We start from the raw sequence: 57671 nt of genomic DNA, 5'->3' as shown, positions 1-57671 counted from the left end.
GGCGATAATCTTGCGGCGGACGGCCGGTTCAAGCCGCCTGCCATCTTGGCCGATGAATTCGCATCGACGCTGGACGGCACGGCTCCGGCCGGCGTCATCCTGCAATGCGGGTCGGGTGTGACTGCCTGCCATAATGCGTTGGCGATGGAGGCGGCGGGGCTACGCGGCGCGCGGCTCTATCCCGGCTCGTGGAGCGAGTGGATCGTCGATCCCGAACGTCCCCGGGCGCGCGGTTGAGATGATTCCATCGATCGGCTCCGCGGCACGGTGTGCGTCGATTCTGCTGACGCTGCTGTTCCTTGCCGTGGTTCCGATGCGCGCCGCGGCGGCGGGGTCATCCACGCCGCACTATCAATTTTCCGCGCGGTTCGACGTGAAGCGCGGCACCCTTACGGCAAAGGCGATCATTACATTGCCGGCCGCAGGCGGGGAAACCGCTTTCGTGCTGGGGGAGCGCTTTACGCTGACCGAGACGTCGACCGATTGCGGCGCGCGTCCCGAGCTCGCGCCGACCGGTACGCCACTTCCCCATCTTCAGCGCATTGCGATCCGATCGGGTGAGGCGGTGCGGACGGCGTGTCGGGTGACGATCGCCTATCACGGGCCGATCGATGAAGCCGGGGAGAGATCACCGTCACTATCGGCCGACCGGATCGAGCTTGGCATCGACACGATGTGGCTGCCGGTGCGTCAGGATCTGGGCATGGCGTTCTCGATCGATGCCGACATTTCCGGACTGCCGACCGCTCTGGTGGTGATGTCTCAAGGACAGCTGACGCGCAGCGGTGATCGGCTGCGCATCCATCGCGTGATCTCGGATAGCGACCTGATGCTGGTTGGCGCGGTCGGCCTGAAGCGGATCACGGCGCCCGATGTCGAATTCTATACCGCGATTCCGGATGACCCGCTGGTCGCGAAGCTGCGCGAGAATGCGTTCGGCGCTGCTGCCTTCTATCGCAAACGGTTCGGCGCGCCGCAGGTGGGGCCGGTGCGGATGATCGTCGTACCGCGCGGCAGTGGTGCCGGCTATGCGCGGCGCGGGCTGGTGGTGATGCCGACCTTCCGCGATCCCGGTGCCCCGACGCCGCCGTTCGACGCCGCCAGCCCCGCGCGTTTCGTGGCGCATGAATTTCGCCATGCCTGGGGCTCGACCCCCGATGTGGTGTTCGCCAATTACTGGATGTCGGAGTCGGTCGCGGAATATTTCGGCCTGCGTTATGTCGAGGCAACGCTCGGCATCGCCGAACGCGACGCGATGCTCGACCGCAAGCGCGAGGTGGCCGCGAAGGCCGGACCGCTGCTTGGCGACAAACGGCCAAGCGGCGCTGCGCTTTACCAGAAAGGGCCGGTGTTGCTGTTCGCGCTCGAAGCAAAGATCGGCCGCCCCGCGCTCGACCGGATTCTGGCCCGCAGCGATCCGCCGACCACCACCGAGGCCTTTCTCGCCCGCCTGGCCGAGGTCGCCGGGCTGGCGGTCGCTGCGGGCTTCCGGGCGCGCCTGGCCGATGCGGCGTGGCAGCCGGACTGACTGGCGGAAAATGCCGCGCCGACCATCATCGCCTGCGGGAACCGGGTTTTTATTGGGGAGCGGACAGATGGGCGGACGGAACGGGATCAAGCTGGGGTTGCGCGCTTTCCTCGCCTGCATCGCACTGACGCTCGCCATGCCGGCGCTGGCCCAGGTCAGATTTTCCGTGACCTTGCCCGGCGATGCCAAGACCGGCCCGGTTACCGGGCGGCTGATTGTCGTCGCGGCCAGTTCCGATACGGCCGAACCGCGGCTGGTGATCGGCATGAACGGACCGCCATCGTTCGGGGTCGATGTGGATGCGCTCAAGCCCGGCGGGAGCATCACCGTCGGGCAGGAGTCGATTGGCTATCCGATCGACCTGAAGCGGCTGCCGCCTGGCGATTACAACATTCAGGCGGTGCTGATCCGTTATGTTCTGGCGAAGCGCTCGGACGGGCATACCATTTGGGTGCCGTCGCCGAACCCGCAACGGGCGCCGGCGTTCATGAGCGGCGGGAATCTCTACAGCAAGCCAATCAAGGTGAAGGTCGCCCCGACATCGCCGACGCCGATCGCGCTTTCGCTGACCGAGACGATTCCACCGCCCGAGCCGTTCGTCGACACGCCCTGGCTCAAGCATGTCCGCATCAAGAGCAAGATCCTGTCCGATTTCTGGGGCATCCCGATGACGATCGGCGCGACGGTGCTGTTGCCCAAGGGATTCGATGAGCATCCCGATGCGCGCTATCCCACCGTCTATGCGTTGAGCCATGGCGATGTGCCGTTCGGTTTCGATACCGATCCCGCCACGGATACGGAACGCGCCCGCGCGGGAGCCGCCGATGGCGGTCTCAAGACCGGCTATCAATTCTCACAGGAATGGCAGGGTGACCTGCCGCGCTTCGTCGCGATCACCCTCGAACAGTTCAGCCCCTATTTCTTCGAATCCTACGTCCTCAATTCGGCCAATAACGGGCCATGGGGCGACGCCATCACCAAGGAATTGATGCCGTATCTGGAAAAGAAGTTCCGGCTGATCGACCAGCCCTATGGCCGCATCACCGAAGGGGCCTCGACCGGCGGTTGGGAATCGCTCGCGTTGTTGCTCCACTATCCCGACAAGTTCGGCGGCGCATGGGTCTTCAATCCCGATCCGATCGACTTTTCGCGCTACCAGCTGACCGACGTCTACAAGGACGTGAACATGTTCGAGTTTCGGTTCAACGACTGGCAGGTGACCGATCGCCCGTTCCGCCGGACGCGCGAGGGGCAGCCGGGATTGTCGGTCCGCGACCTGTCCAAGCTCGAGGCGATGCTGGGGTCGAAGGGGCGCGGCTATTACCAGCTGGCGATCTGGCAATCGACCTATGGCCCGGTCGGCAAGGATGGCTATCCGGTGCCGCTGTTCGATCCGTTGACTGGCGTGATCGATCATGAGGTTGCCGAATATTCGCGCAGGAACGGGTATGACCTGACTGATTATGCGCGGACCAACTGGGCGACCCTGGGGCCGAAACTTGCCGGTCGGATGAATTTCTTCGCCGGCGAGCAGGATGATTTTTTCCTCAACCTGGGCGTCTATAAATTCCAGGAGATGGTCGCGCAGGTCGCCGGAGCCGATTATCCGATCCGCTTCGAATATGGCCGGCCGAAAAAAGGCCATAACTGGCACCACACCGACTGGGCCGGCGTAATCCGCGAAATGGCCGCACATGTGCGCAAGACCGCACCGGCGGGAGCGCCGCTGACCGAGTGGAACTACTGAGGGAGGACGGGCGATGAAACGGCCAGGCTGGAAATTGCCGCTCGCGTTCGGCGTTGCGGTTGGAGTCGGTGCGTTGCTGCCGGCGGGGTGGGCGATCGCGACCTCGGGTCCGCCCGACGCCAGCTTCGGCACGATCAACGCGGCGCGCATCAACATCGTCGAACCGAACGGCAAATACCGGTTGGTGATCTCCAACACGCCGCGCTTCCCGGGCCTGTTCATGGGCGGCAAGGAGTACAAGCATCACAATCGCAAGCAGGGCGGGATGCTGTTCTTCAACGATGAAGGTGATGAGGTCGGCGGCATGGGCTTTGGCAGCCGCAGCGCCGAGGGCCATCAATCGGCGAGCGCGAGCATCCTGTTCGACCAGTATAAGCAGGATCAGACCGTGGGCATGGTCTATGCGGAAAACGACAAGCAACGCACCGCTGGCCTGCGTGTCTGGGATCGTCCCGATGCATCGATCCAGCCGCTGATGGAAATGAGCGATCGTGCGTCGCGTGCGTCGACCGATGCGGAAAAGGACAAGATACGCGCCGAGATGCTCGCTCATGCCAAGGCCAATGGTGGCGTCGGCGAGGAACGCTTCTTCGCCGGCAAGCAGCTCGACGACGCGATCGTCCGGCTGGCGGACAAGCAGGGCCGGCCCCGGCTGGTGATGAAGGTCGGCGCCGACGGGCAGCCGGTGATCGAATTTCTCGGCGCGGATGGCAAGATCGTGAAGCGGATCACGCAGTAGCGCGATGCCGTCCGGGCCGTGGCGTTTGCCACGATGCCAATGCAATCGGAGACGACAGTCCTTCGGTAGTTTTTTCGTGTCTTTGCAATATCTTGGTGGTATCATCCTTTTGTGACGCGGTCGTGACATTTAGCTTGACGTAGCGTCAGATTACTGTTGCCATTGCGTCATGGAACATCAGGCCCGGCTTCTCTGGTTTGCGCGCGAAGTGCTGCCGCACGAGGCCGATGTGCGTCGCTGGCTGTTCGGGCGGATCCGCGGACTGAGTTCATGCGAACTCGATGAGGTGGTGCAGGAGGCCTATGCGCGGATCTGGGCGGCCGATATCGAACGGATCGGCAATGGGCGCGCCTATCTGTTCGTCACGGCGCGCCACATTGTCGGCGAACATGTCCGCCGCTCGCGCATCGTTTCGATCGAGCTGGTGGCGGATTTGGAATCCCTGAACATCGTCGATGATGAGATCGGCGCGCATCGCCGGCTGAGCGGCGAACAGGAAGTGGAGCGGGTCATGGCCGCGATCGCGACCCTGCCGCCCAAATGCCGGCAAGCGTTCCAGCTCAAGAAATTCGAGGAACTGTCGCAACGCGAGATTGCCGAGCGCATGGGCATCGCGGAGAGCACGGTAGAAAAGCATCTTGCAAAAGCGCTGCGGCTCGTAATGCAGGTAATGAAGGCGCCGGCGGTCGGCGCGGAGGAAGATGACGGTGGTAAGCGGAGACTTTGGGGACTCGGATGACGTCGAGTCACTCGCCGCGACCTGGGTCGTCCGTTCTGCCGAAGGACCGCTTTCCGACGTAGAGCAGCAGCGACTCGACAGCTGGCTTTCCGAAAACAGCAGGCATCTTGGCGCCTATGTCCGCGCGCAGGCAGTGTGGGTCGATATGGATCGCGTGGCCGCACTCGATGCCGGGCGTGAGATCGAGCCGGTGCCGCAGGCGCGGCACTGGCCGTGGCGGCGCATGGCGTTGGCTGCATCGGTGCTGCTCGCGATCGGTGGCGGCCTGGCCGCGCAGGACCGGCTCGGCGGCCGGATCGCGACCGCGCGCGGCGAGGTTCGCGAGGTGGCGCTCGATGACGGCTCGAAACTGTTCCTCAACGGCGACACCGTGGTCCAGGTCCGTTTCGCGGACAAGGAGCGCCGCATCCTGCTCCGGCGTGGTGAAGCATCGTTCCAGGTCGCGCACGATCGCGCGCGCCCGTTCATCGTCCAGGCCGATGATGTGGCGGTGCGCGCGGTCGGTACCGACTTCGCGGTCGGCATCCAGGATGCCGGCGGTGTTTCGGTCACGGTCGCACAGGGCGTCGTCGAGGTGACCGAAAAGGAAAGCGGGCAGCCGCGCCAGCATCGGCTGAGTCGTGACGAGCAATTCGTCGCCGCCGCGACGGGCACGCGCCGCGTCGGGCTCGACGCACGTGAAGTCAACCGGCGGCTCGCCTGGCGCAAGGGCCAGCTGGTGTTCCGTGGCCAGATGCTGGCCACCGCCGCTGCCGAGGTCAATCGCTATGCCGCCAAGCCGGTGGTGATCAACGACCCGTCGCTCGGCCGCGCCGAATTCATGGGTGTATTCAATGTCGGCGATGCGGGCGCCTTCGCCCGGGGGCCGCGGCCGCCTTCAATGGCGAGGTGGTCGAGACCGACACGGCGTTCATTCTGTCGCGGGAACAAAATTCGCCGTCGCATTAATAGCGGATTTCGCGCCGCCGCCGCTCTCTTGCCTTGAGGCCGATACAGGTCATGGGGCGGGAGACATTCAGTGGCAAAGCGGCAAGGGGCTCGAATCGTAACCAGGACGATGTTGTTGGCGGGCGCGGCAATGCTCAGCTTCGCATCGAGCGCGGCATATGCGCAGGCCAAGCAGCATTTCCGGATTCCGGCGAGCGACGCCGGCGACGCGGTACAGAATGTGGCGCAGCAATCGGGGCTGCAGGTACTGGCGCCCGACGCCGATCTGCGCGGCGTGCGCACCAACCCGATCGATGGCGACTATTCCCCGATCGACGCGCTGCACCGCATGCTTGCGGGCCATGGGCTGGAGGTCGTCGCAGGACAGGACGGCATCGTGACCATCCGCCGCGCGACGGTGGTGGGGCAGGCCGAGGTTCAGCCGGATCCGCTGGCCGAGGACATTGTGGTGACAGGGTCGCGCATCCGGCGACCCGGCTTCGACACGCTCGAAGCGACCATCGTCACCGATGCCGAAGTGATCGCACAACGCGGCTATACCAATGTCGCGCAGGTATTCGACGATACGCCGGGCTTCGTTGCCTCGGGCGTCAATCCGACCGGCGCGTCGCAAGGCACGTTCAACGCGGGGCAGAGCTTCGTCGATTTCCTCGGCCTCGGGTCGCAACGCACATTGGCGCTGATCAACGGGCGCCGCGCGGTCTCGTCCAACTCGATCTCGGGCAGCGGCAATGCGGCGTCGCCGGGGCAACAGGTCGATCTCAACGTCATTCCGGTCGGGCTGATCGAACGGGTCGAGACGATCGCGATCGGCGGCGCTCCGATCTATGGATCCGACGCGATCGCGGGCACCGTCAACATCATCCTGAAGGACAAATATCAGGGGCTCAGCGTAACCGGCCAATACGGTATCAGCGAGCGGGGCGATGCGCCGGGCTATTCGATCCGCGGCCTGGCCGGCATCAATTTCGACGAAGGCCGCGGCAATATCGCGATCAGCGGCGAATATCATGAGCAGAAGGGCATGGTACTCAGCAAGCGGGCCGGCCTTCGTTTTCTGGTGCCGCAGCCGGGATCGACGCCATCCAACAAGGTCACCAATGATCTGGTCTATGGCTATTTCACCGAGGGCGGACTGCCGTTCGACCCCAATACTTTTGATTTCATTCGCGACAGCTCGGGCCGGTCGCTCCAGTTCCAGGGCGGCGACCTTCGCGCCTATGTTCCGGGAACGAACGTCCGCGGCGCCCTGTTCGACGGCGGCGATGGCGTGCGCATGGCGGACCATTTCAGCCTGTTGTCGCCGACCAAGCGGGCGATCGTCAGCGGCATCGGCCACTATGACCTGACGCCGTCGATCCGCTTCGTGTTCGAGGGCTCTTATGCGCGCAGCGAGGGCAAGGAACTTAGCGAGGTCGCGGCGTTCACCTCGCCCTATGTCAGCGGCACGATCCTGACCGTGTCGGCCAACAATCCCTTCATCTCGTCCGCAGCGCGCAGCACGCTGGCCGCCAACGGCATCACCGGAGATTTCGTGCTGGCGCGCAATTTCAGCGATCTGCTCGATCGCGGCGGCCTGAACGTCAACACGGTCAATTTCTATCGCGCCGTCGCCGGCCTGGAAGGCAAGACCAGCCTGTTTGGCGAACCGGCGGCGTGGGAGCTCTCGGTCAATTACGGCAGGAGCCGCGCGACCACCGAGATGAGCTATATCAACGAGGACCGTTTTCTTGCCGCGGTCGATGCGGTCAGGGACGGCAGCGGCAAGATCGTTTGCGCGACCGGCGGAAACTGCGTGCCGTTCAACATCTTTGGCGAAAACGCCTTTACCGACGAGGCGGCGGACTATGTTCTCGATCGTGGCAAGGCGGTCAGCCTGAACCAGCAATTCGTTGCGACGGCAAACTTCAACGGAGCGATGCCGTTCCGCATTTCGCCCGAGCCGATCAAGTTCAACATCGGTGCCGAATATCGCAAGGAAATGGGCGACTTCAGGGTCGATCGAGTCCTCAGGTCGGGCGCGAGCCTGCTCGGCCTCGACCTCGCCAGCCCCTATTCACCCGACAAGGGAAGCTTCAACACCAAGGAGCTGTACGGCGAATTGTCGGTCCCGCTCGTGTCGGAATCGCAGGACATCCCGGTCATCAAGAATCTCAGTGCCGACGGCTCGGTGCGCTATGTCCACAATTCGATTGCCGGTGGCGATGTGACCTGGGCGGCGGGCGGGCGTTTCGCGCCGCGCCTGCCGGGGATATTCGATGGCCTGATGTTGCGCGGCACCTATGCGCGTGCGATCCGCGCTCCGGCGGTCACCGAACTCTTCTCCGGTGCATCGCCGACGCGCGGGTCGATCAGCGACCCTTGTTCGCCCGCCAATTACCAGCGCGGCGACAATCCGGCGGCGCGCACCGCCAATTGCACTGCGGCACTGAGCGCGCTGGGCATTTCCAGCCCGGCGAACTTCAATCCGACCACTGCCGGGCTCTCGCCGATCGGAACGGTGTCCGGCAACCCGAACCTCGACAATGAAAAGGCGCGCTCCTGGTCGGCGGGCATTGTTTATCAGCCCAGGCTGATCCCCGGTTTCCGGGTCTCGGCGGATTGGACGCAAATCCACTTGACCGGCGGCATCGAAAGCCTGGGGATCCAGCAGGTGCTGGGTGCCTGTTACGACAGCAATGATTTCCCGAACGCTGCCGGTTGCGGACAATTTCGCCGCCTTACCGCGGCCGAGGTCGGGCCCGGCACGGCCAATCCGACCCGGTCGGTCGGTGACATCGCAAACGGCTATCGCAGTGGATACATCAATACCGCCGGGCTCAAATTCGCCGGCCTGATCTTTGCCGCGGAATATGGTTTCGGCATGACCGCGCTGGAGAAGCAGGGCCGGATCAAGCTCGGCGCCAAGATGTTCCACAACAGCAAGTTCGAATCCCGGATCACCGATAGTGCGCCGGTCTCCAATTCGGTCGGCAGTGTCGGACTGCCCAAATGGTCGGGTCAGTTCAATCTCGGTTATCAGGGCGCGGCGCTCGATCTGCTGTTGCAGGCGCTCTATACCGGGCCGGTCAAGAACGACATTCTGGCGACATCGGCCACGATCGCCGACAAAGACAATCTGATCGGGTCCTATTGGCGGTTCAATTCGACCCTTGGCGTGCGGGTCAACGACCGCTTCTCGCTCCAGCTCGTCGTCAACAATCTGTTCGATCGCAAGCCGAGCCAGTCACAGGTGTTTTCGCGAAGCTTCGGTACCTATGACCTGATCGGGCGACGCTTCCTGTTCAGCGTGACGGCCGGACTCTGAGGCAAGATCGATGATCGGCGTGCGTGGGAGACGGCATTTGTACAGGGCAATCGGATGTCTGGCACTGACCCTGTGCCTGGCCTCTCCCACGGCGGCGGCCGACGCGCCGCCGGCCAAACGCTACACCATCGAGCAATTGATGGGCGGCGACAGTTTCGGCGGCGCATCGCTGTCGCCCGACAACAGGAAATTGCTGACGACCAGCAACCGGACCGGGATCGCCAATCTCTATGTCGTTCCGGTCGATGGCGGTCCGATCAAGCAGCTCACCGATTCAACGAAGGAGACGGTCAGCTCGATCGGCTATTTCCCGCACGACGAGCGCATCCTCTATTCGAGCGACCAGGGCGGCAACGAGCTCGCCCATATCTATGTCCGCGAAGTCGACGGGCAGGTCCGCGACGTCACGCCCGGCACCAGGCATGTCGCGCGCTTCGTCGAATGGGCGAAGGACGGCAAATCCTTCTTCGTCCAGACCAACGAACGCGACCCGCGCTATTTCGACCTCTACGAAATCGCGGCCGATGGATACGCCAGGACTCTGCTGTTCCAGAACGACAAGGCATACCAGATCCGCGCAGTGAGCGCGGACCGGCGCTATGTCGCGATGAGCCGGATCCACGACAACGCCAACAAGCGCACCTATGTCTATGACCGCACCGCCAAGGCGCTGAGCGAGGTCACCGCCGGCACGACGCCCGTTTCGAGCGAACCGCAGACCTTCGCGACGACTGGTGCGACGCTCTATTACACCACCGACAATGGCGGCGAGTTTGCCGGGCTGGCGCGGATCGATCTTGCGACCGGCACGCGCGCCACGGTCTTCGCGCCCAAATGGGACGTGGCAAGCGCCTCGCTCTCCGATGACGGCAAGACCCTGGTGGTCAGCGTCAATGAGGATGCGCGCAGCCGGCCCTATCTGTTCGACGCGACGACGCTGAAGCCGATCGCCTTTGCCGATCCGGCGCCTGGTGCGACGGTCGGGGTGCAGCTCGCCAATAATGCGCCGTTCGCGATCGTGTCGACCGCCAATGGCGCGATCCCCGGCGACGTCTCGATCCTTGACCTGAAGACCGGCAGGAAACGCCTGCTGCTCAGCGCGCAGCCGCCCGGCGTCGCACCGGGCGATCTGGTCGCGGGCAAGGTCGTGCGCTTCAAATCCTATGACGGCGTCTCCGTGCCGGGCATTCTCTATGTGCCGAGGGGCGCGAAGCCCGGCGATCGCCGCCCGGCGGTGGTCCATGTCCATGGCGGCCCGGGCGACGAAAGCCGCATCGGCTATCGCCCGCTGGTCCAGTATCTCGTCAATGGCGGCTATGTCGTGTTCGAGATCAACAATCGCGGCAGCGGTGGGTCGGGCCGCAGCTTCTACCATATGGACGACCATCGTCACGGCGATGCCGATCTCGACGATGTCGTCGCCGCCAAGAAGATGCTCGCCGAGACCGGCTTTGTCGATCCGGCCAGGGTCGCGATCCAGGGGCAAAGCTATGGCGGCTATATGACGCTTGCCGGCCTGACCTTCCGTCCCGACGCGTTCGCCGCCGGCGTCGATCTCTACGGTGTCGCCAACTGGCCGCGGCTGCTCAAGAACACGCCGGCCTGGTGGGAGGATCTGCGCCAGCTGCTCTTCACCGAGGTCGGCGATCCCGACAAGGACGACGCCTATCTGCGCAAGATCTCGCCGGTATTCCATGCCGAGCGGATCAAGCGGCCGCTGCTGGTGCTGCAGGGCGCCAATGATCCCCGCGTGCTGCCGGTCGAATCGCAGGACATCGTCGCCAAGGCCAAGGCCAATGGCGTGCCGGTCGACTATGTCGAATTCGCCGATGAAGGTCATGGCTTCCGCAAAAAGGCCAATCAGATCGTCGCCTATCGCACGATCCGCGATTTCCTCGACAAATATGTCCGCGGCGGAACTGCGCCGCGCGCGGAGGGCAATGCGGTCGCCGGCGACCTTCCGCTCGGACCATGATCGCTTTCACGCGGCGCACCCTGCTGGCGGCGGGCGCGGCTGCGGCTGCTTGCCCCGGCTGGGCGGCGGAAAGCGAGGCGGCGCGGCTCGATCGCTTCTTCGCGGCGTGTTTCCAGCGCCGGGTGTCGCGCGATCCACTCAGCCAGACCGGGCTCGGCCTCAAATCGGGCATGGACCGCTGGCCCGATACCGGCGAAGCGCGCGCCACCGAGGATGCGGCAATGGCGCGCAAGGAGCTGGCCGAACTCGCCACCTTCGACCAGGCGGCGCTCGATCCGGCACGGCGGCTGAGCTGCGCGGTGTTCGCCTATGACGGCGCCGAGACGCTGAAATCCTATCGCTGGCGTGGCAACCGCTATCCGGTCTGCCAGATGCGCGGTCCGCAACGCACCATTCCGCAGACGCTGATCAACAATCACCCGATCCGCGACCGCGCCGATGCGGAGGCCTATGTCGCGCGGCTGATCGGGGTGAAGCCCTATCTGGCGGGCATCGTGGCAGGGCTCGAGCGCCAGGCGGCGGCAGGGGTGCGGCCGCCTGCCTTCTCCTATCCGCTGGTGATCGGCAATTGCGAGAATCTGCTGCGCGGCGCGCCGTTCGGCGGCGATGGCGACAGCCCGATCCTGGCCGACTTCAAGGGTAAAATTGCCGGGCTCGGCCTGCCCGATGCCGTGCACGCGAAGCTCGTGGCCGATGCCGGGGCGGCGATGCGCGAGGGGTTCGGCCCCGGCTTCCGCCTGCTGATCGACTGGCTCAGGGCCTCGCAAGCCGTGATGTCGCATAACGACGGCGTGTGGAGCCTGCCGGATGGCGACGCCTATTATCTGGCGGCGCTCGAACTCGAAACGACCCTGCCGCTGACCCCGCAACAGGTCCACCAGACCGGCCTTGAGGAGGTCGCGCGGATCCAGGCGGCGATGCGCGAGGTGATGAAAAAGACCGGCTTCACCGGCGCGCTTCCCGATTTCTTCCGCCACGTCCAGACCGATCCGAAATTCTACTACCCCAACACGGTGCAGGGGAAGGCCGCCTATCTCGACGCGATGCGCGGCCGGATCGCCGCGGTCGAGGCGCGGCTCGGCGAGGTGATGACGCGCGTCCCCAGGGGAAAGATGGTGGTCAAGCCGGTCGAGCCCTGGCTCGAGAAATCGGCTGGCACCGCCGGCTATTTCGCCGGCGCGCCGGACGGATCGCGGCCGGGCATCCTTTACGTCAACACGGTCGAGATGCGGAACCTGCCGCGCTATGCGCTGTCCTCGCTGTCCTTCCATGAAGGCGTGCCCGGGCATCATCTCGAAAATGCCATCAGCCAGGAGTTGACCAGCCTGCCGAGCTTTCGCCGGCATGGCGGCTATACGGCCTATAGCGAGGGCTGGGCGCTCTACGCCGAGCAACTTCCCTATGCGATGGGCCTGTACGACGACCCGTATCAGGCGTTCGGGCAATTGTCCGAGGAGTTGATGCGCGCCGGCCGGCTGGTGGTCGATACCGGCGTGCATCATCTGCGCTGGAGCCGCGAGGCGGCGGTCGACTGGCTCGATCGCAACACCGCGAACGGTCATGCCGACAATATCACCGCGATCCAGCGCTACATCGTCACGCCAGGGCAGGCGACGGCGTACGAGACCGGCAAGCTCAAGATGATGGAGTTGCGCAGCCAGGCGGAGAAGACGCTTGGGCCGCGCTACGATCAGCGCCGCTTCAATGATGCGCTGCTCGGCAACGGGCCATTGCCGCTGGCCCTGCTCGATGAGACGATGACCGCGTGGATCGCGGGCGGAGGAAAGCCGACATGACCCTGACGATTTCGCGCCGGCAATTCGCCACGGGTGCCGCCGCCCTGGTCGGCACGCTCGCCGCGCCGCCGGTCTGGGCGATCGCGGGCGATGAGGACGCGCGGCTCGACGCGTTCTTCGAGCGCATCTGGCAGCGCGGGATCGATCGCAACCCGGTGCGTCAGTCGCAACTGGGCATCAAGCGCGACCAGGACAAATGGACTGACATCAGCGATGCGCGCGCGATCGAGACTATGGATCTGCTGAAACAGGATCTGGCGACCCTGCGGACCTTCGATCGCGCCAAACTCTCTCCCCAGGCGCAGATCAGCTATCGCATCTTCGCCGAGAATGCCGAAGAATCGATCGCCGGCTTTGCGCTGCGCCGCGACGATTACATCATGACTCAGATGGGTGGGCTGCACACGCGGATCCCGATCACCTTGCTCAACGCCCATCCGATCGGCGATCTGGCCGATGCGCGCGCCTATTGCGCGCGGATCGAGGGGGTTGGTCCGCTGCTCGGCCAGGTGGTGATCGAGCTTGACCGGCAGGAAAAGGCCGGGGTCAGGCCGCCGCGCTTCGTCTATGCGCTGCTGATCGAACCGAGCGAGAATATGCTCAGGGGCAGGCCATTCGATGCCGGCCCCGCCGAATGCCCGATCCTGGCCGATTTCCGGGCCAAGATCGCCAAGGCGAACCTGCCCGACACCGAGCAAGCCGCGCTGCTGGCACGCGCGGAGGCCGGGCTGACGGGGCCGTTCGGCACGGGCTATCGCACGCTGATCGCGCATCTCACTGCGGCGCAAGCGGCGGCCGATGATCGTGACGGCGTATGGAAACTGCCGCAGGGCGCGCTTTTCTATCGCCAGCAGCTGAAAAGCTACACCACGCTGCCGGTGACGCCCGCTGAACTGCACAAGCTCGGGCTCGACCAGGTTGCGCGGATTCATGACGAGATGGCGCAAATCCAGGCGAAAGTCGGTTTTGCCGGTACGCTGCAGGGCTTCTTCACATATGTCCGGACCGACCCGAAATTCTTCTATCCGGCGACCGATGCGGGCAAGGCGGCCTATATCGCGGATGCCGAACGACTGCTCGCCGAAGTTCATGCACGACAGGGCGAATTGTTCACGCGCATTCCGAAACAGGCGGTTGTCGTGCGTCCGGTCGAGGCATGGCGCGAGAAATCCGCGGCCAAGGCCTTTTACCAAAATCCGCCCCAGACCGGATCGCAGCCGGGCGTCTTCTTCATCAACCTTTACGACCTGAAGGCCCAGCCCAAATGGCAGCTCGCGGCGACGCTCTATCATGAGGCGATCCCGGGGCATCATTTCGAGACCTGCATCGCACATGATCTGGATGGCCTGCCCAGGTTTCGCCGTTTCGCCAGCAACGCCGCGTTCAGCGAGGGCTGGGGGCTTTATTCCGAGCGGCTCGCCAAGGAGATCGGGCTCTATCCCGACCCTTATGACGATTTCGGGCGGCTGTCGCTCGAACTGATGCGCGCCTGCCGGCTGGTGGTCGATACCGGCATCCATGCGATGAAATGGACCCGCAAACAGGCGGTCGATTACATGGACGCCAACATGCCGAGCAGCCATTACGACAATCAGCGCGAGGTTGACCGCTATATCGTCCTGCCCGGTCAGGCCTGTTCCTATTATGTCGGCATGCGCAAGATCGTCGAGCTGCGCGAGCGTGCCAAAGCCCGGCTCGGTGCGCGCTTCGACATTCGCGCTTTCCACGACACCGTGCTCGGCAACGGGCCGCTGCCGCTGGCGATTCTCGAACAAACGATCGACGCCTGGGTCGCGGCCGGCGGCAAGCCGGTCAGCGCATGAGGGCGCTGCTTGCCCTTGCCGCGCTGGCGATCTCGACGCCGGCGCTTGCCGCCGATGGCGAAACCACCGCGACGCAGCTCGTCCGCCGTGCCAATACCGGCGCCACCGTGGCTTGGGACATGGTCTCCGAACTGACCACGCGGTTCGGCCCGCGCCCGGCCGGTTCGGCGAGCGAGCGTGCTGCGGCGCGCTGGGCGGCGGCAAAGCTCAAGGAATATGGCTTCCGCAACGTCGCGGTGCATGATTTCGCGATCACCGGCTGGACGCGCGGGCAGGAAAGCGTGGCGATCCTGCTACCCCATCCGCAACCGCTCGCCGCGACGGCGCTTGGCGGATCGCCCGCGACGCCGGGCGGCGCGATCGAGGGGGAGGTCGTCTCGTTCGCCTCGCTCGAGGCATTGAAGCTGGCCGCGCCCGGATCGCTCGCCGGCAAGATCGCACTGGTCGATCTGGCGATGCCCCGGGGCGGGACCGGCTTCGGCTATGGCTATGTCGGCCGGGTCCGGGCGTTTGGCCCGAGCGAGGCGGCAACGCGGGGCGCGATCGGTTTTCTGATGCGCTCGGTCGGCACCGACAGCCACCGGCTGCCGCACACCGGCTCGACCCGCTACATCGACGGCAAGGTGCCGATCCCGAGTTTCGCGCTGTCGGTGCCCGACGCCGATCAGATCGCGCGGCTGGAGGCGCTGGGCGAACGGGTCCGCGTGCGGCTGTCGTCGACCGCTTCCTATCAGCCGGGTGCGATCACCAGCTACGTCACCGGCGACATCCCCGGCAGTGGCGCCGCGGATGAGATCGTGCTGCTCGGCGCGCATCTCGACAGCTGGGATCTGGGTACCGGCGCGATCGACGACGGCGCCGGCGTCGCGATCATCACGGCTGCGGCGAAACTGATCGGCGAGCAGAAGCGCCACCCGCGCCGTACGATCCGCATCGTCTTCTACGGCGCAGAGGAAGTGACTCAGCCCGACAGCGCCGATGTCAGCGGCCGTGCCTATCGCGATCCGCGCATGGCGGCCATGGCGAAGCATGTGCTGGCGATGGAAAGCGATGAGGGCGCCGATCCGATCGTCGCGCTGGCCGTGCCCGATCATCTGAAGGGCAGCGCGTTCGAGGCGGCGGCACTGCGCATCCTCGGCCCGCTCGCGATCGTGCCAGCGCGCGAGCCGCCGGGGCGCGGCGGCGTCGATATCGCGCCTTTGGTCGATGCCGGCGTGCCCGCTTTCGTGCTGCAGCAGAGCGCGAGCCGCTATTTCGACTATCACCACACTGCCGATGATACGCTCGACAAGATCGACCGTACGTCGCTCGATCAGAATGTCGCGGCCTGGGCGGGACTCATCTGGCTTGCCGCCGATGGCGATACCGATTTCAGGCCCAGGGGGACCGCAAAATGAGCTTCCGCCGTTCGCTTGCTGCACTGGCCTTCGCGCTGGCGCTGACCGCTGCCGCGCCCGCGCCGCGCACGACCTATATCCAGGCCGGGCGCCTGCTCGCCGATCCTGCGACCGGCCGGGTCGAGAGCAACAAGACGATCGTGGTGCGCGACGGCCGCATCGTCGAAATCCGCGACGGCTTTGTCGATGGGCCCGATGGCGATGTGGTCGATCTGCGCGATCGCTTTGTCCTGCCCGGCCTGATCGATAGCCATGTCCATATCTGTCATGAGAACGGCCCCGACGACAAATTGCGCCGCACGGTGCAGACCGCGTCGGATCTCGCCATTCAGGGGGTGATGAACGCGCGCAAGATCCTTGGCGCGGGCTTCACCACGGTGGCCGATCTGGGCGAGGAGAATGAAGCGATCTTCGCGCTGCGCGACGGCATCGCGCAAGGCAAGGTGCCGGGGCCGCGCATCGTCGCGGCGGGCAATGTGATCAGCCCGCATGGCGGCGAAGGCGATGTGTTCGGCTATCGCCCCGAGGTGATCCGGGCGCTGCAGCGTCCCAATCTCTGCTCCGGTGCGGATGATTGCCGCCGCGTGGTGCGCCAGCAGATCCAGCGCGGTGCCGATGTCATCAAGGTGGTGGCGACCGGTGCCGTCCTGTCCGACATCGCCGCCGGGCTGGGCCAGCAATTCACTCAGGAGGAACTCAACGCGATCGTCGGGACCGCCCATAATCTCGGCCGGCGCGTCACCGCCCATGCGCACGGTGCCAACGGCGTCAACGCGTTCCTGATCGCGGGCGGCGATTCGATCGAGCACGGCACCTATCTCGATGCGGAATCGATCCGGCTGTTCAAGGCGAAGGGCGCCTATCTCGTGCCGACGCTGCTCGCCGGCGACACCGTTACGCTGTGGGGCAACGATCCCAATTCCTTTCTCAGCCCCGCGGCGAAGGCCAAGGCGGTCGAGGTCGGGCCGAAGATGCTCGACATGGCGCGCCGCGCGCATGCGGCGGGCGTGAAGATCGCGTTCGGCACGGATTCGAGCGTCAGCCGCCACGGCGACAATGCGCGCGAATTCACCTTGCTGGTGCGCGCCGGCCTGACCCCGCTCGAGGCGATCCGTGCGGCGACGACCAGCGGTGCCGATCATCTCGGGCTGGCCGGCAAGGTCGGTGCGCTCAAGCCCGGCATGGCCGCCGATATCGTCGCGACCACGGGCGACCCGCTCGCCGACGTTTCGATGCTCCAGAAAATCTCCTTCGTCATGAAGGGTGGCGAGGTGTTCGAACGATGATCCGCCTGCTTGCCGCGCTGCTGCTCGCCCTGACGCCCTTTGCCGCGCATGCCGCCGACACCATTCATTATGATGTTCGCGCGACGATCGGCGCGGACGGCATGCTCGATGCCGATGTCCGGATCACCTTGCCCGAGGCTGCGGCGGGGACAGGCAAGGCGTTCCTGCTCGGCCGTCGTTTCGTGCTCGTACCCGGCGATTTCGGCGGCGATGTGCGGGTGGAGACGGTGGCGGCCGAAACCCCGGTCGCTGCACTGAACCGGATCACGCTCAGCTATCCCGCCGGCAAGCGGACGTTGCGCTTCCGCTATCGCGGCCCGCTCGCACCGGCCGAGACCGACGGCGTGGCGCCGATCCGGCCCGAGGGGGTCGAACTGTTCATCGACCATATGTGGCTGCCCTTCGGCGCGGACATCCAGACCATGTTCGACGTCGACGCGCGGATCGACGGACTGGCCAAAGATCTCATTGTCGTCGCGCAGGGCGAGGTCAGGCGCACGTCGACCGGCGTCATCATTCACCGCCCGCAGCTCGATGTGGATCTGCCGCTGGTAGCAATGCGCGGGCTGCACAAGGCGGCGGGGCCGGGGGTCGAATATTATGCCACCGACCTGACCACGCCGGTCTCGCAACTCTATCAGCGCCATGCGCTGGCGGCCTCGGCCTATCTGGCGAAATGGTTCGATCCGTTGCCCGATCCGATCCGCATGGTCGCGGTCTCGCGTGCGCGCCGGCTGGGCTATAGCCGGACCGGCTATACCGTGGTCAATGACAGCGGCCGCCCCGAAGGCCCGCTGGTCGAGGCCGGGACCGCGCGTCATGTCGCCCATGAATTCGCTCATGCCTGGTGGCGCTCGGCAAGTCCGCTCACTGACGATTTCTGGCTGGTCGAATCGACTGCCGAATATGTCGCGATCCGCTATATCGACGCGACAATGGGACCGGATACGGCCAGGCAGTTGCTTGACGCCAAGCGTGCCGAGGCGGCCAAGGCGGGGCCGGTGATGGGCCATGGCCGCCCCAACCGCGTCCAGCTCTATCAGAAGGGGCCATTGCTGCTGTTCGACCTGGAACAGCGCATCGGCCGCGACAGGATGGACACGCTGCTGCTTGAGGTCAGCCGGACCACGCCCAATACCACGAAGCAGTTCCTCGACCTGCTGACCCGTATCGCCGGCAAGGATGCGGCGAGCGCATTCGATGCCGCGCTGCATGCGGGCTAGGGAGGCTCCGGCTTTACTCCCCGACTGTGCCGATTCAACCCGGCTGCAGGTCATGACAGAGTGGCGGAGGACGGGGCGCCAGCCGGCGCTCCGCCCCGCTCTTTGACATGACCGGACACTATCGAGCCTTGCCGCGACCGCTGTTCCGGCAAATAACAGGGGTCAGCCCACCCCTGTTATTACGGTTTCGAATAACAGCGGTAGAATGTCTCAAGCCATTGAAACAGATATAAAAATATTCGCTCAGAATCCAACTTAACAGGGGTCGCTTTTTTTTTTTGGAGCAAACAGGGGGAAACAGCGGTCGAGGCCCTAAGCCAGCGCACCTTCCATCCGGTCGAGGATTTCGTCGAGCAACTCGATCGAGGTCGCGAAGTTGAGCCGCGCGAAGCCCGCGCCCGGCGCGCCGAAATCGAGGCCGGGCGAGAGGGCTACTCGGGCCTCGCGCAGGAAAAAGGCGGCGGGCTCCTCCTCCACCGTCGCACGGCAATCGAGCCAGGCGAGATAGCTGGCCTGAGGCGGTGTCCAGTCGATCCGCATCTTCGGCAGGCGTTCGCCGATCCGGTCGCGCATCGCCGTCAGGTGCGCGACGCACTCGTCCAGCCAGATCGCACCCTCGTCGCTCCACGCCGCGCGTGCGGCGCGTACGCCGAGCGTGGAGAAGGCGTTCCACCGCGTCGAGGGCAAGGCCATCAGCCGCTCGCGCAGCGGCTTTTCCGCGACGCACACCGCGGCGCGCAGCCCGGCGACGTTGAACGCCTTGCTCGGCGAATTGAGCGTCACCGTTCGCGCCGCCATGCCCGGCAGCAGTGCGAAAGGGACATGGCGGCGGCGGTCGAGCGTCAGGTCGGCATGCACTTCGTCCGACACGATGATCAGGTCGCGCTGCTCGGCGATTCCGGCCAGCGCCCGCAGCTCGTCCTCGGTGAACACCCGCCCGCTGGGATTGTGCGGATGGCACAGCAGCAGCATCCGCACCCGGCGTTCGACGATCGCCGCATCGAGCGCGGTGAAATCGATCGCGCCGGTCTCGAGCCGGTGGGTCACCAGCCGGCGTCCGGCAATGGTCACTGAATTCAGCAGCGGCGGATAGGCCGGGGTATGGACCAGCACCGCATCGCCGGTGGCGGTCAGCGCCTCGATGCAATTGGCGATGCCGCCGACCACATCGGGCATCAGCATCACATCGGCGGGGTCGGGCGACCAGCCCCAGCGCCGCGCTGCCCAGCCGGCGAACGCCTGCGGTACTCCGCTGTCGGCGGCGACCGGGCCATAGCCGAGATCGCCCAGCGCGATCGCCTGCAACAGGGTTGCCGCGATCGGCGCGGCGGGGGCGAAATCCATGTCGGCGATCCAGGCCGGGATGATATCGGTCGGATAGCGCCGCCATTTGCGGGCGATGCGCGCGCCGAGCAGTGCCTGTGGTGGGGTGGTGATCATTCTGGCCGCTGCGCACCGAGCCGCTCGGCACGGCGACGCAGCAGCTCGGCCGACCCGAGCAGCAGGGTCGAAGCAATGATCAGCAAGGTGGCGGCGGCGGTGATCGCCGGGCTGATCTGCTCGCGCACGCCTTCGAACATCTGGATCGGCAGGGTCCGCTGTGTCGGCCCGGCGATGAACAGCGCCACCACGGTCTCGTCGAACGAGGTCATGAAGGCGAACACCGCGCCCGCCAGTACGCCCGGCGCGATCAGCGGCAGCAGGACCCGCCGCAGCACCATGAAGGGCGACGCACCTAGGCTTGACCCGGCCCGCAACAGGCTGATGTCGAAACCGTGCAGCGACGCCGCGACCACCACCACCACGAAGGGGGCCGCGAGCACGCTGTGCGCGATCACCATGCCGGCGAAACTGTTGGTCAGCCCGAGCGGCGCGAACAGGAAGTAGAAGGCGATCGCGACGACGACGACGGGCACCACCATCGGTGCGCCGAGCAATGCGACCAGGATCGGCCGCGCCGGCGAACGCATCCGCACGATGCCGATCGCGGCGAGCGTGCCGAGCGGCGTCGCGATCAATGTCACCGTGCTGGCGATCGCCAGGCTGTTGCGGAACGCACGGCTCCAGTCCGGCGAGTCGATCAGTGCGCGGTACCAGCGCAACGACAGCCCGGTTTCCGGAAACACCAGGAACGTGGTCGGGTTGAACGACATCGGGATGACCGCGAGGATCGGCAGCAGCAGGAATCCGAGCACCAGCGCGACAAAGGCGATGAGCGCGGCGCGAGCCACGCGCTGGCCGGGCGAAGCAAAGGGTGCACGCATCAGATCGGCCGCCAGCCCGAGACCGCACGGCCGGCAAGCAGGACCGCTCCGAGTGGCGCGACCAGCAGGATGCTGAGCGCGGCGGCCATGCCCCAGTTGAGCGATTGGTTGGTGTAGAAGGCGATCGACGCGCTGATCATCTGGTCTGCCCCGCCGCCGACCAGAGCCGGGGTGACATAATAGCCGAGCGCCAGCGTGAAGACGATCACCGCGCCGGCGATCACACCCGGCATGGTCTGCGGCAGATAGACCCGCACGAATGCGGTGAGCGGGTTCGCGCCGAGCGAGCGCGCCGCGCGCGCCGTATCCGACGGTACCCGCCGCATCACGCCGTAGAGCGGCAGGATGAAGAAAGGCAGCAGCACATGGACCATTGCGATGTACACGCCGCCGCGGCTGTAGAGCAGGGGCAGCGGACGGTCGGACAGCCCAAGCCACTGCACCGCGCCGTTCACCACGCCATTGGTCTGGAGCAGCACCACCCAGGCGGTGGTGCGCACCAGGGTCGAGGTCCAGAACGGCAGCAGCACGAGGATCAGCAGTGGATTGGCGATCCGCGGCTTCAGGGTCGCGAGCAGATAGGCGACCGGATAGCCAAGCAGGATGCAGAACAGGGCGACCACTGCGCTGATCTTGAAAGTGCGCAGGAAGATTCCGACGAACACCGCCTGTTCGCGCGGTACCCCGACCACCGCGCCGTCGGGATCGACCCGGCGGTCGAGCGAGGCCCAGAGATAGAAGGAGGTGGTCGCGCCGCTGGCATGGCGCAATGCCGCCCAGGTCTCGCGCTCGCCCCAGCGCGGGTCGATTGCGGTCAGATCGGCAAGCCCTGTGATACGGGTGCCGCCTGCGAGCCGCGCCGCGGTCGAGAAGATCAGCGTGCGCGACCCGACAATGTCATAGTTGAGCCGGTTGGCGACGCGGTTGAGCGTGCCGCCGCGCCGCGCCGCGACCATCTCCTCGGCGGTGGTGCGCGCGACCGTATCGGACGGCAGGCCCTGGCCGTCCCAGGCCTGCAGGGCGGCGGCGGTGCGCGGCCAGGTCTCGGGAAGCTCCTGCTCGGTCACGCCGCGCGTCAGCATCATGCCGACCGGTACGGCAAAGGCGAGCAGCAGCAGGATCAGCAAGGGCGCGACCAGCGCGCCGTTCCGGCCGAACAGGCGCACCAGGCTCAATGCGCGACCCATGCGTTGAACCGCTGGGTCAGCTCGTCGCCATATTCGACCCAGAAATCGCCATCGAGCTTGAGCGCGCCGGCCATATTGGCCGGATCGGTCGCGGTATTTTCGCGATAGCGCGGCTCGATCCCCTGTTGCGCGGCCTTGCTGGTCAGGCCGGTGGGCATGATCCGCGCCAGCCGCATCTGGTTCTCGGGCCGGGTAACATATTGGATGAACTGTGCCGCTTCGGCCTTGCGCGGGCTGTTCTTCAGGATTGCCCAATAATCCACGGCATAGATGTTGCCGGCCCATTGCAGCTTGAAATTGCGATGTTCGTCGCGATTGGCGATGATCAGGCGGCCCGGGCTGGTGACCGACATCACCACTTCGCGCGAACCGAGCAGGTCGGGGACCTGCGCGATCGACGACCACCACACGATGTTGGGCTTGAGCTGGTCGAGCTTGCGAAAGGCGCGGTCGATCCCGGCGGGGGTGCGCAGCACGGTATAGATCTGTGCTGCCGGCACGCCATCGGCGAGCAATGCGATCTCCAGCGTGTATTTCGGCGTCTTGCGCATCCCGCGCTTGCCCGGGAATCGCTTCACGTCCCAGAAATCGACCCAGCTTTTCGGTCCGGCGCCCTTGATCGCATCGCCGTCATAGCCGAGCAGATAGGACCAGAGCTGCGATCCCACGCCGCAATTATTGACCGCCGCGTCGCTATAGGCTGCACGCCCGCCGAGCGAGGCCCAGTCGAGCGGCTCGAACAGTCCCTCTTCGCACCCCAGGATGATCTCTTCGGTCTCGGCCTGGACCACATCCCAGCTGGTGTCGCCGCCTAGCACCTTGGTGCGGATCACGCCGATGCCGCCGTGCCAGCTATCCTCCTGCACATGCAGGCCGGAGGCCTTGGCGAACGGCGCGATCAGCGCTTCGTGATCCGCCGCCTGCGACGATCCGCCCCAGCCGACCACGGTGAGCGGCCGCCGGTCCTGCTTCTCGCCGCACCCCGCCAGCAGAGCGGCGACGCAGAGTGCGAGATGGCCTGCCTTGATCTTCATGCCCCGCCTCCTCGCACTCTTGCCGTGTCGCCCGCGGCGAAGGCGAAGGAGCGATCGATTGCCCAGCCAATGTCGATCCGGTCTCCGCCCCGCGCGCGGGGCGACCGGATCGTCACGCGCGCACCGCCGGGCAGGCTAGCGTAAATCTTGCTATGGTCGCCATGATAGATGCGGTCGTCGATCGTCGCGGTAAGGCGATTGGGCAGCGCGGCCGCATCGTCGTCGGTCGCGATGTGCTCGGGCCGGATCGTCACCGTCGCGCGATCGCCCGGCCCGACATCGTTCATCGCGCGGGCAAAGACCATGCCGCCGCCATCGAGTTTCACGGTGCAGCGATCCCCGGCGCGCTCCATCACCGTGCCGTCGATCGCGTTGTTCTCGCCGATAAAGCCGGCGACGAATGCATTGGCCGGCGTGTCGTAGATCGCGCGTGGCGATCCGAGCTGCTGCAGCCGTCCGCCCGCGAACACCGCGATCCGATCCGATAGCGCCAGCGCCTCGGATTGGTCGTGCGTCACATAGATCACGGTGACGCCGGTCTGGCGCTGGATATGCTTGATCTCGACCTGAAGTTTCTCGCGCAATTGCCGGTCGAGCGCGCCAAGCGGCTCGTCCATCAATACCAGGTCGGGATCGAAGATCAGCGCGCGCGCCAGTGCCACGCGCTGCTGCTGCCCGCCCGACAGCTGGTTGATCCGCCGTCCGCCCAGTCCGTCGAGATTGACCAGCGCCAATGCCTTGCCGACACGCTCCTTCGCCGGCGCGCCGCGGATGCCGCGCACCGAGAGCGGAAAGGAGAGATTCTCGGCGACCGTCATATGCGGAAACAGCGCATAATTCTGGAACACGACGCCCATATTGCGACGATGCGGCGGCTTGCGCATCAGCGACTGGCCGGCGAGCCTGATATCGCCTGCACTTGCTTCCTCGAAGCCGGCGAGCATCATCAGTGTCGTCGTCTTGCCCGACCCCGACGGACCGAGCAAGGTCAGGAACTCGCCGCGCCGCACCGTCAGGTCGAGGCCGGCGACCGCGTCGGACACGCCGTCATAGCTTTTCGACACGCCGCACAGCTCGACCAGCGGCGTGTCGACCGACAGTTCGCTGAGCGTGTTCACCGCGCGGCCATAGCGCGATAGACCCGGGCAAGCCGGGCGACACCCGCATCGATCTGTTCGGGCGTGGCATAACTGTACGACAGCCGGATATGGTTCTTCGGGGCGACCCGGTTGCCCGAGCCGGCGCCGCCGGCGGAGAAGAATTTGGACCCGGCGATCAGGTTGATCCCGGCATCGGCGGCATTGGCGGCAAGCGCATCGCCATCGATATGGGCCGGCAGCGTCAGCCAGACATAATAGCCGCCTTCGGGCACATGCAGTACCGCATCGGAAAAGGCTGCGCGGATCGCCGCGACCATTGTGTCGCGCCGTTCGCGATAGACGATGCGGACCCGGTCGACATGCTGCTCGAACTCAGGCGATCGGCCGAAGTCGTAGAGGATGCGCTGCATCAGCGGCGACGATCCGCCGTCGGACTTCAATTGCATCAGCCGTGCGATGATCGTCGCGTCGGCGGCGACCCAGCCGATTCTGAGGCCCGGCGCGACCAGCTTGGAGAAGGTGCCGACATGGATGACGTGGCCGCTGGTGTCGAGCGCCTTGAGCGAGGGCAGGGTCTCGCCCTCGAAGCGGACGCGGCGGTACGGGGTGTCCTCGACCAAGGCGATGCCCTCGCGCGACGCCAGAGCGACGAGGGCGCGACGGCGGTCGGTCGACATGGTTGCCCCTGTCGGATTGTGGAAATCGGCGACATTGTAGATCAGTTTCGGCAGTGCCGCACCTTCGGCGGCGCGGGTGCGGAGCATCGCTTCGAGTTCATCGACCAGGATGCCGTCAATGTCCTGCCCGACCTCGATGAACTCGACGCCGAAGCTGCGGAAGATCGGGATGGCGGTGAAATAGGTCGGCGCGGTGACGACGATCGCGTCACCCTCATCGAGCAGCAGCCGGCAGATCAGCTCCAGGCCATGTTTGGCGCCGTTGACGACCAGCAGATTCTCCGGCCCCAGTGTGCAGCCGTCGCGGTTCATCAGCTCGGCAAGCCAGCCACGCAACTCGGGCTGACCTTGCGTCGCGGAATATTGCAGCGTCTCCTCGCGATGCTCGGTCAGTGCCGCGATCGCATAAGGGACGAGATCGGGAAGTAGTTGCGGCGCAGCGAAGCCCGAATCGAACGCCACGACGTCCTCGCCCAGTTCCGAAGGAAAGTGCGGCGCCGGAAACGCGGTCGAAAGCCCGGCGGCACGGCGTGCAAGACGAAGATCGATCACCCCTGCTCCCATTCATTGCGGGGGCGTGCTGCACGAACGCATCCGTCCCCTCTCGCCAAGATGATCCGCGGCCCGAAATCCGCCATCGCGCCGCGCTGTTTGCGCGACTGGCGGATTCTCCGCCGCGGGCCATCCTAAGCGGCAGGGGAATCGAATGTTCAGAGCGGCCAGGGTCAGGATTGCGATGCTCGTTTTTGTCGGCGCCGCGCAGGTCGCGCCTGCCGCGGACCTGCCACGCGGGCTTGATCCAGGTGCCGATGCCGACGCCTTTCCCAGCACCTATGTTCCCGCACCCAGCCAGCCGCTGGCGATCACCGGTGCGACGATCCTGACGGGGACGGGGGAGGAGATCGCAGGCACAATATTGGTGCGCGACGGCAAGATAGAAGCCGTGGGCGCCGGGCTGGCGATTCCGCCGGGCTATGCGCTGATCGACGGACACGGCAAATGGGTGACGCCAGGGGTGATCGACATACATTCGCACCTCGGCGCGGCCGGCTCACCTTCGGTACCCGCCAACGACGACACCAACGAGGCAAGCTCACCCAACACCGCCGAGGTGTGGATTGAACATTCGGTGTGGCCCCAGGACCCCAAGTTCCGCCTCGCGCGCGCGGCCGGCGTGACGACCTTGCTGCTGCTGCCGGGGTCGTCGAACCTGTTCGGCGGCCGGTCGGTGACGGTCAAGAACGTCCCTGCCGACACCGTGCAGGCAATGAAGTTCCCCGGCGCGCCATATGGCCTGAAAATGGCATGCGGCGAGAATCCCAAATCGGTCTTCGGTGGTCGCGGGCGTTCGCCGGCAACGCGCATGGGCAATGTCGCGGGCTATCGCACGGCCTGGATCAATGCTGCCGACTATGCTCGCAAATGGGATAAATGGCGTACCGATGGCGGCACGGGCGACCCGCCCAAGCGCGACCTGCAGCTCGATACGCTGGCCGGTGTGCTCAAGGGTGAAATCCTGGTCCACAACCATTGCTATCGCGCCGACGAGATGGCGATCATGGTCGATATCGCGCATGATTTCGGGTTTCGCATCGCGGCGTTCCATCATGCGACTGAGGCGTACAAGCTCGCCCCCGCTCTCGCCACGGAAGGGATCTGCGTCGCGACCTGGGCCGAGGCATGGGGCGCGAAGATGGAATCGTTCGACGGCATCGAGGAAAATGCTGCGATGATCGATGCGGCGGGCGGCTGCGCGATCATCCATTCCGACGATGGCCTGCTGATCCAGCGGCTCAACCAGGAGGCGGGGATCGCGCTGGCGGCGGGCCGCGCGGCGGGCCTGCCGGTCAGCCGGGGCGACGCGGTGAAATGGTTCACGCTCAACCCGGCGAAAGCGATGGGAATTGCCGACCGGACCGGTTCGCTGGAGATCGGCAAGGCTGCCGATATCGTGCTGTGGAATGCCGATCCGCTCAGTGTCTATGCCCGCGCCGACAAGGTGTGGATCGATGGCGCGACGGTATGGGACCGCGCCGATCCGCGTTTCCAGGCGCCGTCCGATTTCCTGCTCGGCCAGCCCGGCCAGGATTTCGCGCGATGATCGCCCGGGCCCTCGCCACATTGTCGCTGCTCGCCTCTGCACCCGTGGCTGCGCAGACCGTGGCGATCATTCATGGCCGCGTGCTGACCATGGGCCCGGCGGGCGAGATTGCCGATGGCACCGTGATCCTGCGCGACGGCAAGGTGGTCGCGGTCGGCGCTGCGCTTGCAACGCCGACGGACGCGCGGGTGATCGACGCGATGGGGAAGATCGTCACGCCAGGCTTGGTCGCACCGGTGACCAGTCTCGGCCTCGCCGAACTGCGCTCGCTCGCCGGGCCCGATGACCGCTCCTCGACCAATGACGGCATCAGCGCGGCGTTCGATGCCGGCGACGGCCTCAACCCGGACTCGGTGCTGATACCGGTTGCGCGACTCGGCGGCATAACACGCTCGATCGTTACGCCGGGTTATGATCTTAAGGCTGGGCGCACCTTGCTCTTCGCCGGGCAGGCGGCGGCGGTGCAACTCGGCTCCGGCGGGCCGATGCTGGTGCGGCGCGGGGTCGCGATGGTGCTGGCAATGGGTGAGGAGGGCGCCGAACGCGCCGGGGGCTCGCGCGGCGCGGCGTTGGCGTCGCTCGCCATCGCGCTCGACGATGTGCGCAGCTATGCGCGTCGTCGCGCCGATTATGATCGCGGCGAAACACGCGCCCTTTCCCTGTCGCGCATTGACCTTGAGGCGCTGATCCCGGTGATCGAGGGGCGCATGCCGTTGCTCGTGACGGTCAACCGCGCGTCGGACATTCGCGAGATGCTCGCCTTCGCCCACACTCAGCGCGTGAAGCTGATCCTCGAAAGCGCGTCGGAAGGCTGGCGCGTTGCGGCGGAGATCGCGCGCGCTGGAGTGCCGGTGCTGCTCACCCCGATCGAGAATGTCCCTGCCTCGTTCGAAATGCTGGGTGCGACCCTGTCTAACGCGCAACGGCTCCACGCGGCCGGCGTGCTCATCGGGTTCGAAGGCAATGGTCCGGACCGTGAGCGCGAGCAGCGCCATAATGCCGGTGCTGTGGTTGCCGAAGGACTGCCTTACGCAGCAGCGCTGGCGGCAATCACGATCAATCCGGCGCGCATTTTCGGCCTCGCCGATCGCATTGGCTCACTCGAACCGGGCAAGGAGGGCGACGCGGTGATCTGGGACGGCGATCCGCTCGAAACCGCCAGCCGCCCGGTGGCGATTTTCATCCGCGGTGTTGTTCAGCCCATGACTTCGCGCCAGACCGAACTCCGTGACCGCTACATTCAACAGGTGAGGAAACCGCAATGAAACTCGATTCGACCAAATTGCTGATGATCTATTCGGCCGTGCTGACCACCGCATTTGCCGTGTCGCTCGGTGGCGGCGGAGCGGTCGCCCAGTCGGGGGCCAAGACCAGCTTCGACACGATCGACGTGAAGCGGATCAATGTCCGCGAGGATGACGGCACGCTGCGCATGATCGTGTCGAACACCAGCCGGTCGCCCGGCATCATCTATCACGGCAAGGAACGCCCGCACCCCAGCGGCAATCGCGGCGCCGGGATCATCTTCTACAATAGCGAAGGCACCGAGAATGGTGGTCTGACCTTTGGCGGCGAGACCGGCAAGGATGGCAAGGTCTCGGGCAGCGGGCATCTGAGCTTCGACCAGTATCAGCAGGACCAGGTGATCCAGCTGACGCAGAGCGAATATGACGGCCGACGTTGGGCGGCGATGATCGTCAACGACCGGCCCGAAACGCCGCTCGATTTCGATCTGGCGGAAAAACTCGGCAAGATGCCGGCGGGCGCCGAACGCGACGCGTTCCTCAAGAAGCTCGAGGCCGATGGCGTCGGCGGGCGTCAGCGCCTCTTTGTCGGCAAGACTCGCAACCGGGATTCGGCGGTGATGCTGAGCGACGCGCTGGGCCGTCCGCGCATGATGTTGAAGGTCACCAACGACGGCGCTGCCTCGATCGACTTCCTCGACGAGAATGGCAAGGTGCAACGCTCGCTCGCGGCGACCGACAAACAGTGAGGCACGCCACGATCCTGGCCGCATTGGCACTGGCCGGCTGCGCGGCAAAGCCCGCACCGGGGCCCGTCACCGCCTCCTCCAAGCCGTTGCCGGCGGGTCTCGACCCGTCGCGCGACCCGGGCTTTCCGAGCCGCTATGTCGCCCGGCCGCAAACACCGGTGGCGCTGGTCGGGGCGACGGTGCTGACCGGCACCGGGGTGGAGATCACCGCGGGTACGGTGCTGGTACGCGAAGGCCGGATCGAAGCGGTCGGCGCCGGACTGCTGGTGCCGGCCGGCTATACCAAAGTCGATGCGCGCGGCCGCTGGGTGACGCCGGGGGTGATCGATGCGCATTCGCATCTCGGCGTCTATGCTCATCCCGGCGTGCCGGCGAATGACGACGGCAATGAACTGACCGACCCGAACACCGCGCAGGTCTGGGCCGAGCATTCGGTCTGGCCGCAGGATCCGGGCTTCGACACCGCGCGCGAGGCCGGGGTGACCGCGATGCAGATCCTGCCCGGGTCCGGCAATCTGTTCGGCGGCCGATCGGTGACGTTGAAGAATGTGCCCGCCGATACGGTGCAGGGCATGAAATTTCCCGGGGCGCCATACGGCCTTAAAATGGCCTGCGGCGAGAACCCGAAGCGTGTCTATGGCGCCAAGGGACGCGCGCCATCGACCCGGATGGGCAATGTCGCGGGCTATCGAGCGGCGTGGATCAACGCCGCCGACTATGCCCGCAAATGGGACAAATGGCGCGCCGAGGGGAAGGGAGACCCGCCCAAGCGCGACCTGCAACTCGATACGCTGGCTGGCGTGCTCAAGGGCGAGATCCTGGTCCAAAACCATTGCTACCGCGCCGACGAGATGGCGATCATGATCGATATCGCGCGGGAGTTCGGCTACAAGATCACCGCCTTCCACCACGCGACCGAGGCCTACAAGATCGCGCCATTGCTTGCGCGCGAGGGGATCTGCGTCGCCACCTGGGCGAACTGGTGGGGGTACAAGATGGAAGTCTATGACGCGATCGAGGAGAATGCGGCAATGATCGAGCGCGCCGGCGGCTGCGCGGTGATCCATTCCGATGACGGCACACTGATCCAGCATCTCAATCAGGAGGCGGCGGTCGCGCTGTCTGCCGGACGCCGTGCCGGTATCCGTATCAGCGAGGCGGAGGCGGTGAAGTGGTTCACCGCAAACCCGGCGAAGATGCTGGGCATCGCCGACAGGACCGGTTCGATCGAACCCGGCAAGGCGGCCGATCTCGTACTGTGGAGCGCGAACCCGTTCAGCATCTATGCACTGGCCGATCGAGTGTGGATCGACGGCGCGACCGTCTATGACCGTAAGGACCCGACCTATCGCCGGCATTCCGATTTCTTGCTCGGTCAACCCGGACAGGAACTGCCGCGATGAATGCGCAGCGGATCGCAGCGCTTCTCGCGGCGCTGCTGGCGAGCGCGCCGGTTGCAGCGCAGACCATCGCCATCACCAATGTCCGTATCCTTTCGATGGGCCGGGCGGGTGAGGTGGAACGCGGCACATTGGTGATCCGCGACGGCCGCATCGCGGCGCTCGGCGCCGGTGTCGCTACCCCGGCAAACGCGCGGGTGATCGACGGCAAGGGCGGGGTGGTGACACCCGGCTTTGTGCTCGCCGATGGCCGGATGGGGCTGATGGATGTCAGCCAGGTGCCGCTGAGCGTCGACCGTGCACAGCACAACCCGTCGCTCAGCGCGGCGTTCGACGTCAGCCAGGGCCTCAATCCCGACAGCGCCGTCATTCCGGTCGCGCGGCTCGGAGGGATCACAAGGGCGATTCTCGCGCCTGAATATGACGATCAGGGCGGCCGCACTCTGCAATTCGCTGGCCAGGCGGCGGCAGTCGATCTCGGCCAGCGCGCCGATATGGTGATGCGCCCACGCGTCGCGATGATCCTCGAATTGGGCGAGAATGGAGCCGAGCGTGCCGGCGGCGCGCGGGGTGCGGCGCTGGTCGAATTGCGCGCGACGCTCGCCGATGTGCGCGACTATGCCCGCCGACGCGCCGCCTATGAACGCGGCCAGACCCGCGACTATCGCCTGTCGCGCGCCGATCTGGAGGCGCTGGTGCCAGTGGTCGAGGGGCGGATGCCGGTCATCGTCTCGGTCGACCGCGCTTCGGATATCGTCGAGATACTGGCGCTGGCGCGTGAGGAGAAAGTGAAGATCATTCTCGACGGCGCGGCGGAGGGCTGGCGCGTGGCCGACCGGATCGCCCAGGCCGGGGTGCCGGTGATCCTCGATGCCCGGCTCGACCTGCCGGGGAGCTTCGAACAGCTCGGCGCGCGCAACGACAATGCCGCGCGGCTGTTCGCGGCGGGCGTGACGATCGCGATCAAGGATGGCGAGGGCGGAAGCTATCGCGCGCGCGAGTTGCGCTACGACACCGGCCATGCGGTGGCGCACGGCCTGCCCTATGCAGCGGCGCTCGCCGCGATCACGATCAACCCGGCACGGATGTTCGGCATCGATGACCGCATCGGGTCACTCGATATCGGCAAGGACGCCGATGTCGTGCTGTGGAGCGGCGACCCGCTCGAACCCTTGTCGCAACCCGGCGCAGTGTTTGTGAAGGGGATCGAGCAGCCGCTCACCACGCGTCAGACCGAATTGCGCGACCGCTATCTGGCAAAGCAGCCCTGGGGAGGCACGGGCGCGCCCTGATCCATGTCACGCCGGACTTGTTCCGGGGATGTAGGATGGATTGCTGATGTGGAAGGGTCCACTCGCGTCATAGCGCGAGCCTCATTTCCCGATCAGCGCCGCCGCATCGACCAACTCGACATTGGGATGCGCCGCGCGCAGCGCCGGTAGCCAGGCCTTGCTGTCGCCGACGACCAGCACCGTCGCGGTCTTGGGGTCGATCCGCTTTGCCGCGGCGGCCACCTCGGCGGGGGTTACAGCGGTGCCGGGGCTGAGTTCGGTGCGCGCGACCGACAAGGGCGTGCCGGTCGCGACCAGTCCGGCGAGATAGTCGCCGAGTCCGATGGTCCGGTCGGTCTGCGAGGCGAGGATGCGCGACACGAACTCGCTGCGCTCCGCATCCTCTGCCGCGCTGGGCGGATTGATCGGTAGCCGGGCGAACTGCGCGAGCATCAGATCGACCACCTCGGGTGCCGACGCGGTCTTGGTTTGCGATGCAGCCATCACGAAACCGGCACCGCGGCGCATGTCGATCTGGCTGCCCGCGCCATAGCTCAGGCCGCGTTTTTCGCGGATTTCCTTCGACAACCAGCCGATCGCGCCGCCCCCGACGATCGCGTTCGCCACCTGCAGCGCACGCTGGTCGCCCGCACTGCGGGCACCCGTCGGCACGGCGGCGATGACGGCAGTTTGCGGTGCTCCCGGCAAGTCGATGGCGATGATCCGGTGCGGCTTGGCAGTGGCGATAAAGGCCGGGGCAGGCGCTCCGCCGCGCCATGAGCCGAAGGTCCGCTCGGCGAGTGTGGCCACCTGCTTCGCGTCGAGCGAGCCGGTAACCACCAGGGTCGCGCCGCGCGGCCCCCATTTGGCGCGGGCTGCGGCAACATCCCCGGCGTCGATCGCGGCGAGTGACCCCGGTGTCGCGACCGCACCATAGGGAGTTCCGGCAAACAGGGCTGCCGGCAGGGCGCGCAGCGCAAGCTGGACCGGCTGTTTCTCGCTGACCGCCAGCGCGTCGGCGAGCTTGCGCCGCTCGCGGTCGAGTTCGTCCTCTGCCGCGCTCGGGCGTAGCGCAACATCGCCGAGCAAGGCGGCCGCCGCATCGACATTGGCGGCGGGTACGGTGATCTTGACGATCGTCGCATCGGCCTGTGCGGCAGCGCTGATCCGCCCGCCCAGAGTATCGACCGCCGCAGCGAGTGCGACTGCGTCACGCGATGCGGCGCCGCGCAGGGCAAGTGCTGCGGTCAGGTCGGCCAGCCCGGCATGACCCGCCGGATCGGCTGCGTCACCACCGGCGATGACCAGTTCGAGCGTGACCAGCGGCAACTCGGTCGACTGCGCGCTGACGATGGTCAGGCCATTGGCCAGCTTCGCCTCGACGATTGGCGGTACGATGCGCCGCTGCGGCCCCGGAGCAGGCGGCTGCTCGCGCTCGCTGGCTGCGGCGATCGTGACCGGCGGCCGCGTCGCCGGTGGGACGATCGGCCCCATCGATGCGACATCATTGGTCGAGACATCGCCGGTATAACCGGCCGGGCGCCGGCTTTCGTCCTGATAGCGGATCGTCACCTGGCGTTGCGCCCCAAGCCAGCGCGCCGCGATGCGTTGGACATCGGCCGGGGTCATCGCGCTGATCGCAGCCAGCCTTTTGTCGTCATGCCCCGGATCGCCGGCCAGCACATCGCCATCGCCGATCAGGCCGACGCGTCCGGCCATGGTCTCGCGGTCGCTGAGCGCGGCACCAAGCAGGGCGTTCTTGATCGAGGCGAGCTCGGCGGGGTCGACCGGCGTGTCGCGCAACCGTGCGATCTCGGCATCGAGCGCGGTGCGGGTCGTCGCCATGTCGGCACCTTTGGCCAATGTCGCGACGATCGCGAAGGCATGGCCGTCGCGGGTGTCGAAATTATAGGTCGCGATCGACGACGCCAGTTGCTTGTCGGCGACCAGGCTCCGGTTGAGCCGCGACGCCGCGCCGCGCGTCAGCAATGCCTCGATCACGTCGATGCCGGCCGAATCCAGATTCGCCTCGGGTGGAGCGATCCAAGCCGCCACCAGCGCCGGCAGCGGCACATTGGGCGCATAAGCATCGACCAGGCGCGGACTGGTGCGTTCGGGCTCCCTGCTCGCGGGAATCTGGAGCAGCGGCGCAGCCGGCTTGGGGATCGAGCCGATATAGCGGTCGGCCCAGGCATCGAGCTGCTTCGGATCGAAATTGCCGGCAATGACCATCACCGCATTGTCGGGACGGTAAAAGGCTTCATGGAATGCGCGGACGTCGGCAAGCGTCGCCTTGTCGAGATCCTCTGCCGTGCCGCCGATCGGCCGGGCATAGGGATGCGTGCTGAAGACGAAGCCGGGGATCAGCTTGAACAGGATCCGGCCATAGGGTGTCGCGAAGATACGCTGGCGCAATTCCTCTTTCACCACGTTGCGCTCGGATTCGAAATTGGCCTGGTCGACCACCAGATTCTTCAGTCGCTCGCCTTCGAGCCACAACAGTGTCTCGAGCCGGTTGGCCGGCGCGGTGGTAGTGTAGAGCGTGTCGTCGAACAGGGTCGTCGCATTGGCGTTCTCGACGATCGTGCTCATGTACGTGAACGCGCCCTGCGGCAGGTTGCGCGTCGGCTTGAACATCAGATGCTCGAACAAATGCGCGAAGCCGGCCCGCTCCTTCGGGTCGTCGCGCTGACCGACCTTGTACCACATGTAGAGCGAGACCGACGCCGCCTTGGGATCGCGCATCGCATAGATCGTCATGCCGTTCTTCAGCATGCGCTTGGTATAGACCAGCGGCGGCACGACGATCGGCGCCGCAGCCACCGGCGCGCGCGGTGCCGGCGTGGCGGTCACGGCGGTGGATGCGCACAATGCAGCGATGGTGACGGCGGCAAAGGACTTCATCATTCGGTCTCCCCTTGATGGGTGAGAGCGACTGCCGGGGATTTTCCGCTAGTTCGCCGGCCACGTCTCGCCGAAAAGCCGCGCGAAATTGCCGCCAAGGATCTTGTCGATCCGGCGTGGCGGATGACCGCGCGCGGCAAGGTCGCGACCAATATCGAAGAAGCGTCGCGGCGTGCTGTATTCGGGCACGATGTTGAGCACGTCGGGCGCCTCGCCCGGCGCGGCGATGCCGCGCGCCTTGCGCCCCTCGTAGAATTGGCGCTGCGCGTCATAGGCGGCGGCATTGACGGGCGTGGCGGTGATGCTGCCATCGGTACCGATGCCGACATGATCCTCGCCGCAGATTTGGATCGCATGCTCTATATGGCGCAATAGATCCTCGGCATGCGGTTGGCCCGACGCACGCAGGAACGGCATCAGATATAGCCCGATCACGCCGCCCTTCGCCGCCACCCCGCGCAGGGTCGCGTCGTCGACGTTGCGCGGCAGGTCGGCCAGTGCGCGACAACCGCTATGGCTGATCGTCATCGGCCGTGTCGCGGCCGCAACCCCTTCGGCGATGGTGCGTGCGCCGCCATGGCTCAGGTCGAGCAACAGCTTCTGCGCCTCGATCTCGGCGATCAACTGGCGGCCATAATCGGACAGCCCGGCATTGGCCGCCTCGATCGCGCCGTCACCCGCCAGATTGCGCTTGTTATAGGTGAGCTGGATCATCCGCACGCCCATCCCCCGGAACAGGGCGACATGGGCGAGATCGCCCTCGAGCGGACTCGAATCCTGGAAGTTGCAGATCATGCCCAGCCGCCCGCTGCGCTTTGCCGTGGCGAGGTCGGCGGCGGTGCGGACCAGGATCAGCAGCTCGGGATGGTCGAGGCACATCTGCGTGACGCGGGCGACCTCGGCGACCGAATCGTGGAACTGGCCAGGGCCGCTGCCTGTCCGGCCGACGGTCATGCTCAGCGCGGTCATGCCTGCAGCACGGATCGCGGCGATCACTTCGGGCGTCATGCGCTGCCCACCGCCGGTCGACCCCTGCGCGTCGATCACCATCGCCTTGGCATAGTCGCTCTCGCCCCAACGCGACGGCGCCGCGCGGGCCGGCATGCCGACCAGGCCGGTCGCGAGCAGTGCGGAGCCGCCGATCAGGATATCGCGCCGCGTGGTCATCGGCAGGCACCGCTACGCGGCTTCAGTCCGGCGGCGACAGCGAGGCCGTTTCCGTCGTGCAGCACGCCATCCTTCATTACCAGCGAGGCGCAGCGCACCGCGCCGATCCGCGCCGTCGGGTCGCCGTCGACCAGGATCAGGTCGGCGCGCTTGCCGGCCGCGATCGAACCGCTATCGCGGTCCTGCTTCATCACCCGTGCCGCGCCGAGCGTCGCGTCATAGAGCACATCGGCGGCTGGGATGCCCGCCGCGACGTGGAGTTCGAGCTCGCGCGCGTAGAGCATCGCGCTGCCGTCGGTGCCGTTGACCACCGGCACGCCGGCATCGTGCATCGCCTTGAGCAATTGCTGCATGCGCAGGAACGAGGCGCGATAGTCTGTCAGTTGCGCACCGGTGGTGGCCCGTCCGCCGCCGCGGCTGTCGCGCAGCGCGGTTGCCGGCATGCGGCTCGCCCAAGGCGCGATCCAGCCGGACATCTCTCCCTTCCAGCCGGTGAACATATTCTCGAAAGTAACGAGGGTCGGGTCGACCACCGTGCCCTTTGCCTTGAGGTGCGCGACAAAGGCGCGTGCCGGTTCGCCCGCCGGATCGATCTCATGGCCGCGCGTGTAGGCGTCGGTAAACCGCGCAGGCGTGTTGCTCCGCGCGGCGACCTCGGGTCCGAGGAACTGGAGCAGCCAGAAATTGGCGTGCTGCACCTCGTCATAACCGGCATCGACGGCCTCGGTCAGGGTCATGCCGGCGGGTACATGGCCGCCGACGCGCAGGCCCCTGGCGTGCGCCTCGGCCACCGCGACCGGCACGAGAGCGGGATCGAGCGAGCTATAGAGCTTGATCATGGGATAACCGAGCGATGCGAACTGGTCGACCGCCGCTTTTGTCTCTTCCGGGGTCGAGACCAGGGCCTTGGTCGGCCCGGCGAAGGGGCCGCGCCCGTCGATCAGCCCGGCCTTCAGGACATGCGGGCCGATCAGCGTGCCGCTGTCGAACTGCTCGGCGAGCGCCTTCAGCGTGGGCACGTCATTGCCCAGGTCGCGGACGGTGGTGATGCCCGCCATCATCGCCATCAGTCCGTCACGCTGACCGAGCAGATGGACGTGCATGTCCCACAGTCCGGGCAGCAGCGATCGGCCACGCGCATCGATCACCTGCGCCCCCTTTGGCACGGCGATGCTGCCATCGCGACCGACCGCAGCGATCCGGTCGCCGCGCACCAGCACACTCATCCCCGGCCGCATCGCGCGGGCCTCGGCATCGAACAGCATTGCACCGCGGATCAATACCGGACCCGTTGGCCGTTTCGCGAGGCGCGCAGCATCGGCGCGTGCAGCTTCGTCTGATGCGCGGGTCTGCGCGGCGAGCAATGCGGGCTGGCCGGCCTCGTATCCGGCGCGGATCACGCCGAACCATGTGCCGCCTCCGGCAAACAGCTCGCCATCGCGGTCGAGCCAGATCGGTGCCGGCTCCATGCCCAGCCCGTCGATGAAATAGAGCGTGGCGAGGGTCTCGGCTGCGCTGCCGGCCAGTTTATGGTCGACCATCCTGCGGATCGACGCCGTTCCGGTGGGAAGCAGGGGCAGGCGATGACCCGGTGCCTTGAGCAAAGCCCGGGCGAGGGCGGCGAGCTGCTCGTCATTGCCTTCGTTGGTGACGTAGAAGCCCTTCGCCGCGGCGCTCCCGGTATCGACGGCGCTGGTCCATTGCGCTTTGCCCGCGGTGCTGGCGAAATGCTCGGCGATGGCGATGCGCCGGTAGTCGGTGCCCGAGACATCGACCTCGACCGGCACGCCGTTCGGATCGTAGCGAGTGACCGTCACGAGATCGGGCCCGCGCCCGCGATCGCGAAAGGAGAGCAGCACGCGGCGCGCGTCATCCTCGCGCGTGACGTCGAGATTGCCTTTGGCGATGCCCGACATCACCACGGTATAGCGGGTCGGAGGAGCCGGGCTGGCGCCGAGCAGCAGCGCGGCTCCGAGCAGCCGTGCGCAGGCCGGGATGGGCGATTTCATGGTCATCGATCGGTACGAGGGCCGAGCCCCGGCGATCCTCTACCGATATTGCCCGGCATACCTATCTCGGCAAGGTTATCGTTTGGGCGCTATCTCACTTCACGATCTTACCGGGAGGTCATTCATGACAGCAACGCGGCAGTTCCAGATCGTCGTGATCGGCGGCACATCGGGGATCGGCCTGGCTAGCGCCATGCTGATGGCGGGCAGGGGCGCGGCGGTGACGATCGTCGGTCGCGACCAGGGCCGGCTGGATGCTGCGGTTGCGCAGATCGGTGGTGGCGCGCGGGGTGAAGCGATCGACGCCGCCGATGGCGACGCGCTTCGCGCGCTGTTCAGGCGGCTCGGCACGGTCGATCATCTGGTGATCGCCGCGTCGGGCGGCGCCGGCGCGGGGCCTTTCGCGTCGCTGGACGTGGCAGCATTGCGGCGCGGTTTCGAGGCCAAATTCTGGGTGCACTGGACTGCGGCACAGGCAGTGCTGGATCATCTGCCCGATACCGGCTCGATCACGTTCATCACCGCGGCGTCGTCGCGCCTCGCGAACCCGGGAACATCGGGTCTCGCTGCAATCAACGGCGCGCTCGAGCATATGGTGCGCACCCTGGCGCGCGAACTGGCGCCGCGCCGCATCAACGCGGTTTCGCCCGGAGTGATCGATACGCCGTGGTGGGACGACAAGCCCGACGAGCTGTTCCAGTCCGCGAGCAAGCAGGCGCCACTCGGGCGTCCTGGCGAGGCTGCGGAAGTCGCCGATGCGGTGGCGTTCCTGATCGGCAACCGCTTCGTCACCGGCGTCATTCTGGATGTGGATGGCGGCCTGCACCTGACCTGACGGTTCAGCGCTCGTCGTTGATCTGCCGGATCAGCTCGCGATGCGGCGGCAGTTCCTGGGTCGCGCGCTCACCGAAGCTGCGGATCCGGGCAAAGGTGCGCGCCGCCGCCTCGACATTGGGGAAGTCGCCGCGACCGCCGGCCAGGTCGGTGTCGAACTCCATGCCATAGAGGATGTACTGATAGTTGAAATAGGCGAAGGATTCGAGGTCGAGGATGAAGTCGAACCGGCCCGGCGGGCGGTGGCGCCATTGCTCCAGCAGGTCACGCAGCCGTTCCGGGATGGTCGCCGGATCGGCATTGGCGCGCCAGAACGGCTCCGGGCGGCGGCTAAGGCAATAATGCAGCTTCAGGAAAGTGACGATGTTCTCGTAACGCGCAGTCATCAGCTCATTGAAGCGCCGCGCCGGGGCCCCGACCGGGCCGCTGTGCGGGAGCAGGTCGGCGATCATCCCGATTGCAGCCTCGATCAGCACTACGCCAGTGGATTCGAGTGGTTCCAGGAACCCGGCTGAAAGACCGACGGCGACGCAGTTCTTCACCCATTGCTGACGCCGATACCCCGCCTCGAACGCAATGCGGCGCGTCGCGACGGTGCCGGGCGACACCCCGAGATAGTCGTGCAGGATCGCCGCCGCACGATCGTCGTCGATATGGTCGCTCGAATAGACGCAGCCGACGCCGCGTGCGCCTTCCAGCCCGATGTCCCAGGTCCAGCCTGCCTCATGCGCGGTGGCGATGGTAAAGCTTTCGATCGGCGCATCGGGCCGGTCATAGGGGATCTTGCAGGCAATCGCCCGGTCGGTAAACAATGTGTCGCGGACCGAGACGAAGGGCTGCGTGTCCATCCGCCCGATCAGCTCGGCGCGAAAGCCGCTGCAATCGATGAACATGTCCGCCGACAGCGCGCCATGGTGGTCGGTCAGGATGTGGGCGATCGCGCCGCGCTCGTCGAGCACGACATCGCTCAGCGTCCCCTGCAAATGTGTCACGCCAAGGCCGCGCGCATGCTCGGCCAGCACGCCGGCAAGTGCGACGGCGTCGAAATGATAGGCGTAGTTCAGCGGCCCGGCGAAATCGCCCTCATCGCGGCGCTTCGGCCCGCGCTTCGCATCGGCGACGCGGTTCTGGATCGTCATCGCCTCGGCAAAGGACGGCCGTGACGCGGGATCCTGCAGCAACCAATAGGGCACCAGGCTGACGCCATCCTTCTCGAACGGCGCTTCGAACGGGTGGAAGAAACGATGGTGCCGCTCGCCGTCGGGCGCGTGCAGCCAGTCGACAAAGCGGATGCCCTGCTTGAACGTCGCTGAGGTACCGCGCACGAACGCCGCCTCGTCGATGCCGAGATAGTGCAGGGTGGTGCGGATGGTCGGAAACGTGCCTTCGCCGACACCGATGATCCCGATCTGCGGCGATTCAAGCAGGACGATCTCGAGCCGCTGATGTTCGGCCAGGCCGAACGCCTTGGCGAGATAGGCCGCGGTCAGCCAGCCGGCTGTGCCGCCGCCGACGATCAGGATGCGCCGTTTCTCGCTCATGGGCGCGCTATTCCATGCTCAGCCACGAACGAACAGGCTCTTCAACCAGACCGGGCCGCCGCGGGCCGCCTGGCGCCAGTCATGATCGTCTCCCTCGTCGGAGGTATAGCCCCAGGGGTTGAACAGCTTGACTCGCCCGATCTTGAACGCGGCCGGACGCCGCGTCGCCAGCGTCAGCCCATGCACCAGCGCCGTTGCCGCAAAAAGGCCGTCGCGCATATCGGTATAGCCAAGCCGCGCGCGCCACGACGCAACCGCCGTGTCGAGCGGCAGCACGCGCCCGTCGAACGCGCCGAGCAACTGGCGCTCGACCCAGTCGCGCAGTGCAGAAGCTCCCGCTTTGTCGCGCTGTCCCAAGGTTGCTGCGGCGGTCTCGATCTCGATCGGGGTCAGAACCGACAGGAAGAGATTGCTCTGCGCGATGCCGCTGATCCAGGCAGCGAAGCCGGGATCGGTGTCGCCGCTCCGGATTTTGTGCAGCTCGAACGCCAGGTCGGTGTCGAGGAGATACATCAGCCGCGCTCGCCACCGGCGCCGAACCGCGCTGCGACGAAATCGGGATCAGGCAGGCCGGACGCAGCAAGCAGGTCGGCCATTCCCTCGGTCTGGCCCGACAAGGTGCGGAACGCATCGATGCTGAGCAGGACATGAGTCGGCCGGCCGCGATCGGTCACGAACACCGGCTCGAGCCGCGCGGCGCGCTTGGCGCTGCTCACATCCTGGTTGAACTCGCGGCTGGTGAAACGCTTCACGGAGCCTTCTCCCGGGTTCGAATGGCCGAACTGACGTAGGTACGTACCTACGCTGTGACGACCCCGCAACAGATTATACCGTATCGGCCGGAAAATTGTGAGAACGTTCCCATTTTGCATGATTCTGCATTGCGCAGCAACGCTCACCTGGTTTCTCCTCCGCACGAACCGCAACAAGATGCGGTCCTATGGGGGATGGCAAATGATTCAGGGGCTGATCGACAGTACATTGGCGACATTGGGCGACGTCCTGTCGCCGCACGGACCCGCGGTCCAGGCGGCTGCGAAGAGCTTTGCGCCAGGCGATTTCAGCGTGCATTTCTTCCTCCAGCTCGCGGTCATCCTGCTCACTTGTCGTGTGGTCGGCTGGCTCGGGCAGAAGCTGCTGGGCCAGCCTCAGGTGGTGGGCGAGATGATCGCCGGCGTGGTGCTTGGCCCCTCGCTGCTCGGCCTGCTCTTTCCCGGGCTGCAGAGCACCTTGTTCCCCAAGGAAACCAAGAGCGTGCTTTATGCCGGCGCGCAGCTCGGCGTCGGGCTCTACATGTTCCTGGTCGGCACGACGCTGAAGGTCGATCATTTTCGCGCCAAGGCGAAAAGCGCGTTCGGCGTATCGCTGGCCGGCATTGTCGCGCCGTTCATCATCGCAGTGATCATCACCCCCTGGCTGCTCGGCGTGCCGGGTCTGTTCGCGACGGGCATTTCGCAGCTCAACGCGACGCTCTTCATGGGCGCCTGCATTGCGCTCACCGCCTTCCCGATGCTCGCGCGAATCATCAATGAGCGCGGACTGGCCGATACCTCGCTCGGCACCTTGTCGCTGACGGCGGGCGCATTCGACGATGCCTGTTCCTGGTGCGTGCTTGCGATCGTGCTTGCGACCTTCGGCGGCGGCCCGGGCGTCGCGTTGCTCGCGATCGGCGGCGGGATTCTGTACGTCACCTTCATCGTCCTGTTCGGACAGCGCTTGCTCGCGCCGCTTGGCCGCAAGGTCGAACGCGAGGGCGAGATGAGCCTGACTGTGCTGGCGATCACGCTGGCCCTGTTCTGCCTGTCCGCCTTTGTCATGGACGCGATCGGTATCCATGCCATCTTTGGCGGATTCATCCTCGGCACCGTGATGCCGCGCGGCCTGTTCGCGACCGAACTCAAGCGCAAGGTCGAGCCGCTCGCCGTGGTTCTGCTGCTGCCGATGTTCTTCACCTTTTCCGGTCTCAACACGCGCATGGACATGGTCAATTCGCCGACCCTGTTGCTCATCGCGCTCGGCATCCTCGCCGCGTCGATCCTGGCCAAGGGCGGCGCCTGCTATCTCGCGGCACGTCTGTCGGGTGAGGATAACCGCACGTCGCTCGGTATCGGCGCGCTGATGAACTCGCGCGGGTTGATGGAGTTGATCATCATCAATATCGGCCTGCAAAAAGGGATTATCGGGCCGACGCTGTTCTCGATGCTGGTGCTGATGGCGATCGTGACGACGATGATGGCAGGGCCGCTGTTCGAACTCGTCTATGGCAAGAAGGCCCGCGCCTCGGGGGAGCTGGGTGCAATCGACACCCGGCTTGCCGCCGACCCGGCCTGAGCCGGAGGCGTCCGATGAACAGGAAGGTGGCGATCGGGCTCGCGGTGCTGGCCGGATCGAGTCAGATGGCCAATGCGCAGCAGGTCGAGTTCAGGCCTTTGGTCGATGCAAGGCTGCGCTACGAGCGGGTCGATCAGCAGGGTCTTGCGGACGAAGCGGATGCGCTGACCATGCGCATCCGCAGCGGAGCGCAGGCGAGCAAGGGGCCATGGTCGGTGCTGGTCGAGAGCGAGGCTACGCTTGCGATCGCTGAGCATTATAATAGCGGAACCAACGGCAAGACGGCCTATCCTTTGGTGGTCGATCCGCAGAATATCGAGCTCAATCGCGCGCAACTGCGCTACGCTGCGCACGGGATTACCGCTACGGCGGGTCGCCAGCTGATCGAACTGGCCGATCAACGCTTCGTCGGGTCGTCCAATTTCCGCCAGAACCAGCAGACCTATGACGCGGCCCGGTTGCAATGGGGCGGGGCGAAGGGGCCGTTTGCCGATATCAGCTATGCCTGGGCGGACCGCACCGTGAACGGCATCGATGGCACCGGCGCGCGCCAGCCGGCGGTCGGGGGTAATAATGTCTTCGCGCTGTTCGGCTATGCCGGCAAGATCGGCACGCTGACCGGCTTCGCCTATCTGGTCGACCAGGACGAGGCCGTGGTGCAGGGTTTTCGCCTGTCGAGCCAGACCTATGGCCTGCGTCTGGCGGGGAGCGTGCCTCTCACTCCATCGGTCAAGCTCGGCTATGTCGCAAGCTGGGCGCGGCAGAGTGACTATCACCGCAACCCCAATGACTATGCCGCCGATTACTGGCTCGGCGAGGCGATCCTGACGGTGAAGGGCCTGACCGCTACTGGCGGCTATGAAATACTCGGCGCCGATCGCGGCACCGCGCTGACCAGCGTGCAGACGCCCTTGTCGAGCCTGTTCAAGTTCCAGGGCTGGGCCGACAAATTCACCACCACCCCGCCGAACGGCATCCGCGACCTGTACGGCGGCGCCGGCTATAGCTGGCGAAAGACCGGCCCGCTCGACGCGATCGCGCTGTCGGCGACCTATCATCGTTTCGACAGCGACCGGCTCGGCCAGCATTATGGCGACGAATGGGATTTGCTGGCCAGCGTGAAGCGCGCCCATGCCACATTCTCGGCGCGCTATGCGCGCTACCGTGCCGACAGCTTCGCGACCGACACCGATAAATTCTGGCTTGAGCTGGGCTGGACCCTTTAGAGCGCGGCGACCTTCGGCGCGCTCCACCGTCATCCTCCGCGGAAGCGGGGATGACGGGGCCGTTGGATCCTATGTTGTGTCTCTCAGAAAGCTTCGCCCCTGTTATCCCCTGTTTTCCGCATTGTATTTTCTCGCCCCTGTTATGTTGGATTAGATTGCCGAATTATGCGTGTTTTTTCAGCGTCATGGCTGGTCCAGCCCCTGTTATGGAAACAGCGGCGGAACAGGGGCAATAACAGGGGCCGTTTTGATCGAAACAGGGGCGATGGTCGCCCGGTGCTTCGCGGCCATGTGAAAGAGCGGGACGGAATGCCGGTATGACGTCTCGCCCGACATCACCATGCGGCATCATGCGGCTCTGTTGAATCGCCAGGTGGGTGGATCAACTCAACTCGAAAACACGCACCGCGTCGAACGCCGCTTGTGTCACCGGCCGGCGACGGTATCGTCGCGGCGGTGGCACGATTTCCCTTCTTCCAGCGTGTTTCGCAATCGCCGACCGCGCCGCGCGTCGCCCCGGCGGTGCGCAATTTCGACGTGGCCGAGCTGTATGACGGCCCGATCCCGCTGCAATCGGCGACGGAGGGCGGCCAGTCCGGGCTCGACGAGAAATTGCGCCAGGCCTATTTCTGGATCGTCAACACGGCGATCATCAGCCCGCATTACGACATCGAATATCAGAACGGGCCGTCACCCGAATTCCGCATCGGCGACAGCCGCACCTTGCTGACATTGCCCTCGGCGCAAAGCTATTCCAGCTATGCGCTGCTGCCGCTGCTCGCCTTTGCCACGCAGGGGAAGTGCCTGTTCGTCGGTGGTCCCGGCCGCGGCAAGACCGCGAGCGCGATCCTGATGGGCGTGCTGGCCGGCTATCCAGTGCGCGAAGTGCGCCGCGCGATGCAGCATGGCCATCCGCAAATGACGATTGCCGACCTGCTCGGCAATCCGCTGCCTGCGGATCTCGTCGCGGCGCAAAGCATCGATGCGATTCGCATCGCCTGGCGGCCCTGGCTCGGCATGCGGGTCAAGATCGTCGACGAATATAACCGCATCCCGACCCGCACGCAGAGCGCGCTGCTGACCGTTATGGGCGACAATTATGCCGAGGTACTGGGGCAGATCTACGAATGCCCCAACGCCGCCTGGTACCTGACCGCCAATGACGATGCCGGCGGCGGTACCTATCAGGTGATCGAGGCACTCCGCGACCGGGTCGATGTCATCGTCCAGGCGCTTGCCTTCAACCCGCGTTTCCTCGACGACCTGCTGCTGCGGATCGAGGAGAATGTCCGGCCCGAGGAAGTCGTGCCGCGCGAGATCATGTTCGACGAAGGCGAAGTGGCGCGGCTGGTCGAGCAGGTGCGCGGCGTCGCGATCCCGGTCGAGGTGCGCCGCCGGCTCGAATTCTTCGCCAGCCAGTTCGAATTCCTCGAAACCGCGGGCGCTCAGCCTGAGCATATGACCAAGGACACCGCGCGGCTGTCCGGCGTCGACTGGGTGCAGGTGACCGCGTCCGATTCCGGGCGCGACCGGCTGAAGGATATCGGCACCCAGACCATGAATGGCCTGTCGGTGCGCAATCTGATGACGCTGGCGCGCTTCGCCAAGGCGCTCGCCTTCTTCCGCGGCGAGGATGAAGTGACGCTGGAGGATGTGCGCCAGGTGCTGCCTTTCGTACTGCGCGACAAGCTCCGCCCCGATCCCGACGCGCCCTTCTTCGCGCTGCCCGAGAACGCTGCCTATCGCACTGACCTGGTCGGGTGGCTGCGGCGGTTGTTCGACCTGTCGTGCGAGGAATATGATCGGCTCGACCTTGACCGCGACGATCCGGTGCGCGCCCTGTCGGACGAATTCTCGCGCGGTCTCGACGGGCTGAGCGAGCGCGACGTGCGCGCGCGGTTGACGCGGATCGAGCGGCTGGTCACCGAGCGGACGGCGGGGCGCAAGCTTTACGGGCCGCTCTATGACGAGTTGCTCCACCTCAAATATCTCCACCAGCGCTACACCAATTATCTCGCCTGGCTCGGGAACCGGGGATGACGCTGTCGCCGGCGCTCGCCCGGACGCTGGCCGCCGGACGTCCGCAGTTCAATGCCCGCGTCTCCGCAATGCGCCGCGCGCGCACCGGGTTCGACAGTGACGCGCTGGCCGAGGCGATCCGCCGCCGGCTCGATCCGGTGGTCGTGGCGGTCGACAGAGTGGCCCCGGACCGGACCTCGGCGATGGTCGAGGCGGGATTCGATCTGATCCTGACCCTCGCCGCGCAGGGCATGGCGGGGCGTCGCCGCGCGCTGACTGATCGGGTGTGGCGCGAGGCTGCGGTCGCCTATGCCGCGATCGTCGCCGAACGGCCCTTCGCGACGCTGGCGATGCTGACCAATGCCGCCCTGACGATCGAGACCATGCCCGGCGCGAATGCCGATGCCTGGGTCGATCGCATGGTTGTGATCGCGCCTCTGGTCGCCGCGGACACGCTGGCGGCGGCGGGGCAGGTCGCCGCCTGGCGCTCGGGCATGGCGCACTACCGTGACGGCGCACTGACCACCGCCGATGGCCTGTCCGAGGCACTGGCACTGGCGGCCATAGGCGCGACGGGATCATGGACGGAAGTCCGCGCTGCACTGGTGGCTGATCCGTGGTGGCGCCCCGACAATGTGGTCTGCGAGGGGATCAGTTTTGGCGGTTTTGCCGGTTTTGGCGGACCTTTCTCCGAGCCGCCTCGGGTGCGGGCAGGCGGACAGGGTTTTTTCGTTCAGTCGGGTGATCGCACCGGGTTGCTGGTCGCCGATGCCTGGGGCGCGACCCTGCATCCGGCGGTGCGCGAGGAATTTGACGCGGCCGCCGAGAGCGGCGCGCGCATCGACGGCGCGGTCGTCGCCGCCGGGGACCGGCGCATTACGCTCGACCTGCCGCCCGAGGGACTGAGCGTGGCGGTCACCGCGACCAGCATCGCAATTGCCTCGCGCTACAGCCATGTCGTGCGAGTCCTGCCCTGGACGCTGTCATGAACGAGGGCGCGCGCATCGCCTTGTGGCAGGCGGCATGGCCCGATGCGCTCGCGGCATGGAGCCGCTTCACCCGGCTACGCGATCCGCGCCTGTGCGACAGCGGCGTGGCGGCGGCGAAGGAGGGGCTGGCCGGTGCGTTCGCGATGATCCGGCTGGTCGACAAGAGCGTGGTCATCGACCTGGAAGCGATCGCCGCGCTGCAGCTCGACGACCATGCGACCGAAATCCTCGCGCATGAAATCGGCCATCATGTGCTGGCCCCGGCCAGCGCGACCGACAGCTTCCGGCTGATCGCGCGCCTGCGCCGGGCGCTGCCGACGCTGGAGCATCACGCGCCGATGGTCGCCAATCTCTATACCGACCTGCTGATCAACGACCGGCTGCAGCGCCAGGCCGGGCTCGACATGGCCGGGGTCTATCGCCGCATGGCCAGCCGCGAGCAGGGCCAACGCAGCCGGCTCTGGGGGCTGTATGTCGGCATCTATGAATCGCTCTGGGGACTCGAAAAAAGCAGCCTGGGCGGGCCGCGCGGCGATGCCGAGATGGAAGGCGATGCCTGGCTCGGCGCGCGGCTGATCCGCGTCTATGCGCGCGACTGGATGTTCGCCGCGGGGCGGTTCGCGACCTTGCTGCTGCCCTATCTTGCCGAGGATGCGCAGCAGGATGCGGCGCTGCGCCGGCTGCACGACACGCGCAGCGCCGCACTTGGCGCCGATCCGTCGGGCGCGCAGCAGGTCGAGGGAGATGAGGCGGACGGCGTGGTCCACCCCTCGCGCGATGTGACGGTGACCGGCGTGCCCGCGGATGGCGAAACCGACGGTCCGAAAGTCCCGCCACGCGAGGATGTCGCGCGACGCGGCGCGGGGCAAGCGCGCGAGCCGTTCGATTATGGCGAGATATTGCGCGCCGCCGGTCTCGACCTCACCGATGAGGAGATTGCGATCCGCTATTATCGTGAGCGCGCGCTGCCGTTGCTGGTGCCGTTCCCGACCCGGCCCGGTACGACTTCGGACGAGCCACAGCTCGAAGGAGTCGAGCCCTGGTCGCTCGGCGATGCGCTCGACGAGATCGACTGGCTGCAGACCGCGGCGCAATCGCCGGTGGTCATTCCCGGCGTGACCACCGTGCGCCGCGTCTATGGCCGAGAGCCCGGGCCGCCGGGGAAACCCGACCCGGTCGATCTGGATCTCTATGTCGACAGTTCTGGGTCGATGCCCGACCCGCGTCACGCCACATCCTTCCTGACCCTGGCCGGCGCGGTGATCGCGTTGTCGGCGCTGAAGGCGGGGTCGCGGGTGCAGGCGACATTGTGGAGCGGCAAGAACCAGTGGATGGGGACCAACGGTTTCGTGCGCGACGAGGCCGCGATCCTGGCGATCCTGGTCGGCTATTATGGCGGAGGGACGGCGTTCCCGATCCACCGGCTGCGCGATACTTTCGCAGCGCGCGCGAAGACCGCGGCACCGGCGCATATCCTGATGATCTCCGACGACGGCATCACCACCATGTTCGACACCGATGAACGCGGCGCGAGCGGCTGGGATATTGCCGCGATGGCACTGGCCAAGGGGCGTGCCGGGGGAACGATGGCGCTCAATCTCGGGCCATGGATCGGTGCCGACCATCCGGACCGGTTGAAGCTCGACCGCGCCGAGGCCGAACAGGGCTGGGACGTGCGATCGATCGACAAGATGGAGGATCTGGTCGAGTTCGCGCGCAGCTTCAGCCGGCGGCGCTATGCGGACATGGCGGCATGATCGTGCTGTGGCGGATCACCACGCGGTGCAACTATGCCTGTGGCTTTTGCGCCTATGATCGCAGCGCCGGCGGAACACGGCACGACGTCGCGGCGGACGAGGCGGCGCGCTTCGGGCAATTGCTCGGGCTTTGGGCGGCGGCGCGGGGCGAGCGCGTGTTGCTGAGCTGGCTCGGCGGCGAGCCCCTGTTGTGGCGGCCGATCCTGCCGTTGTCGGCTGACCTCGCCGGAGCGGGAGTGGCGATCAGCGCGACGACCAATGGCAGCACCTTGCACCGCGCGGAAACGCGCGCCGCGATCCTGGCGGGCTTTGCCGAGCTGACTGTCAGCATCGATGGGCCTGCTGACGTGCATGACCGGCTGCGCGGCACGGACACTGCCTTCGACAAGGTACGGGACGGCGTGCGCCGGCTGGCGGAGGAGCGCCGCATGGCCGGCTCGCCGCTGCGGCTACGGGCCAATGTGGTGCTGATGCGTGACACGATCGCGCCGTTCGCGGCGTTGTGCGATGCGCTTGCCGATTGGGGCATGGACGAGATCACCTTCAACCAGCTTGGCGGCCGTGACAGTCCCGATTTCTTTCCTGCGCAGCGGCTATGGCCCGACGATATCGCTGCGCTGTCGGCATTGCTGCCCGGGCTTGTCGCGCGGCTGGCCGAGCGGGGGTGCGGCTGTGCGCCGATCCGCGCTATCTCCGCCGGCTGCAGGCGAGCGCGATGGGCGAAGCGCTGCCGGTGTTCGATTGCCGGCCGGGCCGCGAGTTCCTGTTCATCGACGAACATGGCCTGGTGTCGCCGTGCAGCTTCACCGGTGACGCCTATGGCGTGCCGCTCTCATCGCTGCGCACGATCAGCGATCTCGACGGTCTCCATGACCGCTTCACCATCGCGCAGGCCGCCGCGCGCTGCGATGCGTGCAATGACTGTCCCTCGACCCAGACTTTCGCGAAGTTCGCCGCATGACCCCCGGACCGTCACTCGAACGCCTGATGCGCCGGCTCGCCGAGACGCCGGGCGAATTCCTCGGCGAGCCGCGCATCGGGGCGGTCGGCACGGTGGCGACGGCAGCTTTGGTGGGCGATCTGCTGCGCGGTGCGGGTATCGCCATCGATCGGCAAATGCTCGCGCGGTTCGAGGGCGATCGGCCGGCCGAGCGCAACCGGCTGATGCTTGTCGCGGTCACGGTATGGCTGCTCGCTGACGACTGGGTCGGCACACCGTCGCGGGATGGCTTGCTGGGCTTGCTCGACGATACGGTCGGCGAGTTGGCCGCGACCGGCCATGCCCAGGCCTTTGTCGAGGATGCCGAGCGACGCGAGGAACTCGCCCGTACCGTGCTCGCCGCGCTGGAGCTGTTGCCGGAGGGCGAAGATGCGCGCCAGGCAGCGGATCGCCTGTCGGCGGTCAGCGCGACCGAGCGCCAGCGGCTGATCCGCGCCAGTCGCGAAGCGGAGGAGCGCGCCCGGCTGGTCCGCGAGGCGCTGATCCGCAAGGCGGCCGAGGAATCGGCCGACAAATATACCCGCGAATGACCGATCCGACCGATGCCGAACGCTATCCGACACTGAGCGACGCCGGGCGCGCGCTGCTGCGGCGCATGAGCGAGCATCCAGCAGCACCGGTCTATCGCAACCGCAGCGGCAATCGCCTGCTCGCCGAGGAATTGCCCGGGCTCGCCAACTTCGAACGCGAGACGCTGTCGGCGCCGGTCGGCTGGCGACCGGGCGCGCCGCCCGACTGGATCGCGCCGCTCCTGGCCGATACCTATCGCCGCGTGCCGCATTTCCGCGCACGCGGAGCGGCGCCTGCCCGGCTCGACGACGTGCCGACGATATCGCGCGCTGATCTCGCTCACGACATCGCTGCTTTCGTGCCCGACGATGTGCCGCTCGACCGGCTGATCAATTTCCGCACCACCGGAACGACCGGCAATCCGCTGTTGATCGCGTCGCACCCGACCGTCGCGGCGCGCTATCTCGCTTTCCACAAGCGAGCGCTGGCCCGCTTCGGGGTGACGCTGCGCGCCGGAGCAGGCGAGGTCGGCGTGGTGCTGCTCGGCGACCAGCGGCAATGCTTCACCTATGTCTCGGTGACGCCGACAATGGATGAGGCGGGGCTGGCCAAGATCAACCTCCATCCCGGCGACTGGCGCGACCCGGCCGACCGCGCGCGCTATCTCGACGCGCTGGCGCCCGAAGTGATCGCGGGCGATCCGATATCGTTCGCGACCTTGCTCGACCTGCCCGTCACGCTGCGGCCGCGGGCGTTGTTGTCGGTGGCGATGATGCTGACCGACGGATTGCGCGACCGGCTCGAACGGCGCTTCGACTGCCCGGTGCTCGATCTCTATTCGATGAATGAGGTCGGGCCGATCGCGGTCGCCGATCGCGCGGCCGGCGGGCATGTGTTGTTGCAACCCAATCTCTATGTCGAGATCGTCGATGCTGCCGGACGCGCGCTGCCGGTGGGAGAGCGTGGCGAAGTGTGCGTGACCGGCGGGTTCAATTTCTGCCTGCCGCTGGTGCGCTACCGTACGGGCGATACCGCCGCGCTGGCGCTGACAGGGGGCGAGCCGGTGCTGACCGGCCTGTCCGGACGGCGGCCGATCCGCTTTCGCACCGGCGATGGCGGCTGGATCAACAATATCGATGTCAGCCATGCGCTGAAGCCGATCGCCACGGCGCAGTTCGGATTGCATCAGTCGGCGAGCGGCGCGGTGACCTTGCGGCTGTCGCCACATGCCATGGCCGATGCGCCTGCCGCGGCGGCGGCGCTGCGCAGCGTGATCGGCGATGTCGCGATCACGGTCGAGCCGATCGCCGGCGACGACAAGATCCTGCAATACACCTCCGACCTGGCGGATAGCCTGTCGGCATGACCTCACTCGAAATCGCCGCGAACCTGGCGGCCACCGTCTCGATCCTGCTCGCGGGCCGCAACAGCGTGCATACCTGGTGGACCGGCGTCATCGGCTGCGGGCTGTTCGCGGCGCTGTTCTACGAGGCGCGCCTCTATGCCGATGTCACGCTGCAACTGGTGTTCATCGCCACCAGCTTCGCCGGCTGGTGGTCGTGGTTGCGCGGCGCGACCGGCGCGCCGCTGCCGGTACGTCATGCGCCCGCCGCGACGCTTGGCTGGATGGCGCTGGTCAGCGTGATCCTGACGCTCGGCTATGGCGCGATCCTGCACCGCTTCACCGACGCCTATGCGCCGTTCGTCGATTCCGCGGTGCTGGTACTGAGCCTCGTCGCGCAATTGCTGCTGGTGCGGCGCATGGTCGAAACCTGGGCAGTGTGGCTGCTGGTCGATACGATCGCGGTGCCGCTCTACGCCTCGCGCGGGCTGAACCTGACCGCAGCGCTTTATGCCGCCTATTGGCTCAATGCACTGTATGGCGGCTGGCGCTGGCGGCGAGAGATGGCGTCATGCTGACCGGGCTGGTGGTGGGGAAATTCTGCCCGCTTCATCTCGGGCATGAGCGGCTGATCGAGTTCGCGCGAGCGCGCTGCGACCGGCTGGTCATTCTGAGTTACACCAATCCCGAGCTCGGCTATCCGACCGGGCTCCGCGCGCGCTGGCTCGAAGCGCGGTTTCCCGATGCAGTACGGCTGGTGCTCGACGATGAGGTGCTCGCAGAGTTTGCGGCCCGAACCGGTGCCGCGCTGCGCCGCTTGCCGCCCAATGACGCGCCGGATGCGGTGCAGCGCGACTTTTCCGCCTGGGCCTGTCACACGATGCTTGGGCTGGTCATCGACCGCGTGTTCACCAGCGAAAGCTATGGCGACGGCTTTGCCGCCGCGCTGACGCGCTATTTTTGCGGCCATGCCGGCACCACCCATATCGTCGAGCATTGGCCCTATGATCCCGATCGCCACCTGACCCCGGTTTCGGGCAGCGCGATCCGCGATGATCCGCCGGGCGCGCAGGCATTCCTGTCGGATGATGTGCGATCGTCGCTGGTCGGGCGGGTCGGCCTTGTCGGCGGCGAATCCAGTGGCAAGACGGTGCTGGCCCGGGCGCTGGCCGAGCGTTTCGGTACGCTCTGGGTGCCCGAATATGGGCGCGAACTGTGGGAGCAGCGCGACGGCGACCTCGTCCTGAGCGATATGCTCGCCATCGCGACCGAGCAGATCGCGCGCGAGGACGCTGCAACGCGCGCTGCGGGGCAATGGCTGTTCTGCGATACCACGCCGCTGGTCACCGCCTTCTACAGCGATGCGATGTTCGGGGAGACCGATCCCCGCGTCGCGGTCATGGCGCAGCGGCGCTACGATCACCTGCTCCTCTGTGCGCCAGACTTCGCGTTCGTGCAGGACGGGACCCGACGCGACGCCGAGTTCCGCATGCGCCAGCATGACTGGTACCGGGAAAGGCTGGCCGAGGCGGGCAGGCCCTATGCGCTGCTCACCGGGTCGGTCGAGCAGCGCTGCGACCAGGTCGTGCGGCTGCTTGGCGGGAAATGAGGAATCCGTCCATTTTGCACCCATCTCCCTGACCATCGACCGCATCGCGATGGTAGAGAATCGGCGCGATATTGTCCGGGGACGATCAGCATGAACCACGCGATTTCCTTGACGCACCTCAATCTGCCGGTGACCGACCTTGAAAAGTCGATGGATTTCTACGTGCGCAAGCTCGGCTTCACCTATGTCCGCCATTTGCGCCCGGGCAAGGTGATCCTCGAAGTGGGCGGCTTCGACTTCTTCCTCGAAGAGGGCGGGGAGGGTTTTGGCCATCCGCGCTTCCATTTCGGGTTCGAGACGACGACCGAGGGCGTGCACGAGTTTGCCCGGCTGATCGAGGGTCAGGGCATCCCGCAAGTGGTCGGCCCGCAGCCGACGGGTCTCGCGGAAATCTACGTCACGCCGGACGGGCTGCGCACCGTCTTCTACTTCGCCGATCCCGACGGCCATATCATCGAGGTCTATTCGCATATCGGCGTCGATGTCGGCTATGTCGACCCGGCCTATGCGGCGCAGATCGCCTAGGGCTCGATCGACATCCGGCCGGCCAGCGGTGGCGATGCGAGTCGCGGTCGTTTGGGGGCGATTTTCCGCTGTTCCCACGAATAAAAAAAGCCACCCCTGTTAAGTTGGATTTTGGCGGTAGATTTTCTGCCTGTTTTCAATTTGTTGAGTGCTGCCACCGCTGTTATCCATAACAGCGGTGGGAAGCGCAGGAACAGCGGTCGGCTCACCGCTGTTCCTGCCGAACAGCGGTCGCAAAACGCCCTGTATATTCCAGTCATGTCAAAGAGCGGGGCGGGTCACCGGCTGGCTTCCCGTCCGCCGCCACGCTGGCATGACCGGCAGCAGGGTTGAATCGGTGCCGCCGACCACGGTGCCCGGCGCCGATCCGCTCTAGCCCGCACGCCCGATCAGGAACTGCCCATTGGGCTGTTCGATGCTCCCGAATCCAGCCTCGCCCAGCATATCCCGCACCTCAATCAGCCGGTGCGTCCGGCCTTCGAGCGTCTCGATCATCAGCGTCATGCCGAACACCGCGCCTCCGCGGCTGTTGGTGCCGTCCTCGTCGAGGAAGGAGTCGCGGATGATCACCTGCCCGCCCGGGCCCAGCGCCGCGCGGATGCGGCGCAGCAGGGCAAGCGCGGCGGAGGGGCTCTCGCCGTGGAGCACGTTGCTGAGGAACACCGCGTCATAGGGGCCGCCCAGGTCGTCGCGAGTGAAATCGCCGCACGCCAGCCGGATCCGATCCCGCATCGGATAAGGCGAGACGATCTCGCGAGCGATCCCGATCGCGTCGGGCAGGTCGAAGATCGTGCAGACAAGTTCGGGATTGGCCTCGCAGAAACCGAGCGAATAGCTTCCCGCGCCGCCGCCGAGATCCAGCAGGCTGCGCGCATCCCTCAGGTCGACTGTCGCGACAGTGGGCGCGAGATGGAACAGCAGCGCCCGCTCATGGGCGGCAAGCAACAAGGTGCGCAGTCGCGTGGCATCGTGGAAGAGGCTCCCCATCGCCGGACCGTGCCCGTCGCGGATCGATTGGGTCAGTCCGCCCCAGGCGGGCCAGTCGCTATCGTGCAGCTTGAACCAGGAGCCGATATAATGCGGCGAGCCGCCGACCAGAAAGGCCGAGGCCGACGGCGCGTTGCGGTATCCGGTCCCGGTCAGCTCGAGATAGCCCATCTCGTGCAATGCGCTCAGCAGCCGGGCGGTCGCTTCCGGCGCGGTTCCCAGCCGCGCGGCGATATCGGCCGCGAGCGCCGGCCCGGCCTCGATCGCAGAAAAAATGTCGAGCTGCACCGCCGACATCAGGATGCGCGGTCGCCAGATCTCGGCATCGGCGAGCAGGCGGTCGAGCGCGGCCGACAGGTCTTGCGCATCGGGCTGGTCCGCCACGCTCAGTTGCCCGACCGGCCCGTGGCCAGCGCGTCGTCGATGTCGTAATCATTGCGTTCGCCGGGGTCGGCGCTGAGGTAATGGATGATCTCGATCTCGTTGCCGTCGGGATCGCGGATATAGAGCCGTTCGCGGAACGGGTGATTGCCCTTGCGGCGATAGGCGCAGCCCAGCGCGTCGAGCCGGCCGATCAGGTCCGCCATATCGGGCACGACGATGCCGAAATGCGTGTGACTGAGCGTGCCGCCGTCGACCTCCTCGCCGCCATGATAGGGCGTGCGAAAGGCGACATAGCTGTCGTCGGTACCGATATGCACCCAGTCATAGGACCGGTCCGCCGCTGCTTCCAGGCCGCGCCCGCGCAGCCGCCAGCCAAACACGCGGGTATAGAAGTCGATCAGCCGGTCGAGGTCGCGGGTGATGTACTGGATATGCTCGACATATGCGCTCATGACAGCGCCGCCCGGCCGCGCACCACCGACTTTGCTTCGTCGAGCGTCTCGACTGTCACCGCCTCGAGACCCAGCTCGCGCAGCAGCGCCGCAGCCTCGCGATCCTCTTCCAGATAGGCCTCGGGCCGCTGCAGATGCACCTTGAGCGAAATCAGCGCGGCCGCAGGGGGGGATGCGCCCGACTCGTCAAGCCGGAACTTGCTGATGATCAGCGTGCCGCCGGGGGCGAGCGCCTGACGGGCATTGGCGAGGATGCGGCGTTTCTCGTCGCGCGAGAAATAGTGCAGCAGGTCGCTCACCAGCACCAGGTCGAAGCGCTCCGGCAGCGTGAAGTCGAGCGCGTCGCCGCTCTCCAGCACGATCTGCCCCGCTCGAATCTGGTCCACGAAGCGCGGGCCATTCTGGCCGATCACCTCGGGGCGGTCGAACAGGGTGACCTGGAGCTGCGGCGCCACCGATAGCAGGCGATCCGAAAAGGTGCCGCTTCCCCCGCCCAGATCGAGCACGCGCCGCGCGTGTTCCAGCAAAGGAGCAATCCGTTCCACCAGCAGGTCGGCGGCGGGCTGGTTGGCCATCGCGACCGAGGTCAGATATTCGGGCAGATGGGCGCTCTCCATGATCCGTGCCGCCTCGGGCCGCGCGCCGGGCGAGCGCATTATGTCGCCGAGTTGGAGCCAGATTTCGTTCTCGGCGCGGAACTGCAGGATTTCGGGCAGGATGCAGCGCGGGCCGCGGGCGAGCAACGCGCGGACATCGTCATGAATCGCGAAACAGCCGGCCTCCTTGTGGATGATGCCGATCGCGGCGAGCGCATTCATCAGCACCTCGGCGCCGACCGTGCTGGTACCGATCCGTTCGGCGATCTCCGCCGCGCTGCCGCCCTGTGGCGGGATATGGCTGAACAGGTCGAGTTCGGCGGCGGCAAACAACACCCCGGCAAGGCGGAACGATGTCGCCACCGATATCAGTTCACGCCATAGCGCGAGCTCGCCCGCCGTCGCCCGTGTCTCGCTCATGCCGTCTCTCTCCCGCAAAATGCCCGCGGCGCCCGGCCGCCTGCCCAGTATCACCGACTTGATCCCGGCGATGTCGAGCCGCTCGATCGCGTCGCAGCCGCACGCGCTCAGCAGCGCGGCGACCTCGTCGTCGCTTTCCAGATAGGCACCGTCCGATTTGAGCGTCATCCGCACCGAGAAAAGCGCCGCGCCCGCGGGTTGGACGCCATCGCGGTCGAGCGCGAACTTGACGATTGCCACCCGCCCGCCAGGCGCCAGCGCGGCGACCGCCCGCTCGACGATCGCCCGCTTTTCGGCCTGAGGGAACAGTTCGAGCAGCTCGTTGATGATGATCAGGTCGTAGCGCGTGTCGGTCGTCGCGGTGCGCGCGTCGTCGATGCGCAGCGTCACCCGGTCGGCGTCGGGACCCGTCGCGAAACGCTGGCACATGCCGATCCCGCCGGCCAGGTCGAGTATCTCGACCCGGGCATCGGCATTGCACGCCAGCAGCGCCTCGCAGAAATCGCCATCGCCGCCGCCAATGTCGAGCACGCGTCGCGCTTGTGACGCCAATGCGCCCATCCGATCGAGCACGACTTGCGCGAGCTGACGATTCATCGCCCGGATTCCCGGGCGTTCCGCCATCCGCCCGTCGAGCAATTCGCGCCGATACGCGATCGGCACATCCTCCAGCCCACGCAGAAATGCCGCAGTCCGCAGCCAGGCGGCGGCCTCGCGGTGATGCGCCCGGGCTTCGGCCAGGAATCCGCGCATGAGCACCGCGTCGTTCAGTGCCGGCAGTGGCCGATACTGCACGCCGTCATGCACGGCGAGGTTGAGCGAGACGAGTCCATTCAGCAACAATCTGGCGGACGTTTCGGCCATGCCAGTGGCGCGACCGGCCTCGACCGCGGTCAAGCCGTCCGGCATGAGCGCGGCGAAGAGGCCCGTCTGTGCAGCGGCAAACAGCACCCCGGATGGCCTGAAGCTGCAGGCCATCTCGCGGATCGCGGATGCCAGCGGGTCGAGTTCGGGATTCCACGCCGGCGCGTATCCGACGGCGGGAACCGTCGCTTTCGTCCTGGTCATGGCGGCCGCGTAGGTCATCCGGTCGGGCTCCGCTCCTGCCTCCCGCTTCGTTCGCGAATGCCGCCTGTCGCGAATCGCGGCAAACTGAGCGCAGGCCAGCCAGCGCAGAGGCGACCAATCGACTGATCCGCCACGAGTTGAGTGCCGATTGAATGCATGATCGCCCCTCTCAACGACGTCGGATAGACTGTTGTTTACAGATATCTAACTTCAAGTGTCTGTCATATAGTCTATTTCATGAATCCGAATGATTATGCTCCAAATCGGATATGTATTCTTGACTGGAAAAAGATTCGATAGATAATCATGGAAGTCATCTCGGAATACAACCATTCTAGATGTTTTTTAGGAAGGGGAGATAATCATGATTCTCGATCTCGCTAAAGCTTCTGCCGCACTGAGTGGTATTAAGACCAGTGCCGGCCAGAAGAACTTGGAAGAACTCTACGCACATCTTGAGGGTTTC

The 57671-nt window shown here is 66.1% G+C and carries 46 protein-coding genes and 1 pseudogene (2 of these 47 only partly in view); 32 read left to right on the top strand and 15 right to left on the bottom strand.

Annotated features, from left to right (window positions below; genetic code table 11):
* The 13 genes from H3Z74_RS17615 to H3Z74_RS17555 form a co-directional block, all read left to right on the top strand.
* On the top strand, nucleotides 1–237 hold the 3' portion of the coding sequence (locus H3Z74_RS17615; RefSeq protein WP_187760877.1) for a sulfurtransferase. 615 nt of this gene lie to the left of the window's left edge; the window shows 237 of its 852 coding nt (coding positions 616–852); its start codon lies off the left edge, out of view; its stop codon occupies nucleotides 235–237.
* A gap of 1 nt (nucleotide 238) precedes the next feature.
* The gene (locus tag H3Z74_RS17610; protein ID WP_187760876.1) at nucleotides 239–1528 is read left to right on the top strand and encodes a M1 aminopeptidase family protein; all 1290 of its coding nucleotides are present in this window, start codon (nucleotides 239–241) and stop codon (nucleotides 1526–1528) included.
* Between the two features lie 67 nt (nucleotides 1529–1595).
* Entirely contained in the window at nucleotides 1596–3275 is a 1680-nt protein-coding gene (locus H3Z74_RS17605) for an alpha/beta hydrolase-fold protein (protein ID WP_187760875.1), read from the top strand.
* A 13-nt stretch (nucleotides 3276–3288) separates the two neighbouring features.
* Nucleotides 3289–4014 carry a hypothetical protein gene (locus tag H3Z74_RS17600; RefSeq protein WP_187760874.1) on the top strand — a complete coding sequence of 242 codons (726 nt, stop codon included), beginning with the start codon at nucleotides 3289–3291 and terminating at the stop codon, nucleotides 4012–4014.
* Nucleotides 4015–4183: 169 nt separating this feature from the next.
* Nucleotides 4184–4753 (top strand): RNA polymerase sigma factor, encoded by a 570-nt coding sequence (locus H3Z74_RS17595; RefSeq protein WP_187760873.1) that lies wholly within the window; start codon nucleotides 4184–4186, stop codon nucleotides 4751–4753.
* Complete coding sequence (locus H3Z74_RS17590; protein ID WP_187760872.1) at nucleotides 4716–5738, top strand: FecR family protein; 1023 nt, start codon at nucleotides 4716–4718, stop codon at nucleotides 5736–5738. Before H3Z74_RS17595 ends, H3Z74_RS17590 begins: the two co-directional genes overlap by 38 nt.
* Nucleotides 5739–5816: 78 nt before the next feature.
* Entirely contained in the window at nucleotides 5817–9008 is a 3192-nt protein-coding gene (locus H3Z74_RS17585) for a TonB-dependent receptor (protein WP_187760871.1), read from the top strand.
* Between the two features lie 37 nt (nucleotides 9009–9045).
* The gene (locus H3Z74_RS17580; RefSeq protein WP_187760870.1) at nucleotides 9046–10983 is read left to right on the top strand and encodes a S9 family peptidase; all 1938 of its coding nucleotides are present in this window, start codon (nucleotides 9046–9048) and stop codon (nucleotides 10981–10983) included.
* Nucleotides 10980–12779 (top strand): DUF885 domain-containing protein, encoded by a 1800-nt coding sequence (locus H3Z74_RS17575; RefSeq protein ID WP_187760869.1) that lies wholly within the window; start codon nucleotides 10980–10982, stop codon nucleotides 12777–12779. The genes H3Z74_RS17580 and H3Z74_RS17575 overlap by 4 nt, the downstream gene beginning before the upstream one ends.
* Entirely contained in the window at nucleotides 12776–14602 is a 1827-nt protein-coding gene (locus tag H3Z74_RS17570) for a DUF885 domain-containing protein (RefSeq protein ID WP_187760868.1), read from the top strand. The genes H3Z74_RS17575 and H3Z74_RS17570 overlap by 4 nt, the downstream gene beginning before the upstream one ends.
* Complete coding sequence (locus H3Z74_RS17565; protein WP_187760867.1) at nucleotides 14599–15999, top strand: M28 family peptidase; 1401 nt, start codon at nucleotides 14599–14601, stop codon at nucleotides 15997–15999. Before H3Z74_RS17570 ends, H3Z74_RS17565 begins: the two co-directional genes overlap by 4 nt.
* Nucleotides 15996–17285, top strand: coding sequence for a metal-dependent hydrolase family protein (locus H3Z74_RS17560; protein WP_187760866.1), 1290 nt, complete (start codon nucleotides 15996–15998; stop codon nucleotides 17283–17285). Before H3Z74_RS17565 ends, H3Z74_RS17560 begins: the two co-directional genes overlap by 4 nt.
* Complete coding sequence (locus H3Z74_RS17555) at nucleotides 17282–18508, top strand: gluzincin family metallopeptidase (protein ID WP_187760865.1); 1227 nt, start codon at nucleotides 17282–17284, stop codon at nucleotides 18506–18508. Before H3Z74_RS17560 ends, H3Z74_RS17555 begins: the two co-directional genes overlap by 4 nt.
* 312 nt (nucleotides 18509–18820) lie before the next feature.
* On the opposite strand, the gene H3Z74_RS17550 is transcribed toward H3Z74_RS17555, so the two are convergent.
* Genes H3Z74_RS17550 through H3Z74_RS17525 form a run of 6 tightly spaced genes read right to left on the bottom strand, consistent with a single transcriptional unit; the run spans nucleotide 18821 to nucleotide 25322 of the window.
* Nucleotides 18821–19948 (bottom strand): MalY/PatB family protein, encoded by a 1128-nt coding sequence (locus H3Z74_RS17550; protein ID WP_187760864.1) that lies wholly within the window; start codon nucleotides 19946–19948, stop codon nucleotides 18821–18823.
* Nucleotides 19945–20772, bottom strand: a complete 828-nt coding sequence (locus tag H3Z74_RS17545) for an ABC transporter permease (RefSeq protein ID WP_187760863.1) — start codon at nucleotides 20770–20772, stop codon at nucleotides 19945–19947. Before H3Z74_RS17545 ends, H3Z74_RS17550 begins: the two co-directional genes overlap by 4 nt.
* Nucleotides 20772–21959: an ABC transporter permease gene (locus H3Z74_RS17540; protein ID WP_187760862.1), complete on the bottom strand. Its 1188-nt coding sequence runs from the start codon at nucleotides 21957–21959 to the stop codon at nucleotides 20772–20774. Before H3Z74_RS17540 ends, H3Z74_RS17545 begins: the two co-directional genes overlap by 1 nt.
* Nucleotides 21944–22993 (bottom strand): polyamine ABC transporter substrate-binding protein, encoded by a 1050-nt coding sequence (locus H3Z74_RS17535; protein WP_187760861.1) that lies wholly within the window; start codon nucleotides 22991–22993, stop codon nucleotides 21944–21946. The genes H3Z74_RS17540 and H3Z74_RS17535 overlap by 16 nt, the downstream gene beginning before the upstream one ends.
* Nucleotides 22990–24111, bottom strand: a complete 1122-nt coding sequence (locus H3Z74_RS17530; protein WP_229726645.1) for an ABC transporter ATP-binding protein — start codon at nucleotides 24109–24111, stop codon at nucleotides 22990–22992. The genes H3Z74_RS17535 and H3Z74_RS17530 overlap by 4 nt, the downstream gene beginning before the upstream one ends.
* Nucleotides 24108–25322 carry an aminotransferase-like domain-containing protein gene (locus tag H3Z74_RS17525; RefSeq protein ID WP_187760860.1) on the bottom strand — a complete coding sequence of 405 codons (1215 nt, stop codon included), beginning with the start codon at nucleotides 25320–25322 and terminating at the stop codon, nucleotides 24108–24110. Before H3Z74_RS17525 ends, H3Z74_RS17530 begins: the two co-directional genes overlap by 4 nt.
* 184 nt (nucleotides 25323–25506) lie before the next feature.
* On the opposite strand from H3Z74_RS17525, the gene H3Z74_RS17520 reads away from it, so the two are divergent.
* Genes H3Z74_RS17520 through H3Z74_RS17500 form a run of 5 tightly spaced genes read left to right on the top strand, consistent with a single transcriptional unit; the run spans nucleotide 25507 to nucleotide 31556 of the window.
* Nucleotides 25507–26871, top strand: a complete 1365-nt coding sequence (locus tag H3Z74_RS17520) for an amidohydrolase (RefSeq protein ID WP_229726644.1) — start codon at nucleotides 25507–25509, stop codon at nucleotides 26869–26871.
* A complete protein-coding gene (locus H3Z74_RS17515; protein WP_187760858.1) occupies nucleotides 26868–28136 on the top strand; it encodes an amidohydrolase family protein in 1269 nt (422 codons plus the stop codon). The genes H3Z74_RS17520 and H3Z74_RS17515 overlap by 4 nt, the downstream gene beginning before the upstream one ends.
* The gene (locus H3Z74_RS17510) at nucleotides 28133–28864 is read left to right on the top strand and encodes a hypothetical protein (protein WP_187760857.1); all 732 of its coding nucleotides are present in this window, start codon (nucleotides 28133–28135) and stop codon (nucleotides 28862–28864) included. The genes H3Z74_RS17515 and H3Z74_RS17510 overlap by 4 nt, the downstream gene beginning before the upstream one ends.
* Nucleotides 28861–30267, top strand: a complete 1407-nt coding sequence (locus H3Z74_RS17505; protein WP_187760856.1) for an amidohydrolase — start codon at nucleotides 28861–28863, stop codon at nucleotides 30265–30267. The genes H3Z74_RS17510 and H3Z74_RS17505 overlap by 4 nt, the downstream gene beginning before the upstream one ends.
* A complete protein-coding gene (locus H3Z74_RS17500) occupies nucleotides 30264–31556 on the top strand; it encodes an amidohydrolase family protein (RefSeq protein WP_187760855.1) in 1293 nt (430 codons plus the stop codon). The genes H3Z74_RS17505 and H3Z74_RS17500 overlap by 4 nt, the downstream gene beginning before the upstream one ends.
* An 81-nt stretch (nucleotides 31557–31637) precedes the next feature.
* Here H3Z74_RS17500 and H3Z74_RS17495 read toward each other — a convergent pair whose 3' ends face one another.
* From H3Z74_RS17495 to H3Z74_RS17485, 3 genes are read right to left on the bottom strand one after another with little or no spacing between them, the layout of a single operon-like run.
* On the bottom strand, nucleotides 31638–34439 hold the full coding sequence (locus H3Z74_RS17495) for a M16 family metallopeptidase (RefSeq protein ID WP_187760854.1): 2802 nt from the start codon (nucleotides 34437–34439) through the stop codon (nucleotides 31638–31640).
* A 48-nt stretch (nucleotides 34440–34487) separates the two neighbouring features.
* Complete coding sequence (locus tag H3Z74_RS17490; RefSeq protein ID WP_187760853.1) at nucleotides 34488–35606, bottom strand: dipeptidase; 1119 nt, start codon at nucleotides 35604–35606, stop codon at nucleotides 34488–34490.
* Complete coding sequence (locus H3Z74_RS17485; RefSeq protein WP_187760852.1) at nucleotides 35603–37615, bottom strand: amidohydrolase family protein; 2013 nt, start codon at nucleotides 37613–37615, stop codon at nucleotides 35603–35605. The genes H3Z74_RS17490 and H3Z74_RS17485 overlap by 4 nt, the downstream gene beginning before the upstream one ends.
* A 124-nt stretch (nucleotides 37616–37739) precedes the next feature.
* On the opposite strand from H3Z74_RS17485, the gene H3Z74_RS17480 reads away from it, so the two are divergent.
* Nucleotides 37740–38450 (top strand): SDR family oxidoreductase, encoded by a 711-nt coding sequence (locus tag H3Z74_RS17480; protein WP_187760851.1) that lies wholly within the window; start codon nucleotides 37740–37742, stop codon nucleotides 38448–38450.
* Between the two features lie 4 nt (nucleotides 38451–38454).
* Here H3Z74_RS17480 and H3Z74_RS17475 read toward each other — a convergent pair whose 3' ends face one another.
* The 3 genes from H3Z74_RS17475 to H3Z74_RS17465 are packed head-to-tail and all read right to left on the bottom strand — an operon-like array spanning nucleotide 38455 to nucleotide 40742.
* Nucleotides 38455–39990, bottom strand: a complete 1536-nt coding sequence (locus H3Z74_RS17475; RefSeq protein WP_187760850.1) for a tryptophan halogenase family protein — start codon at nucleotides 39988–39990, stop codon at nucleotides 38455–38457.
* A gap of 18 nt (nucleotides 39991–40008) precedes the next feature.
* Entirely contained in the window at nucleotides 40009–40503 is a 495-nt protein-coding gene (locus H3Z74_RS17470; RefSeq protein ID WP_187760849.1) for a PIN domain-containing protein, read from the bottom strand.
* The gene (locus H3Z74_RS17465) at nucleotides 40503–40742 is read right to left on the bottom strand and encodes a type II toxin-antitoxin system Phd/YefM family antitoxin (protein WP_187760848.1); all 240 of its coding nucleotides are present in this window, start codon (nucleotides 40740–40742) and stop codon (nucleotides 40503–40505) included. Before H3Z74_RS17465 ends, H3Z74_RS17470 begins: the two co-directional genes overlap by 1 nt.
* Nucleotides 40743–40944: 202 nt before the next feature.
* Here H3Z74_RS17465 and H3Z74_RS17460 point away from each other — a divergent pair, with 202 nt between their 5' ends.
* The 12 genes and pseudogenes from H3Z74_RS17460 (at nucleotide 40945) to H3Z74_RS17405 (ending at nucleotide 53298) form a co-directional block, all read left to right on the top strand.
* Nucleotides 40945–42321, top strand: coding sequence for a cation:proton antiporter (locus H3Z74_RS17460; RefSeq protein ID WP_187760847.1), 1377 nt, complete (start codon nucleotides 40945–40947; stop codon nucleotides 42319–42321).
* Nucleotides 42322–42335: 14 nt separating this feature from the next.
* Complete coding sequence (locus H3Z74_RS17455) at nucleotides 42336–43547, top strand: alginate export family protein (protein WP_187760846.1); 1212 nt, start codon at nucleotides 42336–42338, stop codon at nucleotides 43545–43547.
* Between the two features lie 456 nt (nucleotides 43548–44003).
* Nucleotides 44004–45587, top strand: a complete 1584-nt coding sequence (locus tag H3Z74_RS17450) for an AAA family ATPase (RefSeq protein WP_187760845.1) — start codon at nucleotides 44004–44006, stop codon at nucleotides 45585–45587.
* Nucleotides 45584–46555, top strand: coding sequence for a hypothetical protein (locus tag H3Z74_RS17445; protein WP_187760844.1), 972 nt, complete (start codon nucleotides 45584–45586; stop codon nucleotides 46553–46555). Before H3Z74_RS17450 ends, H3Z74_RS17445 begins: the two co-directional genes overlap by 4 nt.
* Nucleotides 46552–48312 carry a VWA domain-containing protein gene (locus H3Z74_RS17440; RefSeq protein WP_187760843.1) on the top strand — a complete coding sequence of 587 codons (1761 nt, stop codon included), beginning with the start codon at nucleotides 46552–46554 and terminating at the stop codon, nucleotides 48310–48312. The genes H3Z74_RS17445 and H3Z74_RS17440 overlap by 4 nt, the downstream gene beginning before the upstream one ends.
* Nucleotides 48309–48674 (top strand): annotated as a pseudogene (locus H3Z74_RS24895) (radical SAM protein); the annotation flags it as partial. The gene H3Z74_RS17440 and the pseudogene H3Z74_RS24895, both read left to right, overlap by 4 nt.
* A gap of 353 nt (nucleotides 48675–49027) precedes the next feature.
* Nucleotides 49028–49273 (top strand): hypothetical protein, encoded by a 246-nt coding sequence (locus tag H3Z74_RS17430; protein ID WP_229726643.1) that lies wholly within the window; start codon nucleotides 49028–49030, stop codon nucleotides 49271–49273.
* Nucleotides 49270–49842: a hypothetical protein gene (locus tag H3Z74_RS17425; protein WP_187760842.1), complete on the top strand. Its 573-nt coding sequence runs from the start codon at nucleotides 49270–49272 to the stop codon at nucleotides 49840–49842. Before H3Z74_RS17430 ends, H3Z74_RS17425 begins: the two co-directional genes overlap by 4 nt.
* Nucleotides 49839–51188, top strand: a complete 1350-nt coding sequence (locus tag H3Z74_RS17420) for an AMP-binding protein (RefSeq protein ID WP_187760841.1) — start codon at nucleotides 49839–49841, stop codon at nucleotides 51186–51188. The genes H3Z74_RS17425 and H3Z74_RS17420 overlap by 4 nt, the downstream gene beginning before the upstream one ends.
* Entirely contained in the window at nucleotides 51185–51742 is a 558-nt protein-coding gene (gene pnuC, locus H3Z74_RS17415; protein WP_187760840.1) for a nicotinamide riboside transporter PnuC, read from the top strand. The genes H3Z74_RS17420 and pnuC overlap by 4 nt, the downstream gene beginning before the upstream one ends.
* Nucleotides 51736–52773, top strand: a complete 1038-nt coding sequence (locus tag H3Z74_RS17410) for an AAA family ATPase (protein WP_187760839.1) — start codon at nucleotides 51736–51738, stop codon at nucleotides 52771–52773. Before pnuC ends, H3Z74_RS17410 begins: the two co-directional genes overlap by 7 nt.
* A 90-nt stretch (nucleotides 52774–52863) precedes the next feature.
* Nucleotides 52864–53298 carry a VOC family protein gene (locus tag H3Z74_RS17405; RefSeq protein ID WP_187760838.1) on the top strand — a complete coding sequence of 145 codons (435 nt, stop codon included), beginning with the start codon at nucleotides 52864–52866 and terminating at the stop codon, nucleotides 53296–53298.
* A 372-nt stretch (nucleotides 53299–53670) separates the two neighbouring features.
* On the opposite strand, the gene H3Z74_RS17400 is transcribed toward H3Z74_RS17405, so the two are convergent.
* From H3Z74_RS17400 to H3Z74_RS17390, 3 genes are read right to left on the bottom strand one after another with little or no spacing between them, the layout of a single operon-like run.
* Nucleotides 53671–54669 carry a methyltransferase gene (locus tag H3Z74_RS17400; protein ID WP_187760837.1) on the bottom strand — a complete coding sequence of 333 codons (999 nt, stop codon included), beginning with the start codon at nucleotides 54667–54669 and terminating at the stop codon, nucleotides 53671–53673.
* A gap of 2 nt (nucleotides 54670–54671) precedes the next feature.
* Complete coding sequence (locus tag H3Z74_RS17395) at nucleotides 54672–55121, bottom strand: VOC family protein (RefSeq protein ID WP_187760836.1); 450 nt, start codon at nucleotides 55119–55121, stop codon at nucleotides 54672–54674.
* Nucleotides 55118–57205 (bottom strand): methyltransferase, encoded by a 2088-nt coding sequence (locus H3Z74_RS17390; protein ID WP_187760835.1) that lies wholly within the window; start codon nucleotides 57203–57205, stop codon nucleotides 55118–55120. Before H3Z74_RS17390 ends, H3Z74_RS17395 begins: the two co-directional genes overlap by 4 nt.
* 364 nt (nucleotides 57206–57569) lie before the next feature.
* Here H3Z74_RS17390 and H3Z74_RS17385 point away from each other — a divergent pair, with 364 nt between their 5' ends.
* Nucleotides 57570–57671: the 5' end (the start) of a hypothetical protein gene (locus tag H3Z74_RS17385; protein ID WP_187760834.1), read on the top strand. 159 nt of this gene lie beyond the right edge of the window; 102 of the gene's 261 nt are visible here — the first part of the coding sequence; it begins with the start codon at nucleotides 57570–57572; its stop codon lies beyond the right edge, outside the window.

It is taken from the genome of Sphingomonas alpina, assembly GCF_014490665.1.
Taxonomy (GTDB): Bacteria; Pseudomonadota; Alphaproteobacteria; order Sphingomonadales; family Sphingomonadaceae; genus Sphingomonas; species Sphingomonas alpina.
Note: the sequence above shows the minus strand (reverse complement) of the source record. Positions and strands in the feature narration are given on the sequence as shown.

Bases quoted from the DNA above. Each gene is read 5' to 3' on its own strand.
- H3Z74_RS17610 (WP_187760876.1), top strand. From the start codon at position 239: ATGATTCCATCGATCGGCTCCGCGGCACGGTGTGCGTCGATTCTGCTG.
- H3Z74_RS17605 (WP_187760875.1), top strand. From the start codon at position 1,596: ATGGGCGGACGGAACGGGATCAAGCTGGGGTTGCGCGCTTTCCTCGCC.
- H3Z74_RS17600 (WP_187760874.1), top strand. From the start codon at position 3,289: ATGAAACGGCCAGGCTGGAAATTGCCGCTCGCGTTCGGCGTTGCGGTT.
- H3Z74_RS17595 (WP_187760873.1), top strand. From the start codon at position 4,184: ATGGAACATCAGGCCCGGCTTCTCTGGTTTGCGCGCGAAGTGCTGCCG.
- H3Z74_RS17590 (WP_187760872.1), top strand. From the start codon at position 4,716: ATGACGGTGGTAAGCGGAGACTTTGGGGACTCGGATGACGTCGAGTCA.
- H3Z74_RS17575 (WP_187760869.1), top strand. From the start codon at position 10,980: ATGATCGCTTTCACGCGGCGCACCCTGCTGGCGGCGGGCGCGGCTGCG.
- H3Z74_RS17570 (WP_187760868.1), top strand. From the start codon at position 12,776: ATGACCCTGACGATTTCGCGCCGGCAATTCGCCACGGGTGCCGCCGCC.
- H3Z74_RS17565 (WP_187760867.1), top strand. From the start codon at position 14,599: ATGAGGGCGCTGCTTGCCCTTGCCGCGCTGGCGATCTCGACGCCGGCG.
- H3Z74_RS17560 (WP_187760866.1), top strand. From the start codon at position 15,996: ATGAGCTTCCGCCGTTCGCTTGCTGCACTGGCCTTCGCGCTGGCGCTG.
- H3Z74_RS17555 (WP_187760865.1), top strand. From the start codon at position 17,282: ATGATCCGCCTGCTTGCCGCGCTGCTGCTCGCCCTGACGCCCTTTGCC.
- H3Z74_RS17550 (WP_187760864.1), bottom strand. From the start codon at position 19,948: ATGATCACCACCCCACCACAGGCACTGCTCGGCGCGCGCATCGCCCGC.
- H3Z74_RS17545 (WP_187760863.1), bottom strand. From the start codon at position 20,772: ATGCGTGCACCCTTTGCTTCGCCCGGCCAGCGCGTGGCTCGCGCCGCG.
- H3Z74_RS17540 (WP_187760862.1), bottom strand. From the start codon at position 21,959: ATGGGTCGCGCATTGAGCCTGGTGCGCCTGTTCGGCCGGAACGGCGCG.
- H3Z74_RS17535 (WP_187760861.1), bottom strand. From the start codon at position 22,993: ATGAAGATCAAGGCAGGCCATCTCGCACTCTGCGTCGCCGCTCTGCTG.
- H3Z74_RS17520 (WP_229726644.1), top strand. From the start codon at position 25,507: ATGCTCGTTTTTGTCGGCGCCGCGCAGGTCGCGCCTGCCGCGGACCTG.
- H3Z74_RS17515 (WP_187760858.1), top strand. From the start codon at position 26,868: ATGATCGCCCGGGCCCTCGCCACATTGTCGCTGCTCGCCTCTGCACCC.
- H3Z74_RS17510 (WP_187760857.1), top strand. From the start codon at position 28,133: ATGAAACTCGATTCGACCAAATTGCTGATGATCTATTCGGCCGTGCTG.
- H3Z74_RS17500 (WP_187760855.1), top strand. From the start codon at position 30,264: ATGAATGCGCAGCGGATCGCAGCGCTTCTCGCGGCGCTGCTGGCGAGC.
- H3Z74_RS17495 (WP_187760854.1), bottom strand. From the start codon at position 34,439: ATGAAGTCCTTTGCCGCCGTCACCATCGCTGCATTGTGCGCATCCACC.
- H3Z74_RS17490 (WP_187760853.1), bottom strand. From the start codon at position 35,606: ATGACCACGCGGCGCGATATCCTGATCGGCGGCTCCGCACTGCTCGCG.
- H3Z74_RS17485 (WP_187760852.1), bottom strand. From the start codon at position 37,615: ATGAAATCGCCCATCCCGGCCTGCGCACGGCTGCTCGGAGCCGCGCTG.
- H3Z74_RS17480 (WP_187760851.1), top strand. From the start codon at position 37,740: ATGACAGCAACGCGGCAGTTCCAGATCGTCGTGATCGGCGGCACATCG.
- H3Z74_RS17475 (WP_187760850.1), bottom strand. From the start codon at position 39,990: ATGAGCGAGAAACGGCGCATCCTGATCGTCGGCGGCGGCACAGCCGGC.
- H3Z74_RS17470 (WP_187760849.1), bottom strand. From the start codon at position 40,503: ATGTATCTCCTCGACACCGACCTGGCGTTCGAGCTGCACAAAATCCGG.
- H3Z74_RS17460 (WP_187760847.1), top strand. From the start codon at position 40,945: ATGATTCAGGGGCTGATCGACAGTACATTGGCGACATTGGGCGACGTC.
- H3Z74_RS17455 (WP_187760846.1), top strand. From the start codon at position 42,336: ATGAACAGGAAGGTGGCGATCGGGCTCGCGGTGCTGGCCGGATCGAGT.
- H3Z74_RS17445 (WP_187760844.1), top strand. From the start codon at position 45,584: ATGACGCTGTCGCCGGCGCTCGCCCGGACGCTGGCCGCCGGACGTCCG.
- H3Z74_RS17440 (WP_187760843.1), top strand. From the start codon at position 46,552: ATGAACGAGGGCGCGCGCATCGCCTTGTGGCAGGCGGCATGGCCCGAT.
- H3Z74_RS17430 (WP_229726643.1), top strand. From the start codon at position 49,028: ATGGGCGAAGCGCTGCCGGTGTTCGATTGCCGGCCGGGCCGCGAGTTC.
- H3Z74_RS17425 (WP_187760842.1), top strand. From the start codon at position 49,270: ATGACCCCCGGACCGTCACTCGAACGCCTGATGCGCCGGCTCGCCGAG.
- H3Z74_RS17420 (WP_187760841.1), top strand. From the start codon at position 49,839: ATGACCGATCCGACCGATGCCGAACGCTATCCGACACTGAGCGACGCC.
- pnuC (WP_187760840.1), top strand. From the start codon at position 51,185: ATGACCTCACTCGAAATCGCCGCGAACCTGGCGGCCACCGTCTCGATC.
- H3Z74_RS17410 (WP_187760839.1), top strand. From the start codon at position 51,736: ATGCTGACCGGGCTGGTGGTGGGGAAATTCTGCCCGCTTCATCTCGGG.
- H3Z74_RS17405 (WP_187760838.1), top strand. From the start codon at position 52,864: ATGAACCACGCGATTTCCTTGACGCACCTCAATCTGCCGGTGACCGAC.
- H3Z74_RS17395 (WP_187760836.1), bottom strand. From the start codon at position 55,121: ATGAGCGCATATGTCGAGCATATCCAGTACATCACCCGCGACCTCGAC.
- H3Z74_RS17390 (WP_187760835.1), bottom strand. From the start codon at position 57,205: ATGACCAGGACGAAAGCGACGGTTCCCGCCGTCGGATACGCGCCGGCG.